Origin of the sequence: Rhodoferax ferrireducens, assembly GCF_031458075.1 — a bacterium.
GTDB lineage: Bacteria > Pseudomonadota > Gammaproteobacteria > Burkholderiales > Burkholderiaceae_C > Rhodoferax_B > Rhodoferax_B ferrireducens_A.
Genome location: NZ_JAVDXT010000001.1, coordinates 112,618 through 167,625, shown reverse-complemented (window position 1 = coordinate 167,625; position 55,008 = coordinate 112,618). Strand labels below are relative to the sequence as shown.

54 protein-coding genes, 4 tRNA genes and 3 pseudogenes (1 of these 61 only partly in view) are annotated in these 55,008 nt (G+C 60.8%); 25 read left to right on the top strand and 36 right to left on the bottom strand.

Features of this window, described 5'->3' with window-relative positions; translation table 11 throughout:
- The 11 genes from rlmD to folC form a co-directional block, all read right to left on the bottom strand.
- A protein-coding gene (gene rlmD, locus J2X19_RS00830; protein WP_310369774.1) for a 23S rRNA (uracil(1939)-C(5))-methyltransferase RlmD crosses the window boundary here: on the bottom strand, positions 1 to 1,134 show its 5' portion. The gene continues 279 nt to the left of window position 1, outside the view; 1,134 of the gene's 1,413 nt are visible here — the first part of the coding sequence; its start codon is at positions 1,132 to 1,134; its stop codon lies beyond the left edge, outside the window.
- A 43-nt stretch (positions 1,135 to 1,177) separates the two neighbouring features.
- On the bottom strand, positions 1,178 to 1,846 hold the full coding sequence (locus tag J2X19_RS00825; RefSeq protein WP_310369772.1) for an NAD-dependent epimerase/dehydratase family protein: 669 nt from the start codon (positions 1,844 to 1,846) through the stop codon (positions 1,178 to 1,180).
- 202 nt (positions 1,847 to 2,048) lie between these two features.
- Complete coding sequence (locus tag J2X19_RS00820; RefSeq protein ID WP_310369770.1) at positions 2,049 to 2,939, bottom strand: glycosyltransferase family 2 protein; 891 nt, start codon at positions 2,937 to 2,939, stop codon at positions 2,049 to 2,051.
- A gap of 162 nt (positions 2,940 to 3,101) precedes the next feature.
- Positions 3,102 to 3,178 (bottom strand) — tRNA-Asp (locus J2X19_RS00815).
- Between the two features lie 57 nt (positions 3,179 to 3,235).
- Positions 3,236 to 3,311 (bottom strand) — tRNA-Glu (locus tag J2X19_RS00810).
- 63 nt (positions 3,312 to 3,374) lie between these two features.
- A tRNA-Ala gene (locus J2X19_RS00805) sits at positions 3,375 to 3,450 on the bottom strand.
- Between the two features lie 77 nt (positions 3,451 to 3,527).
- Positions 3,528 to 4,916 carry a glutamate--tRNA ligase gene (gene gltX, locus J2X19_RS00800; RefSeq protein ID WP_310369768.1) on the bottom strand — a complete coding sequence of 463 codons (1,389 nt, stop codon included), beginning with the start codon at positions 4,914 to 4,916 and terminating at the stop codon, positions 3,528 to 3,530.
- A gap of 12 nt (positions 4,917 to 4,928) precedes the next feature.
- Complete coding sequence (purF, locus tag J2X19_RS00795) at positions 4,929 to 6,455, bottom strand: amidophosphoribosyltransferase (protein ID WP_116605805.1); 1,527 nt, start codon at positions 6,453 to 6,455, stop codon at positions 4,929 to 4,931.
- A 26-nt stretch (positions 6,456 to 6,481) separates the two neighbouring features.
- Complete coding sequence (locus J2X19_RS00790) at positions 6,482 to 6,967, bottom strand: CvpA family protein (RefSeq protein WP_310369766.1); 486 nt, start codon at positions 6,965 to 6,967, stop codon at positions 6,482 to 6,484.
- 12 nt (positions 6,968 to 6,979) lie between these two features.
- Complete coding sequence (locus tag J2X19_RS00785) at positions 6,980 to 7,762, bottom strand: SPOR domain-containing protein (protein WP_310369765.1); 783 nt, start codon at positions 7,760 to 7,762, stop codon at positions 6,980 to 6,982.
- Positions 7,763 to 7,773: 11 nt separating this feature from the next.
- Positions 7,774 to 9,063 carry a bifunctional tetrahydrofolate synthase/dihydrofolate synthase gene (folC, locus tag J2X19_RS00780; RefSeq protein WP_310369762.1) on the bottom strand — a complete coding sequence of 430 codons (1,290 nt, stop codon included), beginning with the start codon at positions 9,061 to 9,063 and terminating at the stop codon, positions 7,774 to 7,776.
- 31 nt (positions 9,064 to 9,094) lie between these two features.
- On the opposite strand from folC, the gene J2X19_RS00775 reads away from it, so the two are divergent.
- Together J2X19_RS00775 and ppnP are read left to right on the top strand one after the other, a co-directional pair.
- Complete coding sequence (locus J2X19_RS00775; protein WP_310369761.1) at positions 9,095 to 9,442, top strand: arsenate reductase; 348 nt, start codon at positions 9,095 to 9,097, stop codon at positions 9,440 to 9,442.
- 128 nt (positions 9,443 to 9,570) lie between these two features.
- The gene (ppnP, locus tag J2X19_RS00770) at positions 9,571 to 9,888 is read left to right on the top strand and encodes a pyrimidine/purine nucleoside phosphorylase (RefSeq protein WP_116605800.1); all 318 of its coding nucleotides are present in this window, start codon (positions 9,571 to 9,573) and stop codon (positions 9,886 to 9,888) included.
- Positions 9,889 to 10,008: 120 nt separating this feature from the next.
- Here the strand turns inward: ppnP and J2X19_RS00765 are convergent, their stop codons facing one another.
- Together J2X19_RS00765 and murB are read right to left on the bottom strand one after the other, a co-directional pair.
- A complete protein-coding gene (locus tag J2X19_RS00765; RefSeq protein ID WP_310369758.1) occupies positions 10,009 to 10,428 on the bottom strand; it encodes a 5-carboxymethyl-2-hydroxymuconate isomerase in 420 nt (139 codons plus the stop codon).
- 15 nt (positions 10,429 to 10,443) lie between these two features.
- The gene (murB, locus tag J2X19_RS00760; RefSeq protein WP_116606113.1) at positions 10,444 to 11,484 is read right to left on the bottom strand and encodes a UDP-N-acetylmuramate dehydrogenase; all 1,041 of its coding nucleotides are present in this window, start codon (positions 11,482 to 11,484) and stop codon (positions 10,444 to 10,446) included.
- 72 nt (positions 11,485 to 11,556) lie between these two features.
- Between murB and J2X19_RS00755 the strand changes: the two genes are divergently transcribed.
- Genes J2X19_RS00755 through J2X19_RS00745 form a run of 3 tightly spaced genes read left to right on the top strand, consistent with a single transcriptional unit; the run spans position 11,557 to position 13,720 of the window.
- Positions 11,557 to 12,042 (top strand): YajQ family cyclic di-GMP-binding protein, encoded by a 486-nt coding sequence (locus tag J2X19_RS00755; RefSeq protein WP_310369753.1) that lies wholly within the window; start codon positions 11,557 to 11,559, stop codon positions 12,040 to 12,042.
- Between the two features lie 5 nt (positions 12,043 to 12,047).
- Positions 12,048 to 12,695 (top strand): retropepsin-like aspartic protease family protein, encoded by a 648-nt coding sequence (locus J2X19_RS00750; RefSeq protein WP_310369751.1) that lies wholly within the window; start codon positions 12,048 to 12,050, stop codon positions 12,693 to 12,695.
- Positions 12,696 to 12,736: 41 nt separating this feature from the next.
- Positions 12,737 to 13,720: an HD-GYP domain-containing protein gene (locus J2X19_RS00745; protein ID WP_310369749.1), complete on the top strand. Its 984-nt coding sequence runs from the start codon at positions 12,737 to 12,739 to the stop codon at positions 13,718 to 13,720.
- A 2-nt stretch (positions 13,721 to 13,722) separates the two neighbouring features.
- Here the strand turns inward: J2X19_RS00745 and plsY are convergent, their stop codons facing one another.
- From plsY to J2X19_RS00730, 3 genes are all read right to left on the bottom strand, one after another.
- Positions 13,723 to 14,361, bottom strand: coding sequence for a glycerol-3-phosphate 1-O-acyltransferase PlsY (plsY, locus tag J2X19_RS00740; RefSeq protein ID WP_310369746.1), 639 nt, complete (start codon positions 14,359 to 14,361; stop codon positions 13,723 to 13,725).
- Positions 14,362 to 14,398: 37 nt separating this feature from the next.
- On the bottom strand, positions 14,399 to 14,890 hold the full coding sequence (locus J2X19_RS00735; protein WP_310369744.1) for an aminoacyl-tRNA deacylase: 492 nt from the start codon (positions 14,888 to 14,890) through the stop codon (positions 14,399 to 14,401).
- A 240-nt stretch (positions 14,891 to 15,130) separates the two neighbouring features.
- Positions 15,131 to 16,192 (bottom strand): aldo/keto reductase, encoded by a 1,062-nt coding sequence (locus tag J2X19_RS00730; protein ID WP_310369742.1) that lies wholly within the window; start codon positions 16,190 to 16,192, stop codon positions 15,131 to 15,133.
- A gap of 123 nt (positions 16,193 to 16,315) precedes the next feature.
- Between J2X19_RS00730 and J2X19_RS00725 the strand changes: the two genes are divergently transcribed.
- The 9 genes from J2X19_RS00725 (at position 16,316) to J2X19_RS00685 (ending at position 26,415) form a co-directional block, all read left to right on the top strand.
- Entirely contained in the window at positions 16,316 to 17,227 is a 912-nt protein-coding gene (locus J2X19_RS00725; protein ID WP_310369740.1) for an alpha/beta fold hydrolase, read from the top strand.
- A 145-nt stretch (positions 17,228 to 17,372) separates the two neighbouring features.
- Positions 17,373 to 18,935 (top strand): methyl-accepting chemotaxis protein, encoded by a 1,563-nt coding sequence (locus J2X19_RS00720; protein ID WP_310369738.1) that lies wholly within the window; start codon positions 17,373 to 17,375, stop codon positions 18,933 to 18,935.
- 124 nt (positions 18,936 to 19,059) lie between these two features.
- A protein-coding gene (prfB, locus tag J2X19_RS00715; protein WP_116605790.1) for a peptide chain release factor 2 occupies positions 19,060 to 20,164 on the top strand; the annotation gives its coding sequence in 2 pieces (ribosomal slippage) (positions 19,060 to 19,140 and positions 19,142 to 20,164; 1,104 coding nt in all).
- Entirely contained in the window at positions 20,164 to 20,853 is a 690-nt protein-coding gene (locus J2X19_RS00710) for an HAD family hydrolase (protein ID WP_310369735.1), read from the top strand. The genes prfB and J2X19_RS00710 overlap by 1 nt, the downstream gene beginning before the upstream one ends.
- Complete coding sequence (gene pepN, locus J2X19_RS00705) at positions 20,843 to 23,536, top strand: aminopeptidase N (protein ID WP_310369734.1); 2,694 nt, start codon at positions 20,843 to 20,845, stop codon at positions 23,534 to 23,536. The genes J2X19_RS00710 and pepN overlap by 11 nt, the downstream gene beginning before the upstream one ends.
- A 12-nt stretch (positions 23,537 to 23,548) precedes the next feature.
- The gene (locus J2X19_RS00700) at positions 23,549 to 24,556 is read left to right on the top strand and encodes a class 1 fructose-bisphosphatase (protein WP_116605787.1); all 1,008 of its coding nucleotides are present in this window, start codon (positions 23,549 to 23,551) and stop codon (positions 24,554 to 24,556) included.
- Between the two features lie 14 nt (positions 24,557 to 24,570).
- Positions 24,571 to 24,646 (top strand) — tRNA-Thr (locus tag J2X19_RS00695).
- A 375-nt stretch (positions 24,647 to 25,021) separates the two neighbouring features.
- Positions 25,022 to 25,990 carry an ATP-binding protein gene (locus tag J2X19_RS00690; RefSeq protein ID WP_310369732.1) on the top strand — a complete coding sequence of 323 codons (969 nt, stop codon included), beginning with the start codon at positions 25,022 to 25,024 and terminating at the stop codon, positions 25,988 to 25,990.
- A gap of 83 nt (positions 25,991 to 26,073) precedes the next feature.
- A complete protein-coding gene (locus J2X19_RS00685) occupies positions 26,074 to 26,415 on the top strand; it encodes an STAS-like domain-containing protein (protein WP_310369730.1) in 342 nt (113 codons plus the stop codon).
- Positions 26,416 to 26,452: 37 nt separating this feature from the next.
- Here the strand turns inward: J2X19_RS00685 and J2X19_RS00680 are convergent, their stop codons facing one another.
- The 8 genes and pseudogenes from J2X19_RS00680 to J2X19_RS00645 form a co-directional block, all read right to left on the bottom strand.
- Entirely contained in the window at positions 26,453 to 26,731 is a 279-nt protein-coding gene (locus J2X19_RS00680) for a hypothetical protein (protein WP_310369728.1), read from the bottom strand.
- A 1,259-nt stretch (positions 26,732 to 27,990) separates the two neighbouring features.
- Positions 27,991 to 28,296: a hypothetical protein gene (locus tag J2X19_RS00675; RefSeq protein WP_310369727.1), complete on the bottom strand. Its 306-nt coding sequence runs from the start codon at positions 28,294 to 28,296 to the stop codon at positions 27,991 to 27,993.
- Between the two features lie 191 nt (positions 28,297 to 28,487).
- Positions 28,488 to 28,988, bottom strand: coding sequence for a hypothetical protein (locus J2X19_RS00670; protein WP_310369725.1), 501 nt, complete (start codon positions 28,986 to 28,988; stop codon positions 28,488 to 28,490).
- Between the two features lie 114 nt (positions 28,989 to 29,102).
- Positions 29,103 to 29,249 (bottom strand): hypothetical protein, encoded by a 147-nt coding sequence (locus J2X19_RS00665; RefSeq protein WP_310369723.1) that lies wholly within the window; start codon positions 29,247 to 29,249, stop codon positions 29,103 to 29,105.
- Positions 29,246 to 29,863, bottom strand: a complete 618-nt coding sequence (locus J2X19_RS00660) for an AAA family ATPase (RefSeq protein ID WP_310369721.1) — start codon at positions 29,861 to 29,863, stop codon at positions 29,246 to 29,248. Before J2X19_RS00660 ends, J2X19_RS00665 begins: the two co-directional genes overlap by 4 nt.
- Before the next feature lie 50 nt (positions 29,864 to 29,913).
- Entirely contained in the window at positions 29,914 to 30,711 is a 798-nt protein-coding gene (locus tag J2X19_RS00655) for a hypothetical protein (protein WP_310369719.1), read from the bottom strand.
- Between the two features lie 21 nt (positions 30,712 to 30,732).
- Positions 30,733 to 32,409 (bottom strand): GIY-YIG nuclease family protein, encoded by a 1,677-nt coding sequence (locus J2X19_RS00650; RefSeq protein WP_310369716.1) that lies wholly within the window; start codon positions 32,407 to 32,409, stop codon positions 30,733 to 30,735.
- Positions 32,410 to 33,014: 605 nt separating this feature from the next.
- A pseudogene (locus J2X19_RS00645) lies at positions 33,015 to 33,305 on the bottom strand (tyrosine-type recombinase/integrase); the annotation flags it as partial.
- A 2-nt stretch (positions 33,306 to 33,307) separates the two neighbouring features.
- Between J2X19_RS00645 and J2X19_RS00640 the strand changes: the two are divergent.
- Positions 33,308 to 33,571: pseudogene (locus J2X19_RS00640) on the top strand (IS3 family transposase); the annotation flags it as partial.
- Positions 33,572 to 33,732: 161 nt separating this feature from the next.
- Here J2X19_RS00640 and J2X19_RS00635 read toward each other — a convergent pair.
- From J2X19_RS00635 to J2X19_RS00625, 3 genes are read right to left on the bottom strand one after another with little or no spacing between them, the layout of a single operon-like run.
- A complete protein-coding gene (locus J2X19_RS00635) occupies positions 33,733 to 35,283 on the bottom strand; it encodes a UxaA family hydrolase (protein WP_310369715.1) in 1,551 nt (516 codons plus the stop codon).
- A 16-nt stretch (positions 35,284 to 35,299) separates the two neighbouring features.
- Complete coding sequence (locus J2X19_RS00630) at positions 35,300 to 36,736, bottom strand: aldehyde dehydrogenase family protein (RefSeq protein ID WP_405048578.1); 1,437 nt, start codon at positions 36,734 to 36,736, stop codon at positions 35,300 to 35,302.
- Between the two features lie 21 nt (positions 36,737 to 36,757).
- On the bottom strand, positions 36,758 to 37,936 hold the full coding sequence (locus tag J2X19_RS00625) for a fumarylacetoacetate hydrolase family protein (RefSeq protein WP_310372609.1): 1,179 nt from the start codon (positions 37,934 to 37,936) through the stop codon (positions 36,758 to 36,760).
- Positions 37,937 to 38,033: 97 nt separating this feature from the next.
- Between J2X19_RS00625 and J2X19_RS00620 the strand changes: the two genes are divergently transcribed.
- The 3 genes from J2X19_RS00620 to J2X19_RS00610 all read left to right on the top strand — a co-directional run bounded on the left by J2X19_RS00620 (position 38,034) and on the right by J2X19_RS00610 (position 40,749).
- Entirely contained in the window at positions 38,034 to 38,843 is an 810-nt protein-coding gene (locus J2X19_RS00620) for an IclR family transcriptional regulator (RefSeq protein ID WP_310369712.1), read from the top strand.
- An 82-nt stretch (positions 38,844 to 38,925) separates the two neighbouring features.
- The gene (locus J2X19_RS00615; protein ID WP_310369710.1) at positions 38,926 to 39,816 is read left to right on the top strand and encodes a fumarylacetoacetate hydrolase family protein; all 891 of its coding nucleotides are present in this window, start codon (positions 38,926 to 38,928) and stop codon (positions 39,814 to 39,816) included.
- A 12-nt stretch (positions 39,817 to 39,828) separates the two neighbouring features.
- Positions 39,829 to 40,749, top strand: a complete 921-nt coding sequence (locus J2X19_RS00610) for an alpha/beta hydrolase (RefSeq protein ID WP_310369708.1) — start codon at positions 39,829 to 39,831, stop codon at positions 40,747 to 40,749.
- 177 nt (positions 40,750 to 40,926) lie between these two features.
- Here J2X19_RS00610 and J2X19_RS00605 read toward each other — a convergent pair whose 3' ends face one another.
- The 4 genes from J2X19_RS00605 to J2X19_RS00590 form a co-directional block, all read right to left on the bottom strand.
- Positions 40,927 to 41,709 carry an SDR family NAD(P)-dependent oxidoreductase gene (locus tag J2X19_RS00605; protein WP_310369706.1) on the bottom strand — a complete coding sequence of 261 codons (783 nt, stop codon included), beginning with the start codon at positions 41,707 to 41,709 and terminating at the stop codon, positions 40,927 to 40,929.
- Positions 41,710 to 41,819: 110 nt separating this feature from the next.
- Entirely contained in the window at positions 41,820 to 42,899 is a 1,080-nt protein-coding gene (locus J2X19_RS00600; protein WP_310369704.1) for an aldo/keto reductase, read from the bottom strand.
- Between the two features lie 22 nt (positions 42,900 to 42,921).
- Complete coding sequence (locus J2X19_RS00595) at positions 42,922 to 43,755, bottom strand: shikimate dehydrogenase family protein (RefSeq protein ID WP_310372606.1); 834 nt, start codon at positions 43,753 to 43,755, stop codon at positions 42,922 to 42,924.
- Positions 43,755 to 45,083, bottom strand: a complete 1,329-nt coding sequence (locus J2X19_RS00590) for an ABC transporter substrate-binding protein (protein WP_310369702.1) — start codon at positions 45,081 to 45,083, stop codon at positions 43,755 to 43,757. Before J2X19_RS00590 ends, J2X19_RS00595 begins: the two co-directional genes overlap by 1 nt.
- Positions 45,084 to 45,172: 89 nt before the next feature.
- On the opposite strand from J2X19_RS00590, the pseudogene J2X19_RS00585 reads away from it, so the two are divergent.
- Positions 45,173 to 45,365: pseudogene (locus J2X19_RS00585) on the top strand (IS5/IS1182 family transposase); the annotation flags it as partial.
- Positions 45,366 to 45,429: 64 nt separating this feature from the next.
- On the opposite strand, the gene J2X19_RS00580 reads toward J2X19_RS00585, so the two are convergent.
- The 4 genes from J2X19_RS00580 to J2X19_RS00565 are packed head-to-tail and all read right to left on the bottom strand — an operon-like array spanning position 45,430 to position 49,288.
- Entirely contained in the window at positions 45,430 to 46,263 is an 834-nt protein-coding gene (locus J2X19_RS00580; protein WP_310369700.1) for a shikimate dehydrogenase family protein, read from the bottom strand.
- Positions 46,263 to 47,591, bottom strand: coding sequence for an ABC transporter substrate-binding protein (locus tag J2X19_RS00575; RefSeq protein WP_310369698.1), 1,329 nt, complete (start codon positions 47,589 to 47,591; stop codon positions 46,263 to 46,265). The genes J2X19_RS00580 and J2X19_RS00575 overlap by 1 nt, the downstream gene beginning before the upstream one ends.
- Positions 47,592 to 47,639: 48 nt before the next feature.
- Positions 47,640 to 48,473 (bottom strand): carbohydrate ABC transporter permease, encoded by an 834-nt coding sequence (locus J2X19_RS00570; protein ID WP_310369696.1) that lies wholly within the window; start codon positions 48,471 to 48,473, stop codon positions 47,640 to 47,642.
- Positions 48,474 to 48,478: 5 nt separating this feature from the next.
- The gene (locus J2X19_RS00565; RefSeq protein ID WP_310369695.1) at positions 48,479 to 49,288 is read right to left on the bottom strand and encodes a carbohydrate ABC transporter permease; all 810 of its coding nucleotides are present in this window, start codon (positions 49,286 to 49,288) and stop codon (positions 48,479 to 48,481) included.
- Between the two features lie 232 nt (positions 49,289 to 49,520).
- On the opposite strand from J2X19_RS00565, the gene J2X19_RS00560 reads away from it, so the two are divergent.
- From J2X19_RS00560 to J2X19_RS00540, 5 genes are all read left to right on the top strand, one after another.
- Positions 49,521 to 50,342, top strand: coding sequence for an IclR family transcriptional regulator (locus J2X19_RS00560; RefSeq protein ID WP_310369693.1), 822 nt, complete (start codon positions 49,521 to 49,523; stop codon positions 50,340 to 50,342).
- A complete protein-coding gene (locus tag J2X19_RS00555; RefSeq protein WP_310369691.1) occupies positions 50,335 to 51,363 on the top strand; it encodes a Gfo/Idh/MocA family protein in 1,029 nt (342 codons plus the stop codon). The genes J2X19_RS00560 and J2X19_RS00555 overlap by 8 nt, the downstream gene beginning before the upstream one ends.
- Complete coding sequence (locus J2X19_RS00550) at positions 51,360 to 52,154, top strand: 2-keto-4-pentenoate hydratase (protein ID WP_310369690.1); 795 nt, start codon at positions 51,360 to 51,362, stop codon at positions 52,152 to 52,154. Before J2X19_RS00555 ends, J2X19_RS00550 begins: the two co-directional genes overlap by 4 nt.
- Positions 52,141 to 52,818 (top strand): hypothetical protein, encoded by a 678-nt coding sequence (locus J2X19_RS00545; RefSeq protein ID WP_310369688.1) that lies wholly within the window; start codon positions 52,141 to 52,143, stop codon positions 52,816 to 52,818. Before J2X19_RS00550 ends, J2X19_RS00545 begins: the two co-directional genes overlap by 14 nt.
- A gap of 71 nt (positions 52,819 to 52,889) precedes the next feature.
- Positions 52,890 to 53,951 (top strand): ABC transporter ATP-binding protein, encoded by a 1,062-nt coding sequence (locus J2X19_RS00540; protein WP_310369686.1) that lies wholly within the window; start codon positions 52,890 to 52,892, stop codon positions 53,949 to 53,951.
- Positions 53,952 to 53,993: 42 nt separating this feature from the next.
- On the opposite strand, the gene J2X19_RS00535 is transcribed toward J2X19_RS00540, so the two are convergent.
- The gene (locus J2X19_RS00535; protein WP_310369684.1) at positions 53,994 to 54,260 is read right to left on the bottom strand and encodes an AraC family transcriptional regulator; all 267 of its coding nucleotides are present in this window, start codon (positions 54,258 to 54,260) and stop codon (positions 53,994 to 53,996) included.
- On the opposite strand from J2X19_RS00535, the gene J2X19_RS00530 reads away from it, so the two are divergent.
- The gene (locus tag J2X19_RS00530; protein ID WP_310369682.1) at positions 54,259 to 54,999 is read left to right on the top strand and encodes an SDR family NAD(P)-dependent oxidoreductase; all 741 of its coding nucleotides are present in this window, start codon (positions 54,259 to 54,261) and stop codon (positions 54,997 to 54,999) included. The two genes, J2X19_RS00535 and J2X19_RS00530, sit on opposite strands and share 2 nt — an antisense overlap.
- Positions 55,000 to 55,008: the final 9 nt, after the last annotated feature.

Below are 55,008 nucleotides of genomic sequence, written 5' to 3'. Positions count from 1 at the left end.
GGCGGTCAAAACCTCGGGCGTCATCTCGAACAGATTGCGCGCTACAAACTTCGTAGCTGCCAGCGCCGACCCTTCCTGCGTGGAAGCCTGATTTAGCTTGTAATTTTCACGCGAACGGGCGACCAAGGCCTCGCTGCCTTCTATGCCCAGCACCTCGCCTGCCTGGGTGGCCAGCGGCAGGGTGAAGTTGCCCAGGCCGCAAAACCAGTCAATCACCCGCTCGGTTTTCTGCGCATCCAGCAGGCGCAGCGCGCGCCCGACCAGCACGCGATTGATCTGCGGATTCACCTGGGTGAAATCGGTGGGCTTGAAAGGCATAGTGATGCCGAACTCGGGCAATGCATAGGCCAGCTGGGTGCCGCCCTCGTCGAGCAAATGGATGCTGTCCGGCCCCTTGGGCTGCAGCCACCACTGCACGCCGTGCGCGCTGCCGAAAGCCCGCAGCTGCGCCAGATCGCCAGCGCTCAAGGGCTCCATGTGGCGCAGCACCATGGCCGTCACCGCGTCACCGCAGGCCAGCTCGATCTGCGGCAGGGTTTCGCGCGCATCCATGCCCGCAATCAGCGCCCGCAGCGGCAACAGCAAGGCACTGACGTGCGGCGGCAGCACTGGACAGACCTTCATGTCGGCCACGTAACCGCTCTTGCGCTCGTGGAAACCGACCAGCACCTCGCCCTTCTTGCGCACATAGCGCACCGACAGCCGGGCCCGGTAACGGTAGGCCCAGGCCGGGCCTTCAATGGGACGCAGCATGGTTTGCGGCTTGACCTTGCCCAGGTGCCAAAGGTTGTCCTCCAGCACCCGCTGCTTGATGGCGACTTGCGCACCGACGTGCAGATGCTGCATCTTGCAGCCGCCGCACGCGCCTTCGTGCAAGCCGAAATGCGGGCAACCGGGTCGGACCCGCTGCGAGGATTCGCGGTGGATGGCCCCAACGGTGGCCTGCTCGAAGCTGGTCTTTTTGCGGTTGATATTCGCCGTCACCACCTCGAACGGCAGCGCGCCCTTGATGAACACGACTTTGCCATCGGGCTTGTGGGCCACGCCCTGGGCCTCGATGTCAAGCGACTCGACCAGCAGACTGTCAGCGGGGTAATGGGAATGAGGGGGGTGAGGTTCCGTCAAATCGGTCATGCAAGCTTGCTCGTAGGTCACAAAAGATGCGAGGCATCCAGAATTAAGGGGCGCAGTCGCTGGCAGTCAACTGGAACGCCCGGGGCGCAAAGCCCAGGTCGCGCACCGCCTCGGCGTGGTCAAACACCAGGTTGCGGTTCATGCGCTCGGCCATGGCCGCCGACCAGTTGCGGTAGCGCGGAAAACAGCGCAGCACCGCCACGGCCAGGCGGAACATCCAGAGCGGCACCGTCAGCAAGCGCGGCCGGCGGCCCAACGCGGTAAACACCCGCGCCACCATGCTGCGGTACGCCAGCGTTTCGCCGCCGGAGATGTTGTAGGCGCGGTTCGCCGCTTCGGGCGACTGCAAGGCGGCCACACAGGCGCCCGCCACATCGGCGGCATGGATGGGCTGGCGCAGCCCGTTGGCCTTGCCAAACACCGGGAAGAAACCAAACCGCCGGATGAAGCTGGCGATCTCGGTGATGTTCTTGTCCTGCTGCAAGCCATAAATCAGCGTAGGCCGCAAGATCGTCCAGGCCACGCCGCGATGCTGCGCCCATGCCTGAATCCGCTGCTCCGCATCGGCCAATCGGCGCGCCAAGACCTGTTCCTCCAGATCGATGGAAGTATCTTTGGTGAAACGGCTGGTGGAGGATAGCGCCACCAGGCGCTGCACGCCATAGGCCTCCAGCAGCGGCAACTGGTCCAGTAAAGCCCATAGCGGTGCCACGCAAATCCAGTTGGGAATAGCCGCAGGATTCTTGGGAATGGACGCTGTTCTAGGTTCCAGCTGACGCCATTCCACACCCGGTTCAGCGGCATTGCGCGGGCGCCGGGAAAAAGCGGCAACCGAATATCCGTTTTGCATTAGCTGGGGCAGCAAGCAGGCGCCCACAAAGCTGGTCGCCCCCAAAACACCGATTGCGGCTGCCTTAGTCATGTTTACGCCCCATGGCACGCCCGGCGCGCTTGCCGGTGTGGTAGGCCGCCACCAGGGCAAAACGCATCCACACCCCGGCCGCCACCATGCCCATCAACAAGCCAGGATACTGGTGCTGGAAGAATTTTCTATAGAAGCGCACCATACCCTTGTGCTTATGCCATTCCACAAAGATCGGGCGGCTGCGGCTACTGACACCCAATGCATGCGTCACCTTGGCCGAGGGAACAAACAATATCTTCCAGCCCGAGCGCCTGAAACGCATGCACCAGTCCAAATCTTCGCAATGCAGGAAATAGCCCTCATCCCATAGCCCAACACCTTGCACCGCCTGGCGCTTCACCAGCATGCAGGCTCCCGAGATGGCTTCCACCTCGATGGGGGCATTGGGTAAAGGCTGCTTGTGCAGATGAAAATCAAAGAACAATTTGGGCCAGCGGTGGGCAAGACGGTTCAGGCCAAATGCCCGCACAAACGAACGCCAGGGCGTAGGCACGGCCCGCCGCCCGCCGCCCTGCTCGGACCCGTCGGCATTGACCAGCAAGCCGCCCACCATCCCCACCGACACGTCGGATTCCAAAGCCTGCAGCAAAGCGGGTACCGCAGACGCATCCAACCGGCAATCGGGATTTAAGAACAGAATAAAGTCACCGCTCGCCTCGGCGAAACCCATATTGCAGGCCACTGCAAAGCCGAGGTTGGCCGTGTTACGGATGATTTTGAGCCGTGGTTCATTGGCAAACTGCCCGGCACACTGCGCCAGGCTAGAGTCCTGCGATGCGTTGTCGACCACCACGATCTCATCGACCAGCGGCAAGGCCGAAGCGATGCAGTCGACAAGAAACTGTCCGGCGTTGTAATTGACAACAACAACAGAAATCAAAATATCCCCTCTTGTTTTTCGACTGCATCCACCTGCCGCATCCGCCATCATGCATGCATGGAAGGAACACAACTGTATGAAAATCTTTCACCCCGCATGCAACTGCGAGCCTACAATGAAAAAAGCCTTTGCAAATCAATGACTTGCAAAGGCTTTTCATTTTGGCGGAGTGGACGGGACTCGAACCCGCGACCCCCGGCGTGACAGGCCGGTATTCTAACCAACTGAACTACCACTCCTGGTAGATAGCTTTCGGCACCTTGCATGAACATGCTCGATACCCAAGCGCTACAACTTGGCGACCCTACGGGGATTCGAACCCCGGTACCTACCGTGAAAGGGTAGTGTCCTAGGCCTCTAGACGATAGGGTCAAAACCTTGGAACAACGTTATCAAAAATAACTTCCACACTCAAAAACTCTTCAAAAGATTTGGTGGTGGAGGTAAGCAGGATCGAACTGCTGACCTCTTGCATGCCATGCAAGCGCTCTCCCAGCTGAGCTATACCCCCGTAACCAGCAACTTCGTTTAGCCTTGTAAGCCTTACGTTGTTGTTAACCTTCCAAGCCTCAAATTATAGCGCGCAAATTAGGGAGTTTGCAAGCGCTGCAAAACTTTTTCGCGAAAACTTAAAAAAAGCACCGCGTCCAGCGACGGCGTCTGGGCCGTACCCATCACCAATACCCGCACTGGCATAGCCAATTGGGGCATCTTCAGACCCTGGGCGGTCAGCACTTCCTTGATAGCCGCAGCGATCGACGGCTTGTCCCATGCACAGCTCGCCAACTTTTCGCGCAACAACGCCAGCGCAGGCTGGATCGCCGGCGTCACGTGTTGCGCCAACTCGTCGGCCTTGGGCGTGACATCGGCATAGAAAGTAGCCGCCCAGTCGGCCAAGACGATAGTGGTGTCGCAACGGTCCTTGAACAAACCACAGATAGCCGGCAAACGCTCATCGCTCTGGATGCCCTTGGCCTGCAGATGGGCAGCCACCAAAGCTGCCAGGGCCTCGTCCGGCATGGCCTTCAGATGCTGGGCGTTGACCCAGCGCAGCTTGGCTTCGTCGAACTGCGCCGCGCTCTTGCCCAGGTGGTCCAGGTTGAACCACTGCAGAAACTGCTCGCGGCTGAAGATTTCATCATCGCCGTGGCTCCAGCCCAGACGTGCCAGGTAATTCACCATCGCATCGGGCAGATAGCCTTCAGCCGCGTACTGCGTCACCGGTTTGGCACCATTACGCTTGCTCATCTTCTCGCCCTGCTCATTCAGCACGGTAGGCAAGTGGGCGTAGACCGGTGGCTCCTTGCCGAGGGCGCGGAAGATATTGATCTGGCGCGGCGTGTTGTTCACATGGTCGTCGCCGCGGATCACATGGGTGATCTCCATGTCCAGGTCGTCGACCACCACGCAGAAGTTATAGGTGGGCGTACCGTCGGGCCGGGCGATTACCAGATCATCCAGCTCGTCGTTGCTGATCTCGATACGGCCCTTGACCTTGTCGTCCCAGACCACGGCGCCGCCCAGCGGATTCTTGAAACGCAGCACAGGCTGCACGCCTGCAGGGATGGGTGGCAAGGTCTTGCCGGCTTCCGGCCGCCAGGTGCCGTCATAGCGGGGTTTTTCCTTGGCCGCCATCTGCGCGTCGCGCAAAGCGTCAAGCTCGGCTACCGACATGTAGCAGGGGTAGACATGGCCAGCGGCCACCAGATCCGCAAGCACAGCCTTGTAACGGTCCATGCGCTGCATCTGGTAGAACGGGCCTTCGTCGTAGTCCAGGCCCAGCCACTGCATGCCTTCGATGATCACATCGACCGCTACCTGGGTGGAGCGCTCCACATCGGTATCTTCGATACGCAAGATGAAGTCGCCGCCGGTAGCGCGGGCAAACGCCCAGGGATACAAGGCCGAGCGGATATTGCCCAGGTGGATAAAGCCGGTGGGCGACGGCGCGAAACGGGTACGGGTCTTCTGTGTCATGTCAATCAATGCTTAGGCGTGTTCAGTATTGGGCAACGCCAGGCGGGAGTTGTCGCCTTCCGGGTCTTGGCCGCCCGGGCGGCCTTCGTTCAGGCGCTGGATGTCGTCCGAGGTGATGTCGCCAGTGACATACACACCGTCAAAGCAGGACGCATCGAAGCCGCTGATGGCGGTGTCGGGCGAACCGGCGGCCGGGGATGCCGCCGCCCAGATGGCGCGCTTCATACCTTCCACATCCTGGTAGATCAGCGCGTCGCAGCCAATCAGTTCGCGGATCTGCTCGACGGTACGTCCGTGCGCCACCAGCTCGTCCTTGGTCGGCATGTCGATGCCGTAGACGTTGGGGAAGCGCACCGGCGGCGCGGCGCTGGCCATATAGACCTTGCGGGCACCGGCATCACGGGCCATCTGCACGATTTCTTTCGAGGTCGTGCCACGAACGATGGAATCGTCGACCAGCAAGACATTGCGGCCCTTGAATTCGCTGGCGATGGCGTTGAGCTTCTGGCGCACCGATTTCTTGCGCACTTCGTGGCCCGGCATGATGAAGGTACGGCCGACATAGCGGTTCTTCACAAAACCTTCGCGGTACGGCAAGCCCAGCAGCTGCGCCAGCTGCATGGCGCTGGGGCGGCTGGATTCGGGAATCGGGATCACCACGTCGATGTCTTGCGGCGGCACGGTGGAAATCACCCGCTTGGCCAGGGTTTCGCCCAGATTCAAGCGCGCCTGGTAGACCGAGATGCCGTCCATCACCGAATCAGGCCGGGCCAGGTACACATACTCAAAAATGCAGGGGTTCAGCGCGGGCGCATCGGCGCACTGCTGGGAATGCACATTGCCTTCCAGATCGACGAACACGGCTTCGCCGGGCGCCAGATTGCGCTCCAGCGTATGCATCGTGCCCTCCAGGGCCACCGATTCGCTGGCCAGCATCACCGAACCGGGCGCGCGGCCAATGCACATCGGGCGGATGCCAAACGGATCGCGGAACGCCAGCAAACCATGGCCGGCGATCGAGGCGATCACCGCATACGAACCCTTGACCCGGCGGTGCACATTGCGCACCGCAGCAAACACGTCCATCGGCGACAGCGGCAGGCCGCGGGTGGATTTCTCGATCTCGTGCGCCAACACGTTCAACAGCACTTCCGAGTCGCTCTCGGTGTTGATGTGGCGGTGGTCGGTATTGAACAGCTCGGCCTTCAGCGCGTGGGCATTGGTCAGATTGCCGTTGTGCACCAGCACGATGCCGAAAGGCGCGTTCACGTAGAAGGGCTGGGCCTCTTCTTCGCTGTAGGCATTGCCCGCCGTCGGATAGCGCACCTGGCCCAGGCCGCAATTGCCGGGCAGGCCGCGCATATTGCGGGTGCGGAACACGTCGCGCACCATGCCCTTGGCCTTGTGCATGAAGAACTTGCGGTCCAGCTGGGTGACGATACCGGCAGCATCCTGGCCGCGGTGCTGCAACAGCAGCAAGGCGTCATAGATCAGCTGGTTTACAGGGGCGTTGCTGACAACTCCAACGATTCCACACATGGTTTTTTCCTAGCGAGTGACTTGCGTCACGGTAAAAATTTGGCAAAAGCCTCCGGCAACATCGGCCGGGCGGTATGCAGCACATCGGTGAGCACACCGGCGCTACGGGATTCTTGCCACCAGATTCCCTGGTGCAGGCCCGTCAAATGGATGATGACGGCGCCAATCAATAACAGGATCAGGCCGCGCAGCAGGCCAAACACGGCTCCAAGTACGCGGTCCACCGGCCGCAGGCCCACGGCCTGCACCAGCGTCTTGACCAGTTTGGCCAGCAGCCCGGCGGTAAACGCCGCGGCAATGAAGACCAGCACAAAACCAGCAGCGAAACGCAATGCCCCCGACGCCTCGCCCATCGGCAGCCGGGCCGCCACATCGGCGGCGAACCACTGCGCCGCCACAAAGGCCGCAATCCAGCCCATCACCGACAACACCTCGAACACCAGGCCGCGCACCGCGCCCAGCACCAAGGATGCGCAGAGCACGGCCAACACGATCCAGTCCAAAGCCGCCATGGCGCCGCGCTCTTACAAGGCCAGGATCGAGGCGGACAAATCCAGTGCCTTGATCTTGCCGGCAGCTTTGTCGGCCTCGGTCTTGTTGGCAAATGGCCCCACCCGTACCCGGGTACGCGGGCCGTCCTTGGTTTCCACTACCTGGGTATAGGTCTTTAAACCCGCATGCTCCAGCTTCTGGCGTGCCTCGCGGGCCTTGGCCGTATCGGCAAACGCCCCGACCTGCACGATGAAGCGCTCGCCGCCGGCATCGGCTGCGGCGGCTTTGCCTTCGAGCAAGGCCTTGGCCTTGGCGCCTTCTTCCTCAGGCTTGTGCACGGGCTTGGCTTCCGGCTTGGGCTCGGGTTTCGCCTCAGGCTTGGCCGCTGCCACTTTTTCGGTTTTCTCGATCTTCTCGACCTTTTCAACCTTCTCGACTTTTTCCACCTTGGCCGCGGGCCGGGCCGGCACAACCTCTTCCTTAGGGTCAAGGCTGGCCTCGGCGGTCAGCTTGGAGTCTTTCACCGCCGGCTCGACGGTGCTGACCGGCTTTTCCACCTTGACCACGGCATCGGCGCCGCCAATGCTCAGCGGCTTGACCTTGGCTTTGTCCGGGATGTCGATCGGGATATCGACGGGAATCGGCCGTGGCTGGGTGTCGAACAGCAGGGGGAAGCCGACCACACCGACCAGTACCAGCAACGCTGCACCGATCAGGCGGTGGCGGGCGCGGCGGCGCATGCCGTCGATGGTTTCAGCCGGGCCCACCGACGGTTCGTCTTGGGAGCCTTTGGAGCGGAACTTGAAAAAAGCCATGCGGTGGAGAGTCAGGTGCCCATGTGTTTGGCTGTCAGCCGCGGAATACCGCCCTCAAGGACGCCGCCGACCGTATAAAACGAGCCAAAGACCACGATTCTATCAGCGGGGTCTGCGGCGACGATGGCCGCCGCCAACGCCTGCTGGGGGTCGGCGTGCACCGTGGCCGATGCATCTTTACGGCTATTTTGGGCCTGCCACTGGGTTTGCAAGTGCTGCGCCGTGGCGGCGCGCGGGGTTGGCATGTCGGTGAAATACCAGCGGTCGATCAGCGGGCCGATGCGCGCCAGCATGGGTAGCAAGTCCTTGTCGGCCATGGCACCGAACACCGCATGGGTGGTCGGGTAAAAGCCCATGGCGTCCAGGTTTGCCGCCAGTGCCGCCACCGCATGCGGGTTGTGCGCCACGTCCAGCACCAGGGTGGGCTGGCCGGGCACGATCTGGAAGCGCCCCGGCAGTTCGACCATGGACAAGCCGGTGCGCACCGCCTGCGCCGTCACCGGCAGCTGCTCGCGCAGCGCCGTCAACGCCGCCAGCACGCCAGAGGCGTTGACCAGCTGGTTTGCGCCGCGCAGGCCCGGGTAGCCGAGTCCGCTGTAGCGCCGGCCGCGGCCGGCCCAGCCCCACTGCTGCTTGTCACCCGAGAAGTTGAAGTCTTCGCCAAAGCGCCACAGGTCGGCGCCGATGGTCTTGGCGTGGTCCAGCACGCTCTGCGGCGGCATCGGGTCGCTGACCACCACCGGCTTGCCGGCGCGCATGATGCCGGCCTTCTCGAAGCCTATGCTTTCGCGGTCGTTACCCAGGAATTCCATGTGGTCCAGGTCGATGCTGGTGATCACGGCGCAGCTGGTGTCGATGATGTTCACCGCGTCCAGGCGGCCGCCCAGGCCAACCTCCAGGATCGCCACGTCCAGCCCGGACTGCGCCATCAGGCTCAGGATGGCCAAGGTACTGAATTCGAAGTACGTGAGGGAAATATCGCCTCTGGCGCTTTCCACGCTTGCGAAGTGTGCTACAAAATCAGCAGCGCCGGCAATCTCGCCACCGATGCGGCAGCGCTCTTCGAAATGCACCAGGTGCGGCGAGGTATAGACCCCGGTGCGGTAGCCCGATTGCAGCAGGATGGCTTCCAGCATGGCGCAGGTCGAGCCCTTGCCATTGGTGCCAGCCACGGTGATCACCGGGCAGTCAAAGCGCAGCTGCATCCGCTCTGCGACGGTGCGGACCCGGTCCAGGCCGAGCTCGATGGTAGTGGGGTGGAGCCGCTCGCAGTGCGCCAGCCAGTCGTTCAAGGTTTGCATGGGGGCTATTGTCGCAAACGATAATCCGGACATGATTACCCTCTACGGCATCCCCAACTGCGACACGGTCAAAAAGGCCCGCGTCTGGCTTGACAGCCACGCCCTGCCCTACACCTTCCACGACTTCAAGAAAGCCGGTGTGCCGGCCGACCGGCTAGCCGCCTGGACCCAGGCCGTGGGCTGGGAAAAGGTCTTGAACCGCCAGGGCACGACCTGGCGCAAGCTGGACCCGGCGCTGCAGGCGTCGGTGGTCGACGCGGCCAGCGCCCAGGCGGTGATGCGCGAGCACGCGAGCACCATCAAGCGCCCGGTGGTCGAATGGGGCGACAGCACCACCGTGGGCTTCAGCGCCGACGCCTGGGCCGGCAAAGCCCCGTAAAACCAGCGCCCGGCCGCCCTAGAATCGGCGGGCATTCCAGTCAAAAATTTAAGCCAAATATGCCTCTGGCGCAGGTACTACCTGCGCGAGCAGCTACAAATTCAATAGTAAGCAACAGAAAGTCCAGCATGACCACCGCAAAGATCGACAACGTCACCGTCACCACCCAAGCCAGCGTCTACTTCGACGGCAAATGCGTCAGCCACGGCATCACCTTTGCCGACGGCACCAAGAAAAGCGTGGGCGTGATCCTGCCCGCCACCCTGACCTTCAACACCGGCGCCCCCGAAATCATGGAAGGCGTGGGCGGCGAATGCGAATACCTGCTGACCGGCGCCACGGAATGGGTGAAATCCGGCGCAGGCGAAAAGTTCAGCGTACCGGGCAACAGCTCGTTCCAGATCCGCGTCGCCGCGCCCTACCACTACATCTGCCATTTTGGTTAAACACCCCCAGGCTGCAGCGCTACGCGTCTTCCGCCAACCCCCTTGCAGGGGGCAACACCTGCAGCCTGGCGAAGCCAGCTCTGCGGTGTTTCTGGCGAATGCGCGTTCTTCCTCCGCCCATTAGCTCTTCTGGAACAACGGGTGCAGGTTGTTGTGCTTGCCGTCGAACACCTCGGCGCCCACGTCGATCTGCAGCGTGATGCCGATGGCGCGCTGGTCGAAGATAGCCGCGAAATGCGCGCGGGTGCAGGCCAGCAAGGCCTCGCCGGCGCGCTGCTGGGTGGCCTCGCTGCGGCCCTTGCTCATGCGCAAGTTCAGGTAGACAAACGCATGGTCGCCCGAGCCATCGGCCACCGCATAGTGCGGCGCCGGGTAGGCGAACACCCGCGTGCCGCCGGTGGGAAACAGCTGCTTGCCCGCGTCGTCCTGCAGGCCGAGCATGGTGTCGGCCAGGCTGCGGCACAGCTGGCCGATGTCGCTACCGCCCTGGTCGGCGGGTTTGTCGAGCTGGCCGGTATAAAGAATCACGAGATGCGGCATGGTGGCTTTTAAGAGTTAAACAACGACGGGTTCGGGTTCTAGCAGGATACCGAAGCGCTCGTACACGCTGGTCTGGATCGCCTTGGCCAGGGTCATGACCTCACCGCCAGTGGCCGGGTTCTCGGCACCGCCGCGGTTCACCAGCACCAGCGCCTGCTTTTCATAGACGGCGGCATTGCCCACCGACTTGCCCTTCCAGCCGCAGGCGTCGATCAGCCAGCCTGCCGCCAGCTTCACCGTGCCGTTGGCCAGCTGGTAATACACCACGCGCGGATCGCGGGCGATGATGTCGGCGCACTGCTCGGTGCTGACGGTGGGGTTCTTGAAGAAGCTGCCGGCATTGCCTATCACCTGTGGATCGGGCAACTTGGCGCGGCGGATCTCGCAGATCCAGTCGAAGATCTGGCGCGCGCTGGGCGCCGCCACGCCGGTGGCGGCCATCTTTTTCTCCAGGTCCAGATAGCCGAGCACCGGCTTCCAGGCCTTGGTCAAGTGGAACCGCACGCGGGTGATCAGCGCCCGGCCCTCCAGCCCCAAACCACCTTGGTGCTTGAACACCGAGTCGCGGTAGCCGAATGCGCACTGGGCGGCGTTCAGCGTGAAGCTCTGGCCGGTCTGCAGGTCGACCGCGTCCAGCGCCTCGAAGCGGTCTTGCAGCTCCACGCCGTAGGCGCCGATGTTCTGCACCGGCGAAGCACCGACGGTACCGGGGATCAGCGCCAGGTTCTCCAGCCCCGGGTAGCCCTGGTCCAGGGTCCAGGCGACGAAGTCGTGCCAGTTCTCGCCGGCGCCGGCTTCGACGATCCAGGCCTTGTCGGTCTCGGCCACCAGGCGCTTGCCCGGCACCTCGACCTTCAGCACCACGGGCTTCACATCGCCGGTCAGCACGATGTTGCTGCCGCCGCCGAGCACGAACTTCGGCTGGGTCGCCAGCAGCGCATCCTCGCGCAGCGCCTGCAGATCGGCCTCGCTGGTGACGCGCACCAGGGTGTGGGCGCGCGCATGGATGCCGAAGCTGTTATAGCCACGCAAAGGAACATTTTTCTCGATTAACATGGCCAGATTGTCCCACCGGGCGGCGGGCAAGCCATGACAGTGCCCACGCCCCCAGCCTATTTTGAGAAAACCATGCCTTCATTCGACACCGTTTGCGAACCCGACTTGCCCGAAGTGCGCAATGCCGTGGACAACACCACCAAAGAAATCACCACCCGCTTCGACTTCAAGGGCACCTCGGCCAGCATCGAGCTGAAAGACAAGGAAATCACCTTGATCGGCGATGCCGAGTTCCAGCTCGACCAGATCATGGACGTGCTGACCAACAAGATGACCAAGCGCAACGTCGACGTGAAGTTCCTCGACAAGGGCGATGTGCAAAAAGTCGGCGGCGACAAGGTCAAGCTGGTGATCAAGGTGCGCAGCGGTATCGAGACCGAAGTCTCGAAAAAGATCACCCGCGCCATCAAGGACAGCAAGCTCAAAGTCACCGCCGCCATCCAGGGTGATGCGGTGCGCGTCACCGGCGCCAAGCGCGACGACCTGCAGGCGGCGATGGCGCTGATCCGCAGCACGATTGACGACCTGCCCCTGAGCTTCAACAACTTCCGCGACTGACCCGCATGGGCAGGCCTGCACCCCTCCGCCTGGCTGTACTGTGTGCAGCCCTGGCCATGGGCGCCGCGGTGCAGGCCCAGAGCGTGGCCCTCAGCGGCATGATGGGCGGCAAGGCCTTGCTGCTGGTCGACGGCAAGCCGCCGAAGAGCGTCGCGCCCGGCGAAACCCATCTGGGCGTCAAAGTAATCTCGGTGGCGGCGGACGAAGCCCTGGTCGAGATCAACGGCAAGCGCGCCACCTTGCGCCTGGGCGAGTCGCCGGTCAGCGTCAAGGGCAAAAGCAGCGGCAACAAGATCGTGCTGGTGGCCGACAGCCAGGGCCACTTCATCGGCCCGGGCCGGATCAACGGCCAGAGCATGCAGTTCGTGGTGGACACCGGTGCCACCGTGGTCAGCCTGGGCATGAACGACGCCGACCGCATGGGCATCAACTACAAAAACGGCGAGCCGGTGCGCATGAGCACGGCCAATGGCAACTCCAATGGTTGGCGCATACGGCTGAGTTCGGTGCGGATCGGCGATGTGGAGCTGTCCGGTGTGGAAGCGGTGGTCACGCCGTCGTCCATGCCCTATGTGCTGCTGGGCAATAGCTTCCTGACCCAGTTCCAGATGACCCGGATCAACGACCAAATGGTGCTGGAACGGCGTTACTAAGACTGCGTTCTCTGGTAGATTCGCTGCCAACCTTCTTGCCCATGCCCTATACCCACGTGCCCCACCCGCAGGACGCCGACTACGAGGACTTGCTCAGCCTCTGGGCCGACCTCGAATCGGGCCTGGCCATGGTGCTGGCGAACCCGCGCAACATCCCGAACTTCGAACAGAAGATCCGCCAGTACGACCGCTGGATGCAAGACCTGCTGCAGCAGGACACCGACACCGGCCTGTACCTGCTGTTCCAGCTCGCCACCAATGCCTCGGTCGGCTACAGCGCGCTGCATGCGCTGGTCTGCGCGGTGCTGTGCCACATCACCTCGCAAGAACTGCATCTGGTGGAAAGCGAGCGCGACAGCCTGGTGTTCGCCGCCATGACCATGAACGTCGCCATGACGGCGCTGCAAGACACCTTGGCGGTGCAGACCACGGCGCCCACCACCGAGCAGAAGGCGCTGATCCACACTCATGCGGCGGACGGCCGGCGCCTGCTGCTGAAGGTCGGGATTGTCGACACCGACTGGCTGGATGTGGTGGCGGCCCACCATGACGCGCACGACACCCGGCACGACTTCCAGCAGCTCGGCCTGGTGCCGCGGCTGGCCCACACCTTGCGCGTGGTGGACCGCTACGCCGCCATGGTCAGCCCGCGCAAGTCGCGCACCGGGCGCAGCGTGACGGACTCGGTGCGCAGCATCATGGCCAGCGCACTAGGCCCGAACGACCCCGTGGGTTTTGCGCTGGTGCGGGCCATAGGCCTGTGCCCGCCCGGCACCTATGTGCGCATGGACAACGGCGAAACCGCGGTGGTACTGCGGCGCAGCAGCAAGGCCAACCTGCCGTTGGTCGCCACCCTGATGAACCGCAAGGGCGAGGCCTATGTGCCGCCGCGCCTGCACCGCACCGCCACCAGCACGCCGCATGTGGAGTCGGCGCTGACCCAGGATGCGGTGAAGATCCGCGTCAACCACCAAAGCCTGCTGCGCCAGGGCATCTACGCCGACCGCCCGGCAGCGCCCCGCTAACTTCAGCCCGGCTTTTGGGTCTTCTTGCCCAGACGCGATTCGGTGCCCTTGAGCAAGCGGGCGATGTTCTCGCGGTGCCGGTACACCAGCAGCGAGCCCATGGCGCAGATGGACAGCAGCACCGGGGTTTCGGTGTACCAGGTGGTGCCGCCCCACAACACGTAATACACCGGCGCCAGCAGCGCGGCAGACAGCGAGGCCAGTGACGAATAGCGGAACGCATAGGCCATGATCAGCCAGGTGATGATGGCCATCAGGCCCAGCGCCCAGTGGATGCCCAGCAGCACGCCCAGCGCGGTGGCCACGCCCTTGCCGCCCACGAACTTGAAGAACACCGGATACAGATGGCCGAGGAACGCCGCCAGGCCGACCAGCGCAATCGTGCCGTCTTCCAGGCCGTAAGGTTTGCCATACCAGCCGACCAGCGCCACCGGCAACCAGCCCTTGACGCCGTCCAGCAATAACGTGGCAATGGCCGCCGGCTTGCTGCCCGAACGCAGCACATTGGTGGCGCCGGGGTTTTTACTGCCGAAGGTGCGCGGATCGCTCAGGCCCATGGCGCGGCTGACGATCACCGCAAACGACAAAGAGCCCAGCAGGTAGGCGGCCAGGGTGGCGAGAAGGGGGTAAAGCATTTCCAAGAGGTGTCTCCAAACTGGAGCGCATTTTGCCAGCCGTCTATAAAGGAATTGCGCAATTTACCGGTTTCGCGTCCAAAAGCTGCACGCAGACCTGCGGGTCCAGCCCAACCAGGTAGCCGCGCCGGCCGCCGTTGATGGCGATGCGCGGCAGCTCCAGAATCGCCGCCTCGATGTACACCGGCATGCTCTTGCGCGTAGCAAATGGCGAGGTGCCGCCGACCAGGTAGCCGCTGTGCCGGTTCGCCACCTCGGGCTTGCAGGGCGCGACCGATTTGCAGCCAATCTGCCGCGCCAGGTTCTTCAGCGACACCGCGCGGTTGCCGTGCATCAGCACGATCAGCGGCTTGGCGCGCTCGTCCTCCATCACCAGCGTCTTGACCACGCTGAACGGGTCCAACCCCAACACCTCGGCGCTGTGCTGGGCACCGCCGTGTTCCACATAGGCGTAGGGGTGCTCGGTGAAGGCGATCTTGTGCGCCCGCAGCAGTTGGGTCGCCGGCGTTTCCGAAATATGGTCTGACTTCGCCATACTGAAATTTATAAAAATAATGCCGCCAGCGCAGGAAGTACCTGCGCCGCCAGCTATTTAAACCATAGCAAATCCAAAAACCACCCCGGCTACCAATAAGCGCCCCTGCCCCCTTCCAGAGAACCCATGGAACCGGCTCCGCCGGGCCATAGGGTTCGCCCCCTGCTTGTCGTATCGGTTTTTCAAACCTATACGAGGGGGGTTGGCGGAAACACGCAGTGTGGAGCCTGGGGGTGAGCCTTATTGCGCAGGGTCGCGCAGTTCCCAGCGGACCTTGTCGATCTCGGCCAGCAGCTCGGGCGCCAGGGTCTCGCCCCAGTGATCCAGGCACTCGTCCAGCTGGGCCAACGAAGTCACGCCGATGATGGTGCTGGCGACCTGCCATTTGCTGTTGCAGAAGGCCAGCGCCATCTGGGTCGGCGTGAGGCCGTTGGCACGCGCCAGCGCGTTGTAGCGGCGCGCGGCTTCCAGCGCCTCGGTGCGGCCCCAGCGCTGCTTGCGCATGGATTCGAACTTGGCCAGGCGGCCCTCGGGCGCGCCCGGGCCGGTGGTGCCGGACGCGTCGTACTTGCCGGTCAGCAGGCCAAAGCCCAGCGGCGAATAGGCCAGCAGCGACACGCCCAGGCGGTACATGGTTTCGTCCAGGCCGTTTTCCACGGTGCGGTTGATCAGGCAATACGGGTTCTGCACCGTGGCCACGCGCGGCAGGCCATGCTGCTCGGCCAGGCGCACAAACTCGTGCACGCCGTATGGGGTTTCGTTGGACAGGCCGATGGCTTTGATCTTGCCCTGCTTGACCAGGGTGGCCAGGGCCTCCAGCTGCTCATGGATGCTGGAGACCGGCAGGTCTTTTTCGGGGTCGAAGTAGACGCCGCCAAAGGCCGGCACATGGCGCGCCGGCCAGTGGATCTGGTACAGGTCGATCACGTCGGTGCGCAGGCGGTGCAGGCTGCCGTGGCAGGCGTCGATGATCTCGGCACGGGTCAGGTCGGCGCTGCCGTTGCGCACCCAGGGCATGCCGCGCGACGGGCCGGCGACCTTGGTGGCCAGCACCACCTTGTGGCGCGCGCCGGGGTTCTTGGCAAACCAGTGGCCCAGGATGCTCTCGGTGCCGCCATAGGTTTCGGCCCGGGCCGGCACGGAATACATTTCGGCCGTATCCAGAAAGTTCACGCCGCGCTCCAGCGAGCGGTCGAGGATGGCGTGGGCATGGGCTTCGTCGACCTGCTCACCGAAGGTCATGGTGCCCAGGCAGATGGAGGTGACTTGCAGGTCGCTTTGACCGAGTTGGATTTTTTTCATGGGATGGCAATGGGTTTTGCTTAACAACCGTGTTTCAGCAGCGTTTTCCATCCTACAACAAGCGCCCGATGCAAGTCGTCCAGCGGACAGACAAGCCCCACGCTGCATGGCTAATATCGCGGCATGTACCAAGCCCTACGCCATTCCCGCAGCGAATTCACCACCTTGCGGACCATTCCGTACCACGTGCGCCAATGGGGCACGCCCAGGCCCGGCCAGCCACCGCTGGTGCTGGTGCACGGCTGGATGGACGTGGCGGCCAGCTACCAGTTCATGGTCGACGCCATGGCAGAGGACCGCCACATCCTCGCCCCCGACTGGCGCGGCTTCGGCCTGAGCGGCAGCGGCGGGGTCGACAGCTTCTGGATTCCCGACTACCTGGGCGACCTGGACTTTCTGCTCGACCACTACGCGCCCGGCCAGGCGGTCGACCTGGTGGGCCACAGCATGGGCGGCCACATCGCCATGCTGTACGCGGGCATCCGCCCCACGCGTATCCGCCGGCTGGTCAACCTCGAAGGCTTTGGCATGCCGGCCACCCGGCCGTCGCAGGCGCCGGGCCGCTATGCCGAATGGATGGACGGCCTGCACAGCCTGCACCGCGGCGAGATGGCGCTGAAAACCTATGCCGACCTGGCCGGTGTGGCCCAGCGCCTGGTGAAGACCAACCGCCGCCTGCCCGCCGACAAGGCCGACTGGCTGGCCCAGCACTGGGCCCAGCCGCAGACCCGGGACGACGGCAGCAGCGTCTGGCAGATCCTGGGCGACCCGGCGCACAAGCTGCGCGGCGCCCAGCTGTTCCGGGTCGACGAGGTACTGGCCGTGTACCAGCGCATCACCGCGCCGACCCTGGCGGTAGAGGCCTCGGACGACAGCCTGGCCCGCTGGGGCCTGGGCTACACGCTGGACGAATACCACCAGCGGCTGCAATCGGTGCCGAATGCCCGCATCGCCGTGGTCAACGACGCCGGCCACATGCTGCACCACGACCAGCCGCAGCAGCTGGCACGATTGATCGAAGATTTTTTCGCCTGAAATTCAAGCCTTTCAGGCCTCTGGCGCCTATGAATCCAGCATGAGCAGCTCTTAATTCAGTAGCAGGCCAGCCGATGGCGTGCCCCGGGGTTCTGTGCCACTATGTAAACGTCATTGGCTACAGGCGCTGCACCAGCGATACCCCATGAAACTAAGCCTCAAACTTCCGCTGGCGTTTGCCGCTGCGTTGGTCTTGGTCCTGTGTGCCGCGCTGTTCGGCATCTACCAGCTGAACCAGTCACTGAACACCTACCAGACCACGGTGCAGACCAGCTACGGCCACGAACGCGCCATTTCCCATCTGCTGAACGACTTCAAAGTCCAGGTGCAGGAATGGAAAAACGTCTTGCTGCGCGGCAAAAACCCGGAGCAGCTGGACCGCTACTGGAAGGCATTCCAGACCAAAGAGAGCGAAATCGTCCAGTCCGCCAGCGCCCTGCAGCAGGCTTTGCCCGCAGGCGAAGCGCGCAGCCTGGTTGAGCGCTTTGCACAAGCCCACCAGACCATGGGCGCGGCCTATCGCAAGGGCTTTGACGCCTTCAAAGCCGCCGACTCCGACCCGGCGGTGGGCGACAAGGCAGTGCAGGGCATGGACCGCGAGCCCAGCAAGCTGCTGGACGAAGCCGAAAAGGCCATAGGCAGCGACAGCCGCGCCGTTGCCGACATGGCCGCCAGCAACGGCCAGCGCGCCACCGCCATCAGCCTGACCATCATGCTGGCGGCTTGCATTGCCGTCATGCTGGCCAGCTGGCGCTTCAGCCGCACCATCACCACCCGGCTCGGCCATGCGCTGGGCGTGTCGCAGTCGGTGGCCAGCGGCGACCTGACCGCCGCCCAGGCCGTGACGGGCAAGGACGAGCTGGCCGATCTGCTGAACGCGCTGCACGGCATGCAGACCAACCTGTCCACGGTGGTGGCCACCGTGCGCTCCAGCGCCGAAAGCGTGTCCAGCGCCAGCCAGGAGATCGCCGCCGGCAACCACGACCTGAGCTCGCGCACCGAAGAACAGGCCTCGGCACTGGAGCAAACCGCCGCCTCCATGGAAGAGCTGGGCGCCACCATCCGCCAGAACACTGACGGCGCCGAGCATGCCAACCAGCTGGCGGTAACCGCCTCCAGCGTGGCGGTGCGCGGCTCCCAGGTGTTCAGCCGCGCGGCCGACACCATGAGCGGCATCACCGAAGCCTCGCGCAAGATCTCCGACATCATTGGCGTGATCGACGGCATCGCCTTCCAGACGAATATCCTGGCGCTGAACGCTGCGGTAGAGGCGGCGCGCGCCGGTGAGCAGGGCCGCGGTTTTGCCGTGGTGGCCAGCGAAGTGCGCCTGCTGGCCCAGCGCAGCGCCGATGCGGCCCGCGAGATCAAGGCCTTGATCCAGACCAGCGTGCAGCGCATGGCCCAGGGCTCGGCCCTGGTGGACGAAAGCGGTGCGGCGATGCAGGAAGTGGTGGCGTCGATCCGCCGCGTCACCGACATCATGGGCGAGATCAGCGCCGCCAGCCAGGAGCAAAGCCGCGGCGTGCAGCAGATCAGCGAAGCCGTGACCCAGATCGACCAGACCACCCAGCAGAACGCCGCCCTGGTGGAAGAAAGCGCGGCCGCCGCCGACAGCCTGCAGCACCAGGCGGCCGAGCTGGTGCGCACGGTGTCGGTGTTCCGGCTCAGCGGCGCTGCGCCCGGCCTGGGCAAAGCGCTTTTGGCCTGAAGCAGCGAAAGCCCAGCCTGCCGCCCGGGCGTCATGAGAGGCGTGAGAAAATAATGGGTTAAGCCCTCGGCTCACCCAACTGGCCGGCTCCCGCAGCCGGCCAGTGCACTCAAGAAAGACTCTCATGGAAGCAGAACGCATCAACACCATTGGCAACCAACTTAGCAGCCTGAGCGTGCGTACCGAAGATTTACGGAGGTATCTTTGACGTCGATGCCAAAGCCGAGCGCCTGCGCACCGTCAATGCATCGCTAGAAGACCCCAGCGTCTGGAACGACCCAAAGAAGGCCCAGGAACTGGGCAAAGAGAAGAAACTGCTCGACGGCGTGGTGCTGGCGCTGGAAAAGCTCACCCGTGAGCTGGCCGACAACACCGAGTTGTTCGAGATGTCCAAGGAAGAAGGCGACGAAGACGGCCTGCTCACCATCGAGACCGAGACCGCGGGCTTGGCCACGGAGGTCGAAGCGCTGGAATTCCGCCGCATGTTCAACCAGCCGGCCGACCCCCTGCCCTGCTTCCTGGACATCCAGGCCGGCGCCGGCGGCACCGAAGCCTGCGACTGGGCCAGCATGCTGCTGCGCCAGTACCTGCGCTACGCCGAACGCAAGGGCTTTACCGCCACCGTGGAAGACCTGACCGACGGCGACACCGCCGGCATCAAGGGCGCGACCATCAAGATCGAGGGCGAATACGCGTTCGGCCTGCTGCGCACCGAAACCGGCGTGCACCGCCTGGTGCGCAAATCGCCGTTTGACTCGTCGGGCGGCCGCCACACCAGCTTTGCCAGCGTGTTCGTCTACCCCGAGATCGACGACTCGATCGAGATCGAAATCAACCCCAGCGACGTGCGCACCGACACCTTCCGCGCATCCGGCGCCGGCGGCCAGCACATCAACAAGACCGACTCGGCCGTGCGTCTGACGCACATCCCGACCGGCATCGTGGTGCAATGCCAGGACGGCCGCAGTCAGCACAGCAACCGCGACGTGGCCTGGAAGCGCCTGCGTAGCCGCCTGTACGACTTCGAGCTGCGCAAGCAACAGGAAGCGCAGCAAAAGCTGGAAGACACCAAGACCGATGTGGGCTGGGGTCACCAGATCCGCAGCTACGTGCTGGACAACAGCCGTATCAAGGACCTGCGCACCAATGTCGAAGTCTCGGCCACGCAAAAGGTGCTGGACGGCGACCTGGACATCTTCATCGAAGCCTCTCTGAAACAAGGCGTTTAATGCAAGCTCTTTTCGCGCAGCCCACCAAGGCCCTGATCTTCGACATGGACGGCACCATGATCGACTCCATGCCGCACCATGCCTCCACCTGGCAGGACTTTGCCCAGAAGCACGGTATTCGCATGGACATCGACGAGCTGATGCGCCGCACCACCGGCCGCACCGGCCTGGAATGCGTGCGCCTGCTGCTGGACCAACCGGATATGGACGACGCCCTGGCCTGGGAGCTGGTGCACGAGAAGGAGCGCCTGTACCGCGACATCTTCGGCCCCATCTTCAAGGAAGTGGCCGGCTTCAGCGCCTTCTACGCCGCCACCCGGACGCGCGGCCTGAAGGTTGGCGTGGGCACGGCGGGCGACATCCACAACGTGGAATTCGCCCTCGGCCATCTGAATATGGCGCCGCCGCCCGACGCTATCGCCCGTGGCGATGAGGGCCTCAGCGGCAAGCCTACGCCCGCTATATTTTTAGCAGCAGCAGAGCGCGTGGGCATTGCGCCAAAGCACTGTATCGTCTTCGAAGATGCGCCTTTTGGCATAGAAGCTGCTCGCCGGGCCGGCATGCGTGCGGTCGGCATCTGCACCACCAATACACCCGAAGAGCTGGCCGGGCCGCACGTGATCACCTGCGTGCGCAATTACGACGAACTCTTGCAATCGAACTTTCTGGGGAACCTCCATGTATCGTGAAGGACAGGCGACAGCCATCCACCGGGCCGACTACACCGCGCCGGCTTTCTGGATCGACACGGTCGAGCTCTGCTTCGACCTGGACCCGGCCAAAACCCGCGTGCTCAACAAGATGCGCATGCGCCGCAACCCGGATGTGCCGGCCCAGGCGCTGCGCCTGGACGGCGAAGAGCTGAACCTGGCGCGCGTACTGGTCAACGGCCAGGGCGCTTCGTTCAAGATCGAGGGCAACCAGCTGGTGCTGGAAAGCCTGCCTGGCGTTGAAGACGGCGCCTTTGACCTGGAAATCTTCACCACCTGCGCGCCGGCCAAGAACACCAAACTGATGGGCTTGTTCGTCAGCAACGACACCTTCTTCACCCAGTGCGAGGCCGAGGGCTTTCGCCGCATCACCTACTTCCTGGACCGCCCGGACGTGATGGCCACCTATACCGTGACCCTGCGCGCCGACAAAGCCAAGTACCCGGTACTGCTAAGCAACGGCAACCTGGTCGACCACGGCCCGCTGGACGATGGCCGCCACTTTGCCAAGTGGGAAGACCCGTTCCGCAAGCCCAGCTACCTGTTCGCCCTGGTGGCCGGCCAGCTGGTCAGCCGCGAGCAGCGCATCAGCGCGCGCAACGGCAAAGACCATTTGCTGCAGGTGTTTGTGCGCCCCGGCGACCTGGACAAGACCGAACACGCGATGCACTCCCTGATGGCCTCGATCGCCTGGGACGAAGCCCGCTTCGGCCTGCCGCTGGACCTGGAGCGCTTCATGATCGTCGCCACCAGCGACTTCAACATGGGCGCGATGGAAAACAAGGGTCTGAACATCTTCAACACCAAGTACGTGTTGGCGAACCAGGCCACGGCCACCGATACCGACTACGCGAACATCGAGTCGGTGGTCGGCCACGAGTACTTCCACAACTGGAGCGGCAACCGCGTCACCTGCCGCGACTGGTTCCAGCTGAGCCTGAAGGAAGGCCTGACGGTCTTCCGCGACCAGGAATTCAGCCTGGACCTGTGCCGCGACCCCTCGGCCAAGGCCGTCAAGCGCATCGAAGACGTGCGCGTGTTGCGCACCGCCCAGTTCCCCGAAGATGCGGGCCCGATGGCCCACCCGGTGCGGCCCGACAGCTATATCGAGATCAACAACTTCTACACCGTCACCATCTACGAAAAAGGTGCGGAAGTGGTGCGCATGATGCAGACCTTGGTGGGCCGCGACGGCTTTGCCAAGGGCATGACGCTGTATTTCGAGCGCTTCGACGGCCAGGCCGTGACCTGCGACGACTTCGCCCAGGCGATTGCCGACGCGAATCCGCAGTCGGAGCTGGCACGCCTGCTGCCGCAGTTCAAGCGCTGGTACAGCCAGGCCGGTACGCCGCGCGTGCAGGCCGTGGGCCACTACGACGCGGCGTCGCGCAGCTACAGCCTGACCCTGTCGCAAACCTGTGCGCCCACGCCCGGCCAGGCCACCAAAGAGCCGTTCGTGATCCCTATCGGCCTGGGCCTGCTGGCGCAGGATGGCAGCGCGCTGCCGTTGCAGAGCGCTGACGGTTCGACCCTGAGCGCGCCCTACACCTTCGTGATGACCGAAGCAACGCAAACGCTGACCTTCGTCAACCTGGACGCCGAGCCCGTGCCCAGCATCCTGCGCGGCTTCTCGGCCCCGGTGGTGCTGGTGTACGACTACACCGACGCCCAGCTGCTGACCCTGCTGGCTTTTGATACCGACGCCTTCAACCGCTGGGAAGCCGGCCAACGCCTAGCCGTGCGATCCGCTATTACATTAATAGCTGGTGACGCAGATATATCCGGCGTCAAACCGCTAAACGATGCCTATATTGAAGCGATGCGCAGCGTGCTGCGCCATCCAGATCTGGATGCCGCATTCAAAGAGCTGGTGCTGACCCTGCCATCCGAAACCTACCTGGCCGAACAGCTGAACGTAGTCGACCCGCAGCGCATCCACGCGGTGCGCGAAGCCATGCGCAGCCAGCTCGCGCAAGCCCTCGCCAACGACTGGGCCTGGGCCTACGAGACCTACGGCGACACCGGTGCCTACCGCCCCGACCCACTGTCCAGCGGCCGCCGCGCACTGACCGGCATGGCCTTGAGCCAGCTGTGCCTGGCCGCGCAGACCAGTGGCGATGTGGTCTGGCCCGGCAAGGCCTACCAGCGCTTCAAGGACGCGGGCAATATGACCGACCGCTTCAACGCGCTGGCCGCGCTGGTCTCCAGCGGCCATCCGCTGGCCGCGCAGGCGCTGCCGCGCTTCCATGCACTGTTCAAGGACGAAGCCCTGGTGCTGGACAAATGGTTTGCCCTGCAAGCCGGCGCCACCGACCGCGATGGCAACATCCTGCCGGCGGTGCGCCAGCTGATGAAGCACCCCGACTTCAGCCTGCGCAATCCGAACCGTGCGCGCAGCGTGGTGTTCAGCTATTGCAGTGCGAACCCCGGCGCCTTCCACCGCCGCGACGCCGCAGGCTATGTGTTCTGGAGCGAACGCGTGATCGAGCTCGACGGCATCAACCCGCAGGTGGCCGCCCGCCTGGCGCGCGCCCTGGACCGCTGGAAGAACCTGGCCGAACCCTACCGCAGCGCTGCCCGCGAAGCGCTGGTGCGGGTAGCCGCCAAGACCGACCTAAGCAACGACGTGCGCGAGGTAGTCTCCCGCGCACTGGCCGACTAAACAAGGAATCCCATGTCCCAAAACATATCCCTCACCCGCTACCTCGTCGAGCAGCAACGCGTTGACGGCCTGATCCCGTCGCAGCTGCGCCTGCTGATCGAAGTCGTGGCCCGTGCCTGCAAAGGCATCAGCCATGCGGTCAACAAAGGCGCACTCGGCGGCGTGCTCGGCACGGCCGACTCGGAAAACGTGCAGGGTGAAATCCAGAAGAAGCTGGACATCATTGCCAACGAAGTACTGATCGAAGCCAACGAATGGGGCGGCCACCTGGCGGCCATGGCCTCGGAAGAAATGGAAGAAATCCATGCCGTGCCCAACGGCTACCCGCAGGGCGAATACCTGCTGCTGTTTGACCCACTGGACGGCTCCAGCAACATCGATGTGAACGTCAGCATCGGCACCATCTTCAGCGTGCTGAAGAAGCCGCCAAGCGATGCCGCCGTGGTCGAGCAAGACTTCTTCCAGCCCGGCAAGAACCAGGTCGCCGCAGGCTACTGCCTCTACGGCCCGCAAACCACGTTGGTGCTGACGGTAGGCAATGGTGTCGCCATGTTCACCCTGGACCGCGAACAAGGCTCGTTCTTCCTGACGCAGGAAAACGTCCAGATCCCGGCCGACACCCAGGAATTCGCCATCAACATGAGCAATATGCGCCACTGGGATACCCCGGTGAAAAACTATATTGACGACTGCCTGCAAGGCACGGAAGGCCCACGCGGCAAGGACTTCAATATGCGCTGGATCGCCAGCATGGTGACCGACGTGCACCGCATCCTGACCCGCGGCGGCATCTTCCTCTACCCTTGGGACAAGCGCGAACCCGGCAAGCCCGGCAAACTGCGCCTGATGTACGAAGCCAACCCCATGGGCTGGCTGGTCGAACAGGCCGGCGGCGCCGCCAGCACCGGCACCCAGCGCATCCTGGACATCGTGCCGCAAAAGCTGCATGAACGCGTCAGCGTGGTGCTGGGATCAAAAAATGAAGTGGAAAAAGTAGGCAGCTACTTCTCCAAGCTATAATCTGAGGCTAATGTGCCGGTGTAGCTCAGTCGGTAGAGCAGCTCATTCGTAATGAGAAGGTCGGGTGTTCGATTCATCTCTCCGGCACCACATGAAATAAGAAAAGCCCGCTATTCAAAAGATAGCGGGCTTTTGCTTTTTTGGGTTCATGTAGCCACCATGTAGCCGGCGGGGCATGTTTTCGCACCCTCGCCGAAGAGCTGAGTTATTTCGTTCAATAGACATGTAATTGCGACTCAGCCCCGCAGCAAGACAACTGGACACGCGGGAAATTCAAATACGCGCGAGACGCCCTAACGCCGAGGTGCCCTGGTCAGCCAGTAAGCGGCGCGGCACCGCCAAATTGACTGCTCGTATCGGAGGAACTGCTCGGCTGCGACGCATGAACGTGGACGAGCAACATGCCTGTCTAGAATGCAAAGCTGCATCGCCAATTGAGGCCGCGCTCTACAACACACTCATCACATGGAAATCGAATTACCACCATCGGTGGGGAGCCAACATCTCGGCCGCTTATTTTCCATCTGCACAGCTATAGATAGGACAGACGATTTACATGTAATCCTGGATGCCTCTGAAGTTAGCTCAATTGACCCTCAGGGCTTCACAATTTTGGCGGCTCTTTTCTCCCGACACCCATCAAAGAAAATATCCATCCATTGGCTGAGAACAAGCGTTGCCAGCTACATGTCTAGAATGGATTTCTTCAACCATTTTGATGTGGATGGTGTGGAAATTCCTCAAAACGGACGCAACGATCAACGCAGCGGCTTAACTGAATTGACTTGTGTGGAGAGCTATGCAGATAGCGACGCCGCAGCTAACCGTTTAGCGGATGCTATAACTGGCACGTTAACCAATGCTGACCCAAACGCCGTGGACGCCGCAGAGCCAGGTCAGTTCGGACGATTCAAACACCCCATCTTTTACTCGCTCTCTGAGCTCTTGGATAACGCATTGACACATGCACGACAGCAAGACAATCAGCGAGCACAAGTCTGGGTCGCCGCCCAGTTTTACAGGGGAAATGGGACCGTAAAAATGTCTGTAGTCGATAACGGCTGCGGGATGCTAGCAACGCTCAAAAATCATCCCAAACTTCCCGAGCGGACCCATGTGGCAGCGATAAACACGGCTCTAATATCTCGCGTGAGTTGCAACAGAAACGGTAATTTATATAACACACATGGAAATCAAGGGGTCGGTTTAACAACAACAGCAAAAATTGCAAAATCTGCTCATGGCAGTTTAACTATTGCCTCCGGAGACGCTTTTGTGATGTCTTCGGAAGGGCGCAGCGGCATTTGGACTGATGATGCCTATTGGCAAGGCGTTTCGATTGGACTAGTTTGCAAGCGAGGCCTACTGCCTTCGATTCGAGTGCGTGAGTTGCTACCTCCCGAAGACACTGACGTTGACATATCTTTTCTGTAACAATTGAGTGAGCTATCGATTGTCTGATAGAGTGATAAGCGTCCCACCGTTTGAACGGTTTTACGAAGTCTCAGGAGCATCCTATGTTGACCGAGCTTTCATTACACCCTGCTATGTTTGGGCCGATTTCTAGCCCACGAAGCCTGGGCACTCGGCCTGCCGCCATCCCTTACCGTCAGCAAATTGAGACTTCTATTGAACTTGGCAAGGTGATCGTTCTGGACTTTGCAGGGGTAGAGGCGACCCAGTCATTTGTCGATGAATTGATTGGTGTTGTAGTTCTGCATCATGGTAGGTCTGTATTAGAGTTGGTTAAATTTCGCGGTTGTTCCGACGACATGAAGGCCGTCATCAGATTTGTTATATCTGACCGCGCGCGACAGCATGATGAGGAAAAATCAGCTAGCAGACCAGTATTTCACTAACTGATACGCCCGCCCATAGCGGGCTTTTTTACGGCTTTTATTCTTCGGACTCGTCCGATTCATTGGATTCGTCAAACAGTCCCGCGTTCAGATACACATAGTTGCCGCTGTCCAGGCCTCGGATTTTGCTCATGATGTCTGGAGGATTTCCTTCCTCAAAACGTACCGTCACCGAATAGACTAAACCGTCGTCACTCGAGTCTTCATCAAGTGCGAACTCCAATTGGTCTAGCTCCTCCATTGATATGCCCAGTTCTGAGGCGACCAACACCAGCTGTCGGCGCTCTCTAGCTTCGTCAAGTGCATCACTGCTCATAATTTTCTCCAAAAGCCCATTGTGCGGGTTTACTCATACTTTTACATCAAGACCAAAAAGGTAAGCCGTCTCTGGTAATGACTACCTCACTCGCTTTCAAACCCGGTATCACGTTCTGCGCTAGATCTTCTGGGCTGTGTACGAACAGACAAAGCGACTGGCTCACAAAATTGAGGATTCGCTCGCTGACGCCGGCAGGCTGTCGCTCTTGGTGAAATTGGTCCCTGAGCCGCGCACCCGGTTTGATCCAGAGAACGATACCGATACCGTGCCGAATTGAGCAAAAGAAATGTAAAAAAGGCCGGATGCCTTGGCAGACGCCCGGCCCTTATCCAGGAAGAGAAATTACTTCCCCTTCTTCCCCCCAGATGGCGGAGGTGTCACAACCGTGCGGCGCTCAATCGTCGTGGTAGACGGGTGAGACTTTGCATATCTCGGTGTAACAATCTGCCCGGTTTTCGCGTCGCGGGGCATAGTAATGGTTCTAGTTGCCATGATTTTGGCGTCTTTCTGGCCTAAGCCGTTAGGGTAAATAACCTGATCTATCCCCAACTTTCATGGCAACATATAGGCTCTTGACAGATATGTTTAGAAAGTCCCCGATCAGGTCGAACTGCTAGGGCGCGGAAGCCAGGGTTGCAGCCCTGGCTTTTTGCGTTGTGGAATGCCGCCACTATATATAGGGTCTGAAATCAATTCAAGCCACTACCGGTAGTGTCCAATGCGGACAAGGACTTTTCTTGCGAGGTTTTATAACGCCTGACGCGTACTAGTTGCCCGGCAGGTCGCGCCAGACCTCGGCTTTCGCCTCCATCACCAGCAACCATGCGGGTTTGCAACGGATTCTCCCCGGTACGTATCTAGCTGCTTACGTTGGATGAGCTCACTGACATCAGAAAATAAAGTTCTTGAGGCTTGCACTGTTACACTTTTCTATCAACTAGCCTCGCCCGCAAGAGAAATAGACAGGCCAATTTGTTCGTTTCTACTCACAAAGTCGCAAGGTTCATATTGAACGGGTATGGGTCAAAAGCCGTAAATCGGAATGTACGTCTGACAAGTCCGGCGAGGCCTTACAGGGATCAAGCGCGTTCCTGCTATGTATGCATGCCAAACCGACGCGACAGCAAAACGCACGGCTGAGCTTCAAGCATTGAAGTGACGGGTCGGTGCGGTAGCCTTGCGCCAAGTCCCCCGGATTTGGCCAGCAACCAAACCGGCAGGCACCTGGCCCAATTCTGGCGCCGCTGGGTAGCCAACTAGGCCCGTAAATACCGGCATTCCGGTAGTTCGTGCAGCGCCTCGCGGGAGGTCATGTGCTCGAAAAAGTCCTGAAAGGTCTCGTGCATTTCGGTGTGGTCGCCGGCTAAGAGTGCGCGCACGGCCTTGGCACCCTGGTCGTCGATGACGCCGAACAGACGCTTCTCTACCTCGTCATTGATGATTGGTCCGAATTGCGTCGTGTAAAGGTCGAACTCGACGAAGCAGTTCTTTGTTCCCCATTTATGCAGCGCCGTGCGAAGGACCTCGCGGCCATCCGGTAGGGCTTTGCGATCCGGGTCCAAAATTCAGATAGAACAGGCGCGACTGGTTAGGCGCAAGGAAGCCGCGCTGATACCACTGCGGCACATAGTGATTGTTGCGGGTCTTCTGGTCGGACATGTGGCGGGAGCCTAACCGATCTAGGTCCGCTCTCGCATAGCCGACACTCGTTAGTGACGCAGCAATACCGACACGCCTTCGCCAGACACCGAACCTAACGGGTAGTTCCTTTCGCTCCGCGGCATGCCGACTGGCCTACTGGAACAAGAAGGCCGTACTGAGTTTGGGTTGCACTGAAACGATCGCAGAGAACGGCACTGGATCGGAATGAATCGGCAAAGGTCTGCCTCCATCCGGCGATATCTGAACTGGCTTCTTGAATCGCCGCAAAAGTTAGGATCGCATCCATCTTGTCAAGGCGAACATCGGCCATTGCCAGCACAGCCTGCCGCTCCTTCGGGTCGACCGGGAGCGGTTTGGACTCAGCGAAATACGGGCGCAGCTCTGACCTTTCGACCAGTGCGCTCAAATGACTATTCCATTCGGAAGCAATGTGTTCGTATGCTGCCTCGGTCGCATTCCGATTTGATAGCTTCCATTGAAGTCCTGCAAACGCGATTGCGACCACTCCCACAAGAGAAACAATCAGCTTGGCGTATTCAAGCCGGAGCTTGATTTCCTCCCGTCGCTCACTTCGGTCGGTCGCATTGCTCATTGTCCGTTCCTATCGAAGGTGTTGTTGACCTGAATGCCGGTCTGACGTGAACAATATACCTGGTGTTAATTTCCACGCAAACCTGACCCCCAGTGGGTCACTTCTGGGTGGAAATCAACAGCTTATCAACCTTAACCAAATCACCAGATTCTTGATGCTCAGGCCTGTGTCCGGTGCCATCTGTCCGCCAACAAGCACCAGCGCAACCGGCATCGCCAACAACTGGTTCTGGATCTCCGACAGTGTTTTGTTGAGCTTCAATGTGGAGTCAAGGTTGGTCGTGGATCGTGACGACTACGAGCAACTTGGCGTACCGCCTTGGTTTCTATCTTGAACAAGTTTTGGATTTCGTCTAGTACGACAATGCCAGGGAAATAACATGCAACTTTGGCTAGCCACTCCCGAGCCATTGCCGGAGCCGGCCGACTGCGGCCGCTGAGCATATCTTTCCTGTAAGAAGTTCCTAAAATCTGATCGGTGGCAAGGCACAGCATTTCCGCCAAATCGCCCACTCGACCCGACTCCGGCACGTCTACCTTTAGCCAGACCATCTGTTTCACTGGGCCGACCAAGCCAGGAAATGCCTCGTGGATGACGACCTGGCACTTAAGACGAAGCGCTCGCTCAATAGCATTGGATTTACCCACCCCTGACAGGCCGCCAACCACACCGGCCAGTTGCAAAGGGGTTTCGCTCGGCGCGGTATTCTGACCTAGCATTATTCGGCGCCAAGTCGATGCGGAGGACGGCCGACGATGCGTGTAACCCTGCCTGATCATCAAATCAATCATCGCCGCGATGTCGAGTCCTGCCTCCGTTGGCACGTGGAGACGGAAAATCGCAGCCAGTTCATGCTCAAGCAGGTAAGCTGGCACACCACTACTGCTGCTTCAAGCCGGATGGCTGTTGGGATACCGGCTGGGCTTCAACCCCTCCTAGCCATGAACAGGGCGACGACCGCGATCAGCGACGCGGCCAGGGACAGCAAATTGCGCAACAGCACGGCCTTCGGTGAGCGCAGGCGCTGGTTCTCCGATGCCAGCGCGCCAAGCTGCTGACGCAGCGCGGAGATCTCGGCAACTTCCGCTTCGAGGGCTGCCACGCGCTGTTGAGCACCCAGCGCCACGGCCCGCACCCGGTCGATGCGGATCACAAGCTCCGCATGCGCTTGGTCCTGACCATGACGCCATTGCGCGTGCTCCAGAAGTGCCGCCTCGTGGCTGTCGACCAGATCCTGCTGGCGGATCTGTTCGTCGATCTGCGTCTGCAGTTCCTGCAGGAAATTCAGGGCGGCCTCCTTCTGATTGCCGTTCAGCGTGTGTGTGTCCTGCTGGACCTTGAGGATCTTATTGACCAACGCATCGCTGAAGCCGCGCAACATCCGGTTCTTCTCGGTCTGGACTTTCAAAATTACGCGCAAGGCGCTTTGGGTCAGTCCGAGGCTCGAGCCCAGATCTTCCACCATCGTGGCCAGGTCCTTGTCGGCCTCACCGCTGAAGCTGGATTTCAGCGTACCCCACCAGTTCCGGCCATTAAGTGTTTCCTTGAGCTTTGCTACTTTCGCGCCAGCCAGCTCACGCGCCTCGACGGACGCTTCCAGATCGCGGAGCGCTGCTTCCAGATCGGTCGAGAATTCCGCCAGCGCCTGTTCGTCCCTCCGCTGAAGGTCGTGGGAGCCTGCGACGAGTGAACCCGTAGACTCGATTCGGACCAATGCGGTCATCGACATAGCTTGCATGATGAATCAGTTCCGGCGGCGAAGAAGAAGGACGGGCGCGGTTTGCGCCTCGATGGCTTGGTGACTTGACAGCGCGGCGGTATGCGCCTGAAGTTCCGTCATCAGCTCCTTCGAGCTGATCAGGTACTCCCGAAGGTCGGACATCAATGCAAGCTCTCGCTCCGCATTACTGATCAACTGCGCGCAGGCAGCCTTGGCGGCGTTGAGCGATTCCTGCAGACCCATCTTGAAGGCGATGACGGCATCGATGGCCGTGTTGACGATGCGTTGCAGGTAGTGGCTGGAAATGCCGAATCCGATCGCGACAATCATCGAGGACAGATAAGGCGCGAAGATGCCAGCGAAGGGCGTAAGCTTGGCTTCGATGACCGGGTCCAGTCCGTCCCACAGCACGAGCGAGCCGCTTACTATCACGGTTTCACTGATCTTGCGGACCAGCTCCTCGCGCGACAAGGTGTCCGCACCATGGTACAGATTCCAGGCGTTGCTTGCGAGATCGAAGATGTTGTTGGCCAGGTTGAAGATTTGGCTGATGGACTTCGACAGCGCGTTCACGATGAACTGGACGATGCCGTGCGCCAACTGCATGGGCTTGTCGAAGAAGCCCTTGATCACCGCGATCAGTTTCTTCAGCACGCGGCGGATGCGCACGACGAGGCGTGTCGGTGCGCCTTGCGGATGAAAGATGTCGACCAATTCGTCCCTGACCGCCTTGATGGCGGCAGTCGTCACGCGATGGAGGACATCGAATCCAGCGTTCTTAAACGCCTCGCCGGCCGCACCCTTCAGCAGTTCTGTTGTGTTCTCCAGCCGATCCTTCATCTTCTTCGCTTCGATGTTGGACCGCTTGCCTTGCTCGGTGGCCAACTCCTCGCGCTGATTCTTCAGCATGCCCTGCTCAAGCGCCTCGGTACGCTCCTTGCTCTTTTCCTCAGACAACGGCCTCTCGACGCTGCCCAGCTTCTTGGCGACGTCCTTGAAATCAGAGAAGTTCTCCTTGATCAGGTGCGCCTCCAGCGCCGCGGCGCTTTCCACGGAGTCCATTTGGATGAACTTGACGGCGCATCCCTTGGACAGCTCTTCATCCAGCTTGTAGGGGCTGAAGCTGCGCTGGCCTTGCTTGTGTTCATTGAGGTGCCCGGCATGCCACCGCTTCTGCATCTTGCCGCTGTCACCGACGTAGACAGGCTTGGGCGGATTGCCTTGATCGAACACCACATACACGCCGGGCGTATTGGGCAGGCCTTTGAAGTCCTGATCCGGGACGCCGTCCTTGATCGTGAAGCTGCCGTCGAATTGCATCGTCGCAATAGAAGAGATCCCAGCCGTCAGGCTCTTCGTGATCAGCTCCTTCCAGGCCTGACCGCGGTTGGCGACGTCCATCACCGATTGGGCGGAGGTGGCCTTCACGGTCTCCACCGCCTCCGCACCGACGTCGACCTTCTTCGCATTCGGTTTGGCGACGGACTTGTTGCGATAACCCGCGATGAGCTTGCGGGTCATGTTGTCGATCGCGGTATCGACAATCGTGTTGGCCAGCGGGGGGAGGGCGAGCAACGTGGTTTCGTTCGCTTCCGGAATGGCGGGGGTCGATTCGTCATCGACATTGAAGTCGTCTTTGCCGTTCACTGCTATTTCTCGATTTATTGATTTATTGCTCGATTTTTGCGCAATGATTGCCATCCCTGCGCCTCGCAGACCAAGGATTTGGGGGGCAGCGTGAATTCATTAACGGAAGCGCACATCGTCGTCGGCATCACGCTTCGTACGGCGCTGGAGCCAACGCGAAAGCAAGGCGAGGGATACCGTTTTCGTGATGCCGAGCGCGAAGCTGAATACTGTGGAGGATGGGTGCTCAAGCGGGGAGTTGTTCCCATTCATTTGCGGTTCTTCAGTCTTCAGAGTGGTGGACGAAGTGATCGTACAGGCGAGCTAGCTCACCAAATGAGCTAGCAGCCGCGACAGTGGGCGGGCGACTGCAACGGATCGGCATGAGTCTGACGGGGGCGAGCAGCAGCGGTCGTTTGAACCGGTACGCGGCTGGCGTCGAAGTGTGGGGCTGGTTCCGAAGCTGAAGCGACCCGTCAGGACCAGCGACGTTTAACGACCGGTGTAGGCGGATGCTGACGTTCAGGCACTGGGCCGTGAACGACTCAGATCAGCCTGAAGTTGCCTCCAGCGGGGTCAGCTTTGCAGCGAAAGCAGCCGGTTGGGCTATCGCTGCGAACGACTCGTTTGCATGGATAAGCCGACAACCGAGTGTCAGGGCACCGATGCCGGCCATCTCTTCAAAGCTCAGTCTGCTCTGACATTTCCAAGGCGTCCCCGACCTCTATGCCGAGATAGCGAACCGTACTTTCCAATTTGGTATGCCCGAGCAGGAGTTGGACGGCACGCAGGTTCTTGGTTCTACGGTAGATCAACGTAGCTTTGGTTCGTCGCATGGAATGCGTTCCAAACTCCGTTGTATCGAGGCCAATTTCATTGGCCCAACGATGAACAATACGGGCGTACTGCCGCGTCCCAATATGAGCCGAGGCGTGAAGTCTGCAGGGAAACAGATAGTCATCAGCCCGTAGATTGGCTATCAAGAATGAGCGACGCAAACCTTACTCGTTCGATGTCTCGCAAGGCCTGCTCACCTGACAACGCGGCCTGCGAAGGCTTCTTCGGTCGACTGAAGACCGAACTGTTCTATCCTCGGGACTGGAAGAGCACCACCGTTGAACAATTCATTGAGGTGGTCGATTCCTACATCCGCTGGTACAACGAGAAGCGGATCAAGATTTCTCTCGGCTCTCTCAGCCCCATCGAATACCGGGTGAGCCTCGGGCTAGCGGCATAAAACCAGTCCAAGTTTTTATCCGCACCCCCGGCGGGCTTCTTGGCGTTTGCCTTGCCATAGCTTCGCAGCAAGCAGCGCCGCATCTGGGAAAAGCGCGTCACGGCTTCCTCGATACCGAGTCGGCAGAACATTTGTAAATCGCGGAAGCGAAAATGGAAAGGCTACATCACGGCACCAAGTTGCCAAGGCACAAATTCATCGGTACCTACGCCGAGGACTTCGCTTTTGGTCTTGCCGCCGGAGGCTGTCTCCAGCATTAGTGCAAACAGCCGCGCACCGGCATCCTGAACGCTGGTCGTGCCGTCGAGCACCTCGCCGGCGTTGAAATCCATGTCTTCATTCATGCGCCGGTAAAGGCCTGAATTGGTAGCGATTTTCAGCGATGGCGAAGGCTTGCAGCCATAAACCGATCCCCGGCCGGTGGTAAAGCAGATCAAGTTGGCGCCCCCGGCAACCTGGCCGGTTGCAGAGACCGGGTCGTAGCCGGGCGTGTCCATGAAAACCAACCCCTGCGCTTGAACTGGCCTGGCATATTCGACCACAGCCATCAAGCCGCTACTGCCGCCTTTGGCCACGGCGCCGAGAGACTTTTCAAGAATCGTGGTCAAGCCGCCCGCCTTGTTGCCCGGTGAAGGGTTGTTGTTCATCTCGCCATGGTTGCGCGAGGTGTAGTCTTCCCACCAACGCAAGCGCTCTTCGAGCTTTTCCGCCACCGCCGGCAAGGCGGCACGGGCAGTCAGCAAATGCTCCGCACCATAAATCTCTGGCGTCTCCGACAAAACCGCAGTCCCGCCATGACGCACCAGCAAATCCACCGCAGCGCCCAGCACTGGATTGGCCGAGATACCCGAATAGCCGTCAGAGCCGCCGCATTGCAGGCCAATAATTAAATGTTTAGCGGCCACCGGCCGTCGTTCCACTTGGTTCGCCTCGGGCAGCATCGATTCGATAGCAGCCACTCCGGCATCAATTGCTGCGCGCGTGCCGCCGCTGGACTGAATGCCAAGAGTGCGCAGCATCGGGCCTTCAGAAAGGTCCCCGGCAACTTTCAGCGCATCAAGCTGGTTGGACTCGCAGCCCAGCCCCACGATCAGAACCGCAGCAAAGTTGGCATGTCGCGCATAACCTGCCAGCGTGCGGCGCAGCAAGGCCAGACCTTCGCCGTCAGGGTCCATCGCACAGCCGCTACCATGCGTGAGCGCTACAACGCCATCGACATTCGGATAGGCAGCGAGGGCCGCTCCCTTGAAGCGCTCGGCAATCCCATGCGACACATTGGCAGAGCAATTGACCGTTGACAAAATTCCAATGTAGTTGCGCGTTGCGACCCGACCGTCGGCACGGACTATGCCCATGAAGGTGGCGGCAGGATCAATGAAGCATGTTGGACGATAGGCCTCGCCCACGCTGGCGCTGCGCGAAAACTCCCCCATGCCGAGGTTGTGCACGTGCACATGCTCACCGGCGCTGATGGGCTGCGTCGCCATGCCGATGACCTGTCCATAACGACGTACGGCCGCACCTTTTGCGATGCCATGCAGGGCAACCTTGTGGCCGGCGGGGATGGGATCGGTGCATACCGGGCCGAGTGGGCCAAGTTTTTCACCTGCCGCGAGGTCGCGCCGTGCAATGGCGACGTCATCGTTCGCGGCCAGCCTGATGACCGGCGCCACGTCATTCACTTCATCATTCATAGTATTGGATTGGCTCATGGATTTGCCCTGCCGCTCAGGCAGCGATGTACGTTGTCTTGACCGTTGTATAAAACTCGGCCGCATAGCGCCCTTGCTCGCGTGGACCAAGGCTGGAGCCCTTGCGGCCGCCGAAGGGCACGTGGTAGTCGACACCTGCGGTAGGCGCATTGACCATCACCATGCCAGCTTGAGCGTGCCTCTTGAAATGCGACGCATGTTTGAGCGATGTGGTCACCACTCCACTCGACAGGCCGAACTCGGTGTCATTGGCTACTGCCAATGCCTCTTCATAATCGGCCACTCTCTGTACGCTGGCGACAGGACCAAAGATTTCTTCCCGGGAAATCCGCATTCCCGCTGTCGCTCCAGTAAACAGTGCAGGCGACAAGAAGTGGCCGCGTGTGCGGCGCTGTAGAAGCTCTCCCCCGAAGACCAACTCCGCGTCTTCGGACTTGCCGATTTCGATATAGCGCAAGTCCTGGTCCAGCTGCGACGCATCAACCACCGGACCGATATCTGTTCCCTCCAGCAGTGCATCGTCAACCTTCAACGCGGCGAGGCGTTCTTTCACGCCCTGTACAAAGCGGTCATGAATCCCAGAGGTTACGATGAAGCGACTCGACGCCGTACAACGCTGGCCGGTTGAAAAATAGGCGCCCTGCACAGCGCAGTTCACTGCCACCGAGAGGTCGGCATCGTCGAGTACCACCAGCGGATTCTTGCCGCCCATTTCCAGTTGTACTTTCGCCAAACGTTCTGCGGCCAGCGCGGCAATTGCCCGGCCTGTGCCGACGGAACCTGTAAAGCTGATCGCCGACACATCACGATGACGCACCATGACGTCGCCCACCACAGATCCGCGGCCCATGACCAGATTGAAGACCCCGGCCGGCACGCCCGCACGATGCAGTATGTCGGCCAAAGCCCATGCGGAACCCGGCACGAGCTCGGCGGGTTTGAAGACGACACAGTTGCCATACGCTAGTGCCGGCGCAATCTTCCACGCTGGAATCGCAATCGGAAAATTCCAGGGTGTGATCAGCCCGATAACGCCGACCGGCTCGCGGGTCACTTCAACATCTATGCCGGGACGCACCGATGGAAGTTTGTCGCCGCTCAGGCGCAAGACCTCGCCGGCGAAAAACTTGAATATCTGGCCGGCCCGCGCAACCTCTCCTATACCTTCGGGCAGCGTCTTGCCTTCTTCGCGCGATAGTAGCGCGCCGAGTTCTTCTTTGCGGGCCAGGATCTCACTTCCAGCCTTGTCTAGGATGTCAAAGCGCTGCTGGATACCGCTTAGAGCCCATGCCGGAAAGGCGGCACGCGCGGCGGCGATCGCGGAATGAGCCTGCGCTGCATCGGCCTGAGCGTATTGGCCTATCACATCGTCCAGATTGGACGGATTGATGTTGGGATTCACAGAGCCGCCCTCAAGCCATTGCCCTCCAATTAAATTGGGAAACACATTCATTTTGATGACTCTCTAATGTTTTTAAAGGAGCCCGCGCTGCGCAAGATTTCTCATCATCGCAGTGATGCCGAAGCTCCACGGCGCAATGCTGCTGCAATGGTTGACGCGGTTGACCAGCGCTCCAAGCTGGGGCGTGGAAACGCGCACCACATCGCCGACTTCATGGGTAAAACCAAGGCCTGGACCATGGCGATCTTGCGTCGGCGCAAACATGGTGCCCAGAAACAGCATGAAACCGTCGGGGTATTGGTGATTGGGGCCTATTACCTGGGCCACGATATCGAGTGGATCACGGCTGATCATCGACAGTGAACTTGTGCCGCGCATTGTGAAACCTTCGGGCCCGTCGACCTGCATCGCGAGTTCCGCGCCGCGCACATCGTCGATGGTAAATCCTGGATCGAAGAGTCGAATGAAGGGGCCGATTGCGCATGACGCGTTGTTGTCCTTGGCCTTACCGAGCAGCAGCGCACTGCGGCCTTCAAAATCGCGCAGGTTCACATCATTGCCCAGCGCAGCCCCAACGGCTATGCCACGGCTGTTGACCGCAAGCACTACTTCGGGTTCGGGATTGTTCCATTTCGATTCCTCATGGATGCCCACCTGCGCGCCAGTGCCTACCGATGAAAGCACCGGTGCTTTAGTAAAGATTTCGGCATCAGGCCCAATTCCGACCTCTAGGTATTGCGACCAGACGCCCTGCTCCATGAGCACCTGCTTGACGCGAGCCGATTCGATTGAGCCGGGCACAATGCCGGCAAGGTTGTCCCCTAGGATTCCGGACAGCGCAGCACGGATCGCCTGCGCACGAGACGCATCGCCCCGCGCCTGCTCTTCGATCACGCGCTCAAGCAAGCTGGCAACAAAGGTCACGCCGCTGGCCTTGACAACCTGCAGGTCACAGGGGGCCAACAGCCAAGGCCGCACCTGGTCCCGTTTGCCTTCGTCGCTATTGGCCAGCACGCTTTCCAGCGATGCAAGCGGCGTTGCCGAAGACAGGAAGGCACGGACGGCGCTTGCAACGTTGGGTAACTCAAGCAGTTGGCTGACAGTCGCACCCAGCCGCGACAAATCGAGCAGCATGCCGTCACGGCAGGCGACTACTGTCGGGCCAACGCCGGGCTGCCAGAGCCTACCAATCAGCAGCGCGTCAGCGGCGTCTTCAGGCAGAGTTCGAGAAAGATCGAGGGACACGCAAATTCTCCGTTTTATTTTTGGATGGATCTGTCAAAAGGTTGACTTTGGTCTGACTTTTTATTAAAGTAACTTCGTTCCAACAAGAATTTTGTTTTATCAAATGCGACTTGTCAAGGGTTTATTGGAGCGATGCCTCCAAGTCATCGAGCTGCTGGCAGTAGAAGGCCAATGGCGGCGCCTGTCTGACATTGCGGTTGCACTGGACTTGCAAAAGGGCCCCGCACACCGACTGCTGGCCGAAATGACCACGCTTGGCTGGATTGAGCAGGATGCTGAGACCGACCGCTATCGCCTAACGCTGAAGCTCGCCTTGCTGGGCCAGCAATATCTGCGCGGTACCGGCTTGCTCGGCATAGTGCAGCCCGTGCTTGATGAGGCAGCTAGACGCTGCGGTGAGCTGGTGCGCTTGACCGTTGTGCAGGGCGATGCACTGCACTGGTTCGCATCGGCCCAGGGTGCGCGCCCTGGCCTGATGTACCAGCCAGCGCTCAATGGTCGGCCAGTGCTGCACGCCACCGCCAACGGCAAGGCATGGCTGGCCACGATGAGTAACGAAGCGGCGATCCAACTGGCACTGAAAAACGGCTTGGGCCAGCCATCCGCTTTAACCAAACTTGTCGGGCCGCGTGCGGTGCAAACCATTGATGAACTACTGCGCGAACTGGATTCGACCCGCACCAACGGCTATGGTCTGGCAGTTGAAGAGGCAGAGTCCGGCGTCAAGGCCATTGCGACAGCGGTGCGCGAGCCCGAAAGCCAACGCGTGTTGGGCACGATCAGTATCGCCGGACCGCTACTACGCATGGGCACCGAGCGCGACGCCGAGTTTTACACCCTGCTGCGACAGGCGAGCGGCACGCTCGGCCTGGTCTGGCCTATGGATAACGGTCCGGCAGCAAACGAAGTCTAAAGTCTAACAAGTAACCAGTTTCCGAACATTGAGCGGCCTTAATGGCGCTCTAAACCTACAACACATCTTAGAAGGATTTCCCATGCGTCTCGTCCGATTTGGTCCCCGCGGTTCCGAAAAGCCCGGTCTCATTGATGCCCAAGGCACTTTGCGGGATCTGTCTTCCGTTGTGAGCGACATTCACGGGCCAACACTTTCGCACGAAAGCCTTGCAAAGTTGCGAGCCCTGGATACGTCCAGCTTGCCCGCCGTTCCTGCCGATACGCGACTTGGTGCCTGCGTGGGCCAGGTTCCCAATGTGATTTGCATCGGCCTGAACTACTCCGACCACGCGGCAGAAACCAATACCCCCATTCCCGGACAGCCGGTTGTTTTCAACAAACACACCGGCGCGCTGGCTGGCCCCAACGATCCGGTCATCATCGCACCCGGCTCAAACAAGCTTGACTGGGAGGTCGAACTCGCCATTGTGATCGGCCGTCCAGCCTGGCATGTAAGTGAAGCAGAAGCGCTGCAATATGTGGCTGGCTACTGCCTGTGCAACGATGTGTCAGAACGTGCTTGGCAAATCGAAATGGAAGGCCAGTGGACCAAAGGCAAAAGCCACCTCGGCTATGCGCCGTTAGGCCCTTGGCTGCTGACTGCCGACGAGGTGCCGGACCCGCAGAGCATCGATCTCTGGCTCGACGTGAACGGTACTCGCCGGCAGACTGGCAATACCCGCACTCAAATTTTTGGCGTTGCCACCATCGTGTCTTACCTCAGCCGCTTTATGGCGCTTCAGCCTGGCGACGTGATTTCCACCGGGACACCACCCGGCGTAGGCCTTGGCCAGAAGCCGCCAGTATTCCTCAAGGCTGGTGATGTGATGACCTTGGGCAGCACACTGCTAGGCACGCAGCGCCAGCAAATCATTGCCTACGAGGACGCCATGGGCGCTGCCTGGCGCGCCGGCAGATTGCCTGCATTCTGAAGATAAACCAAGATGGGCGATCGCAAGTCCCCCTTGGACCCGGAAGTTCGCTCGGCCTGGGCCGAACTGACGCGCTTGAATCTGCCGGAGTTCCGCCAAGCCCTTGACTTCCCCCAGCGGCGTAAACAGTTCGCAGTTGAAAGTGCTTTCTGGAGCCAACCCGCCACGCCAGGCGTGGCCAGCGAGCTGCAGCGCGTGAAACTGCTCGGGCGCGAGCTGAGCATGCGGCGCTTCGTGCCGGCCGTACCGCAGCCCGGCACCTTGCTGTATTGCCACGGCGGCGGATGGTGCATAGGCGATCACAATACCAACGAAGGCCTCGCGGGGGCGCTGGCATTGGCTTGTCAACGTGAAGTGCTGACCATCGACTACGCCCTCGCGCCGGAGCACCCCTATCCGCGCGGGCTGAACGAGATCGTAGCTGCATGCAAGCACCTCGCCTCCAGCGGACCGTTGTGGCTGGCGGGCGACTCGGCCGGCGCCAATCTGGTATTGGCAGCTGCGTTGAATCTGCTCGGCCAGCCGGCGCAGCCCGAACTGCTGCTGCTGTTCTACGGCGCATACGACGCAAGCAGCGATACCGCTTCGCACCGGGAGAACGGCGACGGCCGCTGGGGCCTGACCACTGAGGAGATGCGGGCTTACTGGGAAGCTTACGCACCGGGAGCGCCCCCCAACGATCCGCTAGTCTACCCCTTATGCGCAGATCTGCGTGGCCTGCCGCCCACCTTCGTGCTGGGCGCGGCGCTTGACTGCCTGCGCGATGACAGCCGCCTGCTGGCCGAGCGGCTGGCCGAAGCACAGGTGCCAAGCGAATTCCTGGAGGTGCCGGGCGTGCCGCACGGCTTCATGAAAATGCAAAGCCGAGTGCGCGCGGCTGCGACAGCTCTACAGCAGGCGGCCGACTTCTCGCGACGACACCATCCTTTTTGAACAACGAATTTCCGAACACGGAAACAGTTGAAATCTGGGACGCAGCCAAGCCCTTCGGTAGCTCCGCAAGATGAGCATCTACCCGTGCAGTGCAGATAGCAGCCGACACCAGGAAGTCGGTAACTTTATGAGTAGCCCCGGGTGTGAACGTGACTAGACATTGGTCGACCTGATCGATCATGTCTCCTGCTTGCGGCGAGCTATCCCAGGAATCCGGTCCAGGACCGAAAGCGTGAGCCCGCCATCGACCATGATGTTTTCGCCAGTAATGTAACGATTTTCAGGATCGATCAGGAAATCGACCGTGCGAGCGACGTCGCTGGGGGCCCCGATCCGCTTCAACGGAACGATGGCTTCACGCTGGCGCGTGATATTCATGTCGTCATAAATTGATCGAGTCATCGGTGTCATGATCATTCCCGGCGAAACACTGTTGACGCGAATGCCGTGCTCCCCCCACTCCAGCGCCATCTGCTTGCACAGCATGATAAGAGCAGCCTTGGCCGCGCTGTACGCCCCGGTCTGCCGGTGCGGATGCACGCCAGACTGCGACGAGATGCCGACAAAAGCGCCTTGGCTCGCCTTCAGGTGCGGGAAACCCGCTTTGGCCAAAAGCCAACTTGCGCGGCATGTCAGCGCAAACATGTCTTCCCACACCTCAAGCGGCATGTCCTCCAACGAGGTTGGGTCGACGGCACCCGCGTTGGACACGATCGCGTCGAGTCCTTTGAACCTTCCAGCCGCGGTGTGAACGAAATATTCGGGCACTGCAGGATCTCGCAGATCGCCCTCGAGAATGAGAACATCGCAACCTTCGTGCCGTAACTCTTCGGCGAGCTTTTCTACCGGCTCGCGAGTTTTTCGTACGCACATTGCGATAGCGGAACCGGGCCTTTTGGCAACCTGTTGGCAAATTGCGCCACCAATGCCCTCGCTTATTCCAGTCACAAGAACTCGCATTCAAATACCTCCATGTTGCGCTGTGGCGTTTTCAAAATTAACCACTGCCAATGTTGATTGCTGTCACCTCAGGCCGATCTCATATCCGTCCAACACGGCGATGGCGGGGCCTATGCAGCCTTGCCGGAATTGGTTCCGCCATGGCGACGCACTTCTGGCGCGAGCCAGGGAGAGACGTAGCCGCGATCCGCCTCCGAGATCAGGGCACCAGGAGGGATGAGCGCATCGATCTGGTCGAGGGTCAATGCCTCTAGTTTCGCGTCGAAGCCCGCCTTCATTCCATTGAATTGTTCAAGCGTACGAGGCCCAACAATCACAGACGTCACCGCTGCGTGTGCCAGGGGAAATGCCTGTGCCATATGCATGAGAGACAGACCCGCTTGCTGGGCGATCGATTCGAGTTCGGGAAGCAATTCGAGCTTGCGGCGATTGCCCGGTTGCTGCATGTCGAAGCGGGATTTCAAAATGGGATAGTGCTCTCCCCACTGACCTTTGACTCGCTCCGCCCTGGAGCCGGTCGGGGCCGTGTCGCCGGCGCTGTACTTTCCGGTCAACCATCCGCCATTCAGAGGGCTCCAGGCGGTGAACCCCATCCCGTAGTGTTGGACGGCCGGCAAAGTCTCTCGTTCGACGCCACGATGGAAAAGAGAGTATGGCGAACTCTCGTTGACAAAACGGGATAACCTGTTCAAACGACTGACGGATTGTGCTTCCGCGAGATACCAGCTGGGCAGCGTCGAGCATCCGAGGTATCGGACCTTGCCCTGCGTCACCAGATCGCTGAGCGCGCCAAGTGTCTCCTCAAGATCTGTGTGCAGATCCGGGCGATGCATTTGATACAAATCGATATGGTCGGTCTTGAGCCGCCGTAGACTGTTTTCGACCTGTTTCATGATCCAGTAGCGCGACCCACCCTGATCGTTTCGGCCCTCGCCCGCTGATAGTCTGAATTTGGTCGCGAGGACGACCTTGTCGCGGCGACCGGCGAGCGCTTTACCCACGATCTCCTCCGCCTCGCCGTGAGAGTAAGTGTCGGCGGTATCAATGAAATTGATGCCGCAGTCGAGCGCCTCATGGACGATACTGGTGCATTCGCGCTCATCGGTATTCCCATCGGATCCGAAACTCATGGTACCAAGCATGTATTCGCTGACCTGGACGCCGGTTCGGCCGAGGTAACGATATTTCATAGCCATTTGCTCCTTTTATAAATTACTGCAGTCCAATGCCCTGCATTGACCTGCCTTCTGGAACGTAATCGAAGCCGAGGAAGCGCATGGTATGCACCGCCTGCCCTTCGTGCATTGGACGACCGTTTTGGATACGACAACCACGCTCACTTGCGGCAATGCAAAGGAATGTCGGTTCCGCGCGTGTGACAATGTCGACGACAATAGTGTCTGGCTTAAGGCGACCAGGATCCACAGGCGGGAGATCGCCAGGCTTCATGCCTAGCGACGTGGCATTGATCACAACTTCGAATTCATGTGGGTCTGACGCGCCGAACGTCGCATGGCAATCGGTTGCCACGTTAACGGACTTGGCTAGGTCTTCGGCGCGCCCCCTGTCAACATCGAAAATTGTGAGTGCTCGGGCACCCGCAGAAGCCACCGCGAAAGCAATGGCTCTGCCCGCGCCTCCGGCGCCGATAAGCAGCACGGATTTTTTTGCCGGATGAAGTCCTTCCCACTCCATGCCAAGAACGCAGCCAATACCGTCGAAATTGGCGCCGATCCAGCGTCCATCACTGGTGCAGCGGATGACGTTGATGGCTCCAACGTCACGCGCAGTCGGATGTAGTTCGTCGACATAGTCCAGCATCCGTTGCTTATGAGGCATCGTGACCAGCAAACCGGAGAGATTTCCCACCGCTCGTGCACCGGCGACGAATGCGGACAAGTCATTGTCCTTGACTAGAAACGGGACGCAAGCCGCGTCTGCGCCCTGCTCCATGAACAGCCGGTTCCATAGTTGGGGCGACTTGGCTGTCTTCAGCGGATCGCCTACCAAACCATACAGTCGAGTTGTCCCAGAGATATGAGACATCATGATTTAGCCAGTGCGTCTGCATAGCGGGTGCGCACCTCCATCGCCACCGCCGCAGGGGCCAGGTCGCGCAGGATCATTCGCTGGAAGGCTTCGCCGCAGATCTGGTTGAAAGAGGACTGGATGATCGAATAATTCACAATGCGACCACGCGTCTGCACCACTGTCTTCCAGCCCAACTGGTCCTCGGCTTCCGGCGTCTTGAAGTATGCGTCTTTGTAGGCGCTGGCACGAGCTACCACTTCGCCGCCACGCGCGGCAATGGCCTGAGCCGCTGGGCTCGCCATGAACTTAACGAACTCCCACGCGGCGGCCTGGCGTGGCGAATTGCTGTTGATGCATAGCTGAAAACCATACACCGTTTGCTTGTCATTGAGTGCCACAGAAGGCGCTGGCGCCCATGCCATGTCGTTGGCCACTGCAGCCTTCAAGCCGCGGTAGCGAAAGAGCCCGAACGTCGCTGAGGCGATGGTGCCAGCGCGGAGCCCGTCCTGCATCTCGTTGTATGCGAACTGCAGGCTAACGGGTGTCGCTGCCTTCTTGGTGAACAGATCTTTGACGGTGCTGGCAGCGAGCTGCAACCGCTGCTCGCTGAAGCCGATCTCGCGGCCGTTGGGCACGAAGAAGGGGTCACTGTTTCCCGCCACAATCGAGCTGACCATGAACTCCACCAAGGCCTGCGCGCCTCCGATCCCGCCGCTTGCGCCGATCGGGACGGCGTAGGCCATCTGGTTCTGCTTGGTCAGGAGCGGACCGAGCGCCGCCACTTCCTCGTACGTGCGCGGCGGAACAATCTTCGCCTCCTCGAACTTGCTCTTGCGGTAGACGAAGATCGGAATACGATAGTCCTGCTGAAGACCCCACAGCTTGCCGTTGATGCGCGTCTGGTCCATGCTGATCAGCCAGTCCGTGGTGTCTACCTTGTCGCGCGCAACCAACTCGTCGATGGACAAAATCGAACCGGTGGATACGAACTCGGGCAGTTGGAAGTTGGCGACGCGAATGACGTCGGGGCTGTCCGCCTTGGAGCGCGCCGCGCGAACGCCGTTTTGCCCAGAGGGGTCGACGACCACGCGCACCTTCACACGTGGTTGGCTGACCTCGAAGGCCGCAATCATCTGCGTCTGGGCCACGGCACGCGGATCGTTTTGGTTACCCGGGTCGAGAAAGGTGTTGTAGGTGATCGTCTCAGTGGTTTGTGCGAAGGCTCGCCCACCGGCTACGCCCAAGACAGCTGCTGCGCTAGCCACACCAGCCACGAATGTACGCCGGCTTGTGCCGGACACTGGTTGCTGTTCGTTCATGTTTGACGATTTCTGCTCATTCATGTCATCTCCTTAGGGAATCAACTTAAGTGAACCATTGCTTGGCTGCGACCAGGGCCTGTTAACACAAACCGCGAAGCCCATCGGCTATGAAGAAGTGGAGTGGGTACCACCGGCGCAGTCTGGTCGAAACCAAAATGCATTGCTTCAAGCGGCTCGGGGGAGCGGGTGATGGCACGCACATTTGAGCGCCGGGTCACAGAACTGCATGTGCAGGTCACACTGCTCAACGGATTCACTCAGTTGGCATGCCCGACCACGGTCCCAGTGGCGGCCATGGCATAACTTCGTCTGGGGTATGGGAAATGGCGTCCAAACCGGGATTTATGCAACAGAGCCCTTTTATAAATTACGGCAGTCCAATGCCCTGCATTGACCTGCCTTCTGGAACGTAATCGAAGCCGAGGAAGCGCATGGTATGCACCGCCTGCCCTTCGTGCATGGGACGATTGTTTTGGATACGACAACCACGCTCACTTGCGGCTCGATAAAGGGGCGTAGGTTCCACTGAATTGACAATGTCGACGACAATGGTTCCAGGCTTAAGCCGATCAGGATCCAAGGGCAGAGGATCGCTGGGCTTCATGCCTAGCGACGTGGCATTGATCACAACTTCGAATTTATGTGGGTCTGGCGCGCCGAACGTCGCATGGCAATCGGTTGTTTCGTTAACCGACTTGATAAGGTCCTCGGCGCGACTCCTGTTAGCATTGAATATTGTGAGTGCTCGGGCACCAGCAGAAGCCACCGCGAAAGCAATGGCTCTGCCCGCGCCTCCGGCGCCGATAAGCAGCACGGATTTTTTTGCCGGATGAAGTCCGTCCCACTCCATGCCAAGAACGCAGCCAATACCGTCGAAATTGGCGCCGATCCAGCGTCCATCACTGTTGCAGCGGATGACGTTGATGGCTCCAACGTCACGCGCGGTCGGATGTAGTTCGTCGACATAGTCCAGCATCCGTTGCTTATGAGGCATCGTGACCAGCAAGCCGGAGAGATTTCCCACCGCGCGCGCACCGGTGACGAATGCAGACAGGTCATCGCCCTTGACCCCAAACGGGACGCACGCCGCGTCTGCGCCCTGCTCCATGAACAGCCGGTTCCATAGTTGGGGCGACTTTGATGCCGTCAGCGGATCGCCGATCAAACCATAGAGTCGTGTTGTCCCCGAAATATGGAGCATCACGACTTGGCCAGCGCGTCGTTGTAGCGGGTACGCATCTCCATCGCCACCGCCGCAGGGGCCAGGTCGCGCAGGATCATGCGCTGGAAGGCTTCGCCGCAGATCTGGTTGAAGGAGGTTTGAATGACCGAATAATTCACCATGCGGCCGCGTGCCTCCACGAGCGCCTTCCAGCTCAACTGATCCTCGGCTTCCGGCGTCTTGAAGTACGGGTCCTTGTAGGCGCTGGCGCGTGCCACCACTTCGCCGCCGCGCGCGGCGATCGCCTGAGCCGCCGGGCTGGCCATGAATTTGACGAACTCCCACGCACCGCCTTGGCGCGGCGAGTTCCTGTTGATACACAACTGAAAGCCGTACACCGCGTGCTTGTCGTTGGGAGTCACAGAAGGCGCCGGCGCCCAGGCCAGGTCGTTGGACACAGCAGCCTTCAATCCCCGGTAGCGATACAGCCCGAAGGTGGACGAAGCGACGGTGCCTGCACGAAGCCCGTCCTGCACCTCGTTGTAGGAGAACTGCAAACTGACGGGTGTGGCGGCCTTCTTGGCGAATAGGTCCTTCACGATGCTGGCGGCCAGCAGCAAGCGCTGTTCGCTGAAGCCGATCTCGCGTCCGCTGGGCACAAAGAAAGGCTCGCTGTTTCCGGCAACAATGGAGCTGACCATGAACTCCACTAGGGCCTGCGCGCCCCCGATCCCGCCGCTTGCGCCGATCGGGACGGCATAGGCCATCTGGTTCTGCTTGGTCAGCAGCGCCCCGAGTGCGGCCGCTTCCTGGTACGTACGCGGCGGTGCGATCTTCGCCTCCTCGAACTTGCTCTTGCGGTACACGAAGATTGGAATACGATAGTCTTGCTGAAGGCCCCATAGCTTGCCGTTGAAGCGCGTCTGGTCCATGCTGATCAGCCAGTCCGTGGTGTCCACTTTGTCGCGCGCGACCAGCTCGTCGATGGAAAGAATGGAGCCGGTGGCCACGTGCTCGGGCATTTGGAAGTTGTTGGCTCGAATGACGTCGGGGCTGTCCGCTTTGGAGCGCACCGCGCGAATGCCGTTCTGTCCGGAGGGGTCCACGACCACCCGCACCTTCACACGTGGTTGGCTGGCTTCGAAGGCCGCAATCATCTGGGTCTGGGCTGCAGAGCGTGGATCGTTCAGGTTGCCCGGGTCAAGGAAGCTGTTGTAGGTGATGGTTTCCGTGGTCTGTGCGAAGGCCCTGCCCCCAGGTGCGCCCAGCACGGCGGCCGCGCCGGCCACGCCGGCCACGAAACTGCGCCGGCTCGTTCCGCGCGCTGATGGCAGATCGTTCGTGTTTGTTTGTTTCTGTGCAGTCATGTCATCTCCTTAAGTGATCAAGTTATGTAAATCGATGCTGTGCTATGGCTAGCCTTTGACGGCGCCGGCCGTCAGGCCACTGATGAACCATCGCTGGGCAAGCATGAAAATCGCGACGATCGGAATGGAGCAGACCACAGCGAAGGCCATGACGTAAGACCAAGTGATGCCGATGCTGTCGAAGACCTGATTGACCAGGGCCACCTGCAGTGTCCGGTAAGCCACTTCGGGAGCAAATGCCGCCACGGTGATGTAGTCGTTCCACGTGGTGATGACGCCAATCACGGCACTGGCAGCAATACCCGGACGAACCAGCGGCAAGATGATCTTGGTGAACGTCTGCCAGTGGCTGGCGCCATCGACCTGCGTCGCCTCGTCGAGCTCGCGGGGCACGGCGTCCACGAAGTTCTGCATGAACCACACCGTCTGCGGAACCAGACGTGCGGCCTGCAGCACGATGATGACCATGGGGTTGTTCAACAGGCCCAGTTTGTCCAGCAGATAGTAGGTGGGAACCAGCAAAGCGACCGCGGGTACCATCGACGTCGACAGAATCAGCAGCATGACCGCGCGTTTTCCCCGGAACTCGAAACGCGAGGCAGCGTAGCCGGCGGGTGCAGACAGCAACACGGCGAGCGCAACCGCGGCGAGCGCGTAAAAGACCGAGTTAAAGAGATCAGAGGCGAAGGTCTGGTTCCGGAACACCGCCTTGTATGCAGACAGACTTGGGTCGGTCGGCAGGAAGGTGGGCGGGTACGCAATGACGCTGGTCTCACTCTTTAGCGAGGTGAAGACTGCCCAGGACAGCGGTATCAGCACCGTAAGCACCAAAACGGTCAGTACGGTCCAGGAGAGAATTTTTTCCGAACGATGAATGTGCATGATGTTTAGCCCGAGACCCGGCCAGTGAGCCGGGAGTAGAGATAGCCGAGGAAGAGGTTGACGATCAGGACGACAACGGAAATGACGGATGAGGGCGACAGATCCACAGAACGAAAAGCGCTGGAGAACACCTCGAAGCTCCAGGTAGCAGTCGCGCCGATTGGCCCGCCACCGGTGAGGACCAATATCATGGTGATCAGCGTGAGGTAAACAATCCCTAACGTCAGCGCGGTGCTCCCCAGCGTGGGAGCGATGTGCGGCCAGACCGCGTGACGAAGGCGTGCACCCAAACCGCCACCATCGATATCAATCGCTTCGTACAACTCTGCCGGGATGCTTTGCAGCGACGCACTCATCATCACCATCACGTAGGGAAATGACCACCACGCGGTGACCAGGATGACGAGAATGAGCGCCAGCGACGGCTCACCCAACATCAATCCAGGTTCGATACCCAGCGACCGCATCAGAAAACTGATAGGTCCGTACGAGGGATTAAGCAACCATAACCAGAAGCAGCCCACAACACCCATGGACAGAGTCCATGGGAGAAGCAGCAATGTGCGCACAAGCGCTGCGGAGCTGGCGAGGTTCTGTAGAGCCAGCGCACTCGCCAATCCCATCGGCAGCACCAGGGCCAGCGCCCCGCTGACATACAGAAGCGAGTTCAGGCTGAGTTCCAGGAAGGCTGGTGACGTGAGGACGGAGACGTAGTTCGCCAAACCCACGCCATCTACCACTTCGTACAGCCGCGTGCGGTGCACGCTCAACCAAACGACCATGCCCGTTGGATACAAAGTGACGGCCAGCAGCATGGCCACTGCTGGCGCAAACCAAGTGAATCCCGCCCAGAAGCCTGGCGGCCTGGGTCCGTGTTGCGCCGAAATTGCGATCTGGCTAGAGGTTGTCATACTCATTGTGTGTTGAAGTTTGGAACGGTGTCTCACTTTAGACGACTAAATAAGAGTTGCATCGGGGGTAAACCCGAGCGTTAGACATGAATGTCGATGCTAAACTGGGACACCGTTCTAAATTACAGGCAAAATTATGGCTTCTGGTGACATGGTGGAGCGCACGCTGGACATCCTTACCCTGCTTGCAGACCATCCTCACGGTTTACCGGTCAGCGATGTATCGCGCCGGCTGGACTTACCGAAAAGCGCGGTGCACCGGCTGCTGTCGATCCTCGTGGTGCGTGGCCTGGCTATACAAGATGAGTACAGTCAGCGCTACCGCATGACGGTCAAGCTGGCAGCCATTGGCTTTCGTTTTCTTGCAGCTTCTGGGATCACGGAAATCTGCCAACCCTCCTTGGATCGATTAGCCGCGCGCACAGGCGAACTGGTGCGTCTGGCCTTATTGGAAAACGATGCGCTGATCTGGATTGCCAAGGCCCAGGGCTCGTTTTCAGGCCTGCGCTATGACCCTGATATGGGCCAAGCGGTGGTGTTGCATGCCACGGCCTCAGGCAAAGCTTGGCTTGCGACTCTGGATGAGGCGCAAGCCACCGCACTGGTCAAGGCGAGCGGCTTCGTCGTGCCATCCCGGTTCGGCCGGCCTGTCGTGCGCGACGAGGCGAGCCTGCATGCCGAACTCGCGCTGACGCGCGAGCGCGGCTACGGCACTTCCATCGAGGAAGGAGAGCCCGGCACGTGCGCGGTCAGCTGCGCCATTTTCGACCCGCAAACCCGCCTGGCGATTGGCACCGTCAGCGTGGCCGGCCCCGTGGCAAGACTTACACCGGAGCGCATCGCCTCCATCGCGCCTGACGTGCAGGCAACCGCGGCAGAAATCGCCGATCTCTGGCCCAGCCGCAAGGTGATGCTGGCCACCATGGGACTGACGCCCTTGAAAGTCTCAAATGGTTGACGGAATCAAAAGAGTTGTGGTGATCGAGAGCACGCACTGGCACGCACCGCTCTATTACAGTGCGCTGCAGGCGCGAGATGACGTCAAGGTCGTGGGCGTTTCTGACAGCGCCGGGCGGACCGGGGAGGAGGTGGCGCGGCGCTTCGGCTGCAATCACTACGTTTCCACCACGGAGATGCTGGAACGTGAGCGGCCGGACTTTGCCTTCGTGTTCGGACGGCATGTAGACATGCCGAACCTGGCAAGCGCACTGATCGAGCGACGTATCCCTTTCGCCATCGAGAAGCCCTGCGGCCTGCACACGGCCGACGTGCTGGCGTTGCGCCAGCGCGCGGAGGCCATCGGCCTTTACGTCGCAGTGCCCCTGATTTTTCGCCTGAGCGACACCCTCGCGGTACTGCGTGAAGCGGGCGGCACGCTGGAGCAAGGCAGCTTCCGCTTCATCGCCGGCCCACCGCAGCGCTATCTAGCCGCCGGCGTTCCCTGGATGCTGGACCCCGATCTCGCCGGAGGGGGGCCGCTCATCAATCTGGGCGTGCACTTCATCGATCTATTTGCGCTGCTGGCCGACGATCCGATCGTGTCCGTCAGCGCTGGCAGCAGCTCGCGCATGAACGGCCTGCCCATCGAGGATGTGATCAGCATACGGCTGCTCACCTCCGGCGGCCGCCTGGGCACGATCGAGTGCGGTTACCTCTTTCCCAGCGACGCCGCCCTGCAGCGCGATTTCGAGTTTGCCTGCAGGATGGAGCGCAGCTACTGCGTCTCGCGCGAGGACGGCATCCTGGTGCGCAGCTGGCAGGAAGACGGCAGCGTCAGCGCCAAGCGGCACCCCGCCCGTTTCGAGACCGACCTGTACTACCCCGAATTCGTGCGGCGCGTCTTGGACGAGTCAGCAGCGGGTGCCGTGCCCTTTGCGGGGCTGGCCGAAGCCCAGCGTGCGCTCGCCGTGGTCGAGGCCGCTTACCTGTCCGCCGCACAGGGCGGCATTGCCGTCGATCCGAGGACTTTCGAAGCATGAACGAGCCCATCATGAACACTTTGGCGAGCGAGCTCGCCAACGCGCGTCGCACCAGGGGCGTCGTGGCGACTGATGCCCTCCGACAGCTAGACAGCTTCATCGACGCCTATGGCATCCAGGAGCGCGTATGCGCAAACCTCGGCGCCAGGGTCGCGGGCTGGAAGCTCGCAGCGCCACTGTCTGCATCCGTGATCTCAGCCCCTTTGTTCGACATCGATTGCATGGCGTCGGACACCGTCCTGGCGGATGCGGCGCTGCTGCGTGACGGCGTCGAATGCGAACTGGCCTTTCGCATCGACCGTCCCTTACCCGTTGGAAATTGCACGCGCGACGACGTGCTGGCGGCCGTGGGCGCCGTCATGCCGGCCTTCGAACTGCTGTGCAGCAGGCTACCGGCGAAGTTCGCCTCTCCGCGCGAGCACATCGTGGCGGACGGCATGGGCAATGGCGCGGTGGTGCTGGGTGACGCATGCATCGACTGGCGCGCCCTGGCGCTCGACAAGCTGCAAGTGACGCTGTGGATCGACGACGTACCCGTGGTCGACAAGCAGGGCGGAAGTCCCTTTGGCGATCCGCTACACGCCGTCACCCTGCTCGCCAACCATCTGGCGCAGCGCGGGCAGGCGATCGCCGTGGGGACTTTTGTGCTTGCCGGCTCCCATACCGGCGTCCATCGTGCGCAGCCTGGCGAACGGCTGCGTTGTGTTTTTGAAGGGATCGGTCAAGTTGCGCTCAAGCTGCACGCCACCGAGTCCACAACATCCAAGGAGAATAGTTATGCTAGCAGGTGAAGGCGCAGTGGCCATTTGGAACGATATTGCCGAGGCCGGAAGAGCGCAGTTCTACGCTTGGCATCTTCAAGAGCACATGCCCGAGCGCGTGGGCATTCCCGGCTTTGTGCGGGGGCGCCGCTATCGCGCCACCGACAAGGCGACGCAGCCGGAGTTCTTTACGCTCTACGAAACGTCGAGCTTTCAGGTCATCCAGGGCAGCGACTATCTGTCGCGCTTGAACGAGCCCACGGAATGGACGCGTGCAACTACCGCGCATTTCCAGACAACCACGCGCTCACTCACGCGGGTGGTGGCCAGCCACGGCGTGGGCTCGGGTGGCGCGCTGATGACCATTCGATTTGACATTGCGGACGACGCCGTGCGCCTTGTGGTGCCGCGTCTCACGTCGGCGTTGGAGGCAGTGGCGCAGATGCCGCGCATCAGTGGTGCGCATCTTCTGGGTTCGGATGCCGACGTGTCGGGCCAGTCAACTGCTGAAAGCAAGAACCGCACGGACCTGCAGGCACCCGCTCGCTGGGTGCTGTTGCTGGAGGGATGCGACGTCCAAGCCTTCGACGCGGCCTTGGAGCTACTAAAGAAAACTCATGAGCTGAGCGAGGCTTCAGTCGGCTGCTACCTGCATGAATACACGCGGCTAAAGACTGCCTGGCAAGCGGGATGAGCGGCGTGTGCAGCGGCGGGGCTGCCTTCGCAAGAGAACAACTTTACTTTCTTGAAGAATGAGACAACACAATGGCAACAGTTGAAATCCAGGGCTTGGTCAAGTCCTTTGGCAATACGAAAATCATCCGCGGCGTAAGCGTCGACATCCGCGACGGCGAATTCGTCGTGCTTGTCGGCCCGTCTGGCTGTGGCAAGTCCACCCTGCTGCGCATGATCGCAGGATTGGAAGGAATCGACGGCGGCGAAATCCGCATCGGCGGGCGCCGTGTGAACGACTTGTTGCCCAAGGATCGCGACATCGCCATGGTTTTTCAGAACTACGCGCTGTACCCCCACCTCACGGTGGCGGACAACCTCGCGTTCTCGCTGAAGCTGCGCCATGCGTCGCCGCAGGAGACCGAGGAGCGTGTTGCCCGGGCTGCAAAAATCCTCGGGCTGGAGCCGTTGCTCACTCGGCTACCTAAGCAGCTCTCCGGCGGCCAGCGCCAACGCGTCGCGATGGGCCGCGCAATCGTGCGCGACCCGCAGGTCTTCCTGTTCGACGAGCCGCTATCCAATCTGGATGCCAAGCTGCGCGTGGCAATGCGAGCCGAGATTCGCGAGCTGCACCAGCGCTTGAAGGCCACCACCGTCTACGTCACGCACGACCAGATCGAGGCGATGACGATGGCGGACAAGATTGTGGCGATGCACGACGGAATCGTGGAACAGGTGGGTACGCCAATAGAGCTCTTCGACCGGCCGCGCAACGTCTTCGTCGCGGCCTTCATCGGCTCGCCGTCGATGAACCTGGTGCCTGTCAAGGTCAACGGCCAAGGCGTCGTGGACAACGCGGGCAACCACTGGAATGTGCCTCACGTACCCGCCGCGAGCGGCCAGGCCCTCACGCTGGGCGTGCGCCCTGAGCACCTGCGGTTGGATGACGCGGGCGTCGAGGCGCGCGTGCTGGTGGTGGAGTCCACCGGCTCGGAGACGCACCTCGTCGTCGACGCTGGCGGCATCAAGCTCACCTGCGTGCTACGCGAACGGGTCAGCGTACGCCCCGGCGACCACGTGCGCCTGAGTGCGGACAACGCGCATTTGCATCTTTTCCACGGGGACTCTGGCGAGAGGCTCGAGCCGGTGCACTGAATCCAGAAGGAACACGCAAATGAAACTCGTCCGATTCGGCGCTCACGGCAGCGAGAAGCCTGCCTGTCCGGTACTTTTGCGAAAAGCCCGCATGAAATGCCGGGGACTGACACCGGCAACTTGCGCCAAGCCCTCGATCGTGAACGACCGCGACAAGTCGGCCTGGATGTAGTGGGCGTTTCCGTGCGACGCGAAACAGAGAAGCTGATAGGAAAAATGGTTCTCGAGCGGATAGCTCGTTTTTAAGGAGAAACAGATGAGAGTCTTGGTGAGCGGCGGAAGCCGCGGGATCGGAGCAGCGGTTTGCATGCGGATCACAGAGGCCGCACTCGCCAGAGGCGAGCGCCCGAGGATCGCAGTCTGCGGCCGGGAGGCCGCTGAACCGCAGGAGCAGATCGCCCGCGCGGTGAGAGAAATGGGCGGAGAGGCCATCGCTTTGTACGGAGATTTGGCCGACGCCAACGTGCCCGGGAAACTGGTGGACGCGGCCGTTGCGGAGTTCGGTGGCCTCGACGCGCTCGTTTCCAACGCTGGCATAGCGAGTCCGGCGAAACTCTGTGACGTTTCGCTTGAGGAATGGACCAGGATGTTCGACGTCAACCTTCGCGGCTCCTGGTTGCTCGCCAAAAGTTGCTATCCGCATCTGAAGGAGAGTCGCGGCACGGCCTGCTTCACGTCTTCAATGTCTGGGCAACTGCCACACGAAGGGTCGGGGGCGTACAGTCCGACAAAGGCGGCGCTTACCATGCTTGCGCAGACACTCGCCCTGGAGTGGGCGGCTGACGGCATCCGGGTCAATGTGGTTTCTCCGGGCATGACCCACACTCCAATGTCCGCCAAAATGTACGCTGACCCAGATATCAAACGGGCGCGGGAAGCTATTATTCCATTGGCAAGGATCGGTGAGCCGAGAGACATCGCCAATGTGATCGAGTTCATGATCAGCCCGCTGTCTAGCTTTGTTACTGGCCAAGATCTCTGTGTGGACGGTGGCTTCACCAAATCCATCCTGAGCCATATTCCTGGTCGGCCGAGTTCCAAGTCCTAGGTGTAGACA

What these genes read in the sequence shown, in the direction of transcription:
- ppnP (WP_116605800.1), top strand. Translation starts at nt 9,571, where the DNA reads ATGACCACCGCAAAGATCGACAACGTCACCGTCACCACCCAAGCCAGC.
- J2X19_RS00745 (WP_310369749.1), top strand. Translation starts at nt 12,737, where the DNA reads ATGCCCTATACCCACGTGCCCCACCCGCAGGACGCCGACTACGAGGAC.
- J2X19_RS00775 (WP_310369761.1), top strand. Translation starts at nt 9,095, where the DNA reads ATGATTACCCTCTACGGCATCCCCAACTGCGACACGGTCAAAAAGGCC.
- purF (WP_116605805.1), bottom strand. Translation starts at nt 6,455, where the DNA reads ATGTGTGGAATCGTTGGAGTTGTCAGCAACGCCCCTGTAAACCAGCTG.
- J2X19_RS00750 (WP_310369751.1), top strand. Translation starts at nt 12,048, where the DNA reads ATGGGCAGGCCTGCACCCCTCCGCCTGGCTGTACTGTGTGCAGCCCTG.
- J2X19_RS00730 (WP_310369742.1), bottom strand. Translation starts at nt 16,192, where the DNA reads ATGAAAAAAATCCAACTCGGTCAAAGCGACCTGCAAGTCACCTCCATC.
- J2X19_RS00580 (WP_310369700.1), bottom strand. Translation starts at nt 46,263, where the DNA reads ATGCTCCATATTTCGGGGACAACACGACTCTATGGTTTGATCGGCGAT.
- J2X19_RS00600 (WP_310369704.1), bottom strand. Translation starts at nt 42,899, where the DNA reads ATGAAATATCGTTACCTCGGCCGAACCGGCGTCCAGGTCAGCGAATAC.
- J2X19_RS00555 (WP_310369691.1), top strand. Translation starts at nt 50,335, where the DNA reads ATGGTTGACGGAATCAAAAGAGTTGTGGTGATCGAGAGCACGCACTGG.
- murB (WP_116606113.1), bottom strand. Translation starts at nt 11,484, where the DNA reads ATGTTAATCGAGAAAAATGTTCCTTTGCGTGGCTATAACAGCTTCGGC.
- J2X19_RS00635 (WP_310369715.1), bottom strand. Translation starts at nt 35,283, where the DNA reads ATGAGCCAATCCAATACTATGAATGATGAAGTGAATGACGTGGCGCCG.
- J2X19_RS00595 (WP_310372606.1), bottom strand. Translation starts at nt 43,755, where the DNA reads ATGTCTCATATCTCTGGGACAACTCGACTGTATGGTTTGGTAGGCGAT.
- J2X19_RS00560 (WP_310369693.1), top strand. Translation starts at nt 49,521, where the DNA reads ATGGCTTCTGGTGACATGGTGGAGCGCACGCTGGACATCCTTACCCTG.
- J2X19_RS00650 (WP_310369716.1), bottom strand. Translation starts at nt 32,409, where the DNA reads ATGGCAATCATTGCGCAAAAATCGAGCAATAAATCAATAAATCGAGAA.
- J2X19_RS00550 (WP_310369690.1), top strand. Translation starts at nt 51,360, where the DNA reads ATGAACGAGCCCATCATGAACACTTTGGCGAGCGAGCTCGCCAACGCG.
- folC (WP_310369762.1), bottom strand. Translation starts at nt 9,063, where the DNA reads ATGCAAACCTTGAACGACTGGCTGGCGCACTGCGAGCGGCTCCACCCC.
- J2X19_RS00720 (WP_310369738.1), top strand. Translation starts at nt 17,373, where the DNA reads ATGAAACTAAGCCTCAAACTTCCGCTGGCGTTTGCCGCTGCGTTGGTC.
- J2X19_RS00680 (WP_310369728.1), bottom strand. Translation starts at nt 26,731, where the DNA reads ATGAGCAGTGATGCACTTGACGAAGCTAGAGAGCGCCGACAGCTGGTG.
- J2X19_RS00785 (WP_310369765.1), bottom strand. Translation starts at nt 7,762, where the DNA reads ATGGCTTTTTTCAAGTTCCGCTCCAAAGGCTCCCAAGACGAACCGTCG.
- J2X19_RS00725 (WP_310369740.1), top strand. Translation starts at nt 16,316, where the DNA reads ATGTACCAAGCCCTACGCCATTCCCGCAGCGAATTCACCACCTTGCGG.
- J2X19_RS00570 (WP_310369696.1), bottom strand. Translation starts at nt 48,473, where the DNA reads ATGCACATTCATCGTTCGGAAAAAATTCTCTCCTGGACCGTACTGACC.
- J2X19_RS00615 (WP_310369710.1), top strand. Translation starts at nt 38,926, where the DNA reads ATGCGTCTCGTCCGATTTGGTCCCCGCGGTTCCGAAAAGCCCGGTCTC.
- J2X19_RS00790 (WP_310369766.1), bottom strand. Translation starts at nt 6,967, where the DNA reads ATGGCGGCTTTGGACTGGATCGTGTTGGCCGTGCTCTGCGCATCCTTG.
- J2X19_RS00735 (WP_310369744.1), bottom strand. Translation starts at nt 14,890, where the DNA reads ATGGCGAAGTCAGACCATATTTCGGAAACGCCGGCGACCCAACTGCTG.
- J2X19_RS00655 (WP_310369719.1), bottom strand. Translation starts at nt 30,711, where the DNA reads ATGACCGCATTGGTCCGAATCGAGTCTACGGGTTCACTCGTCGCAGGC.
- J2X19_RS00575 (WP_310369698.1), bottom strand. Translation starts at nt 47,591, where the DNA reads ATGACTGCACAGAAACAAACAAACACGAACGATCTGCCATCAGCGCGC.
- J2X19_RS00545 (WP_310369688.1), top strand. Translation starts at nt 52,141, where the DNA reads ATGCTAGCAGGTGAAGGCGCAGTGGCCATTTGGAACGATATTGCCGAG.
- gltX (WP_310369768.1), bottom strand. Translation starts at nt 4,916, where the DNA reads ATGACACAGAAGACCCGTACCCGTTTCGCGCCGTCGCCCACCGGCTTT.
- J2X19_RS00685 (WP_310369730.1), top strand. Translation starts at nt 26,074, where the DNA reads ATGTTGACCGAGCTTTCATTACACCCTGCTATGTTTGGGCCGATTTCT.
- J2X19_RS00535 (WP_310369684.1), bottom strand. Translation starts at nt 54,260, where the DNA reads ATGCAAACCGCTGCTCCGATCCCGCGGCTTCCGCCGCTCACCAAGACT.
- J2X19_RS00540 (WP_310369686.1), top strand. Translation starts at nt 52,890, where the DNA reads ATGGCAACAGTTGAAATCCAGGGCTTGGTCAAGTCCTTTGGCAATACG.
- J2X19_RS00710 (WP_310369735.1), top strand. Translation starts at nt 20,164, where the DNA reads ATGCAAGCTCTTTTCGCGCAGCCCACCAAGGCCCTGATCTTCGACATG.
- J2X19_RS00565 (WP_310369695.1), bottom strand. Translation starts at nt 49,288, where the DNA reads ATGCTGCTGGCCGTCACTTTGTATCCAACGGGCATGGTCGTTTGGTTG.
- pepN (WP_310369734.1), top strand. Translation starts at nt 20,843, where the DNA reads ATGTATCGTGAAGGACAGGCGACAGCCATCCACCGGGCCGACTACACC.
- J2X19_RS00700 (WP_116605787.1), top strand. Translation starts at nt 23,549, where the DNA reads ATGTCCCAAAACATATCCCTCACCCGCTACCTCGTCGAGCAGCAACGC.
- J2X19_RS00755 (WP_310369753.1), top strand. Translation starts at nt 11,557, where the DNA reads ATGCCTTCATTCGACACCGTTTGCGAACCCGACTTGCCCGAAGTGCGC.
- J2X19_RS00610 (WP_310369708.1), top strand. Translation starts at nt 39,829, where the DNA reads ATGGGCGATCGCAAGTCCCCCTTGGACCCGGAAGTTCGCTCGGCCTGG.
- J2X19_RS00630 (WP_405048578.1), bottom strand. Translation starts at nt 36,736, where the DNA reads ATGAATGTGTTTCCCAATTTAATTGGAGGGCAATGGCTTGAGGGCGGC.
- J2X19_RS00590 (WP_310369702.1), bottom strand. Translation starts at nt 45,083, where the DNA reads ATGAATGAGCAGAAATCGTCAAACATGAACGAACAGCAACCAGTGTCC.
- J2X19_RS00765 (WP_310369758.1), bottom strand. Translation starts at nt 10,428, where the DNA reads ATGCCGCATCTCGTGATTCTTTATACCGGCCAGCTCGACAAACCCGCC.
- J2X19_RS00605 (WP_310369706.1), bottom strand. Translation starts at nt 41,709, where the DNA reads ATGCGAGTTCTTGTGACTGGAATAAGCGAGGGCATTGGTGGCGCAATT.
- J2X19_RS00620 (WP_310369712.1), top strand. Translation starts at nt 38,034, where the DNA reads ATGCGACTTGTCAAGGGTTTATTGGAGCGATGCCTCCAAGTCATCGAG.
- J2X19_RS00670 (WP_310369725.1), bottom strand. Translation starts at nt 28,988, where the DNA reads ATGAGCAATGCGACCGACCGAAGTGAGCGACGGGAGGAAATCAAGCTC.
- J2X19_RS00690 (WP_310369732.1), top strand. Translation starts at nt 25,022, where the DNA reads ATGGAAATCGAATTACCACCATCGGTGGGGAGCCAACATCTCGGCCGC.
- J2X19_RS00530 (WP_310369682.1), top strand. Translation starts at nt 54,259, where the DNA reads ATGCGGATCACAGAGGCCGCACTCGCCAGAGGCGAGCGCCCGAGGATC.